The sequence below is a fragment of the Sedimenticola hydrogenitrophicus genome (assembly GCF_025175675.1).
In the GTDB taxonomy this organism is placed as follows: Bacteria; Pseudomonadota; Gammaproteobacteria; order Chromatiales; family Chromatiaceae; genus Sedimenticola; species Sedimenticola hydrogenitrophicus.
The window spans coordinates 1-47,841 of the sequence record NZ_JANIOA010000034.1; the positions used below are offsets into that span (position 1 = coordinate 1).

General features: G+C 62.1%; 40 protein-coding genes. 21 read left to right on the forward strand and 19 right to left on the reverse strand.

The window, feature by feature from the left end:
• Positions 1-217: 217 nt before the first annotated feature.
• Together NPX02_RS16090 and NPX02_RS16095 are read right to left on the reverse strand one after the other, a co-directional pair.
• Positions 218-424 carry a hypothetical protein gene (locus NPX02_RS16090; protein ID WP_260294802.1) on the reverse strand — a complete coding sequence of 69 codons (207 nt, stop codon included), beginning with the start codon at positions 422-424 and terminating at the stop codon, positions 218-220.
• Positions 425-473: 49 nt separating this feature from the next.
• A complete protein-coding gene (locus NPX02_RS16095; protein ID WP_260294804.1) occupies positions 474-1,130 on the reverse strand; it encodes a histidinol-phosphatase in 657 nt (218 codons plus the stop codon).
• Between the two features lie 186 nt (positions 1,131-1,316).
• On the opposite strand from NPX02_RS16095, the gene NPX02_RS16100 reads away from it, so the two are divergent.
• Positions 1,317-1,841: an RNA pyrophosphohydrolase gene (locus NPX02_RS16100; protein WP_260294805.1), complete on the forward strand. Its 525-nt coding sequence runs from the start codon at positions 1,317-1,319 to the stop codon at positions 1,839-1,841.
• Positions 1,842-1,847: 6 nt separating this feature from the next.
• A complete protein-coding gene (ptsP, locus tag NPX02_RS16105) occupies positions 1,848-4,112 on the forward strand; it encodes a phosphoenolpyruvate--protein phosphotransferase (RefSeq protein ID WP_260294844.1) in 2,265 nt (754 codons plus the stop codon).
• 420 nt (positions 4,113-4,532) lie between these two features.
• On the opposite strand, the gene NPX02_RS16110 is transcribed toward ptsP, so the two are convergent.
• Positions 4,533-5,660: an NAD(P)/FAD-dependent oxidoreductase gene (locus NPX02_RS16110; RefSeq protein ID WP_260294806.1), complete on the reverse strand. Its 1,128-nt coding sequence runs from the start codon at positions 5,658-5,660 to the stop codon at positions 4,533-4,535.
• A 620-nt stretch (positions 5,661-6,280) separates the two neighbouring features.
• Between NPX02_RS16110 and NPX02_RS16115 the strand changes: the two genes are divergently transcribed.
• Together NPX02_RS16115 and NPX02_RS16120 are read left to right on the forward strand one after the other, a co-directional pair.
• Positions 6,281-7,210, forward strand: a complete 930-nt coding sequence (locus NPX02_RS16115) for an ABC transporter ATP-binding protein (protein ID WP_260294807.1) — start codon at positions 6,281-6,283, stop codon at positions 7,208-7,210.
• Positions 7,207-7,983: an ABC transporter permease gene (locus NPX02_RS16120; RefSeq protein ID WP_260294808.1), complete on the forward strand. Its 777-nt coding sequence runs from the start codon at positions 7,207-7,209 to the stop codon at positions 7,981-7,983. Before NPX02_RS16115 ends, NPX02_RS16120 begins: the two co-directional genes overlap by 4 nt.
• On the opposite strand, the gene pdsS is transcribed toward NPX02_RS16120, so the two are convergent.
• From pdsS to mobB, 3 genes are all read right to left on the reverse strand, one after another.
• Positions 7,980-10,100 (reverse strand): proteobacterial dedicated sortase system histidine kinase, encoded by a 2,121-nt coding sequence (gene pdsS / locus NPX02_RS16125; protein ID WP_260294809.1) that lies wholly within the window; start codon positions 10,098-10,100, stop codon positions 7,980-7,982. The two genes, NPX02_RS16120 and pdsS, sit on opposite strands and share 4 nt — an antisense overlap.
• On the reverse strand, positions 10,097-10,807 hold the full coding sequence (gene pdsR / locus NPX02_RS16130) for a proteobacterial dedicated sortase system response regulator (RefSeq protein ID WP_260294810.1): 711 nt from the start codon (positions 10,805-10,807) through the stop codon (positions 10,097-10,099). Before pdsR ends, pdsS begins: the two co-directional genes overlap by 4 nt.
• A gap of 69 nt (positions 10,808-10,876) precedes the next feature.
• Positions 10,877-11,455 (reverse strand): molybdopterin-guanine dinucleotide biosynthesis protein B, encoded by a 579-nt coding sequence (gene mobB, locus NPX02_RS16135; RefSeq protein WP_260294811.1) that lies wholly within the window; start codon positions 11,453-11,455, stop codon positions 10,877-10,879.
• 635 nt (positions 11,456-12,090) lie between these two features.
• Here mobB and NPX02_RS16140 point away from each other — a divergent pair.
• From NPX02_RS16140 to NPX02_RS16150, 3 genes are all read left to right on the forward strand, one after another.
• Positions 12,091-13,458, forward strand: a complete 1,368-nt coding sequence (locus NPX02_RS16140; protein WP_260294812.1) for a sigma-54-dependent transcriptional regulator — start codon at positions 12,091-12,093, stop codon at positions 13,456-13,458.
• A gap of 198 nt (positions 13,459-13,656) precedes the next feature.
• Positions 13,657-15,747: a sensor histidine kinase gene (locus NPX02_RS16145; protein ID WP_260294813.1), complete on the forward strand. Its 2,091-nt coding sequence runs from the start codon at positions 13,657-13,659 to the stop codon at positions 15,745-15,747.
• 503 nt (positions 15,748-16,250) lie between these two features.
• Positions 16,251-16,499 carry a hypothetical protein gene (locus NPX02_RS16150; RefSeq protein ID WP_260294814.1) on the forward strand — a complete coding sequence of 83 codons (249 nt, stop codon included), beginning with the start codon at positions 16,251-16,253 and terminating at the stop codon, positions 16,497-16,499.
• A gap of 23 nt (positions 16,500-16,522) precedes the next feature.
• Here the strand turns inward: NPX02_RS16150 and NPX02_RS16155 are convergent, their stop codons facing one another.
• The gene (locus tag NPX02_RS16155) at positions 16,523-17,401 is read right to left on the reverse strand and encodes a helix-turn-helix transcriptional regulator (protein WP_260294815.1); all 879 of its coding nucleotides are present in this window, start codon (positions 17,399-17,401) and stop codon (positions 16,523-16,525) included.
• Positions 17,402-18,156: 755 nt separating this feature from the next.
• On the opposite strand from NPX02_RS16155, the gene NPX02_RS16160 reads away from it, so the two are divergent.
• The 3 genes from NPX02_RS16160 (at position 18,157) to NPX02_RS16170 (ending at position 22,152) form a co-directional block, all read left to right on the forward strand.
• Positions 18,157-18,906, forward strand: a complete 750-nt coding sequence (locus tag NPX02_RS16160) for an OmpA family protein (protein ID WP_260294816.1) — start codon at positions 18,157-18,159, stop codon at positions 18,904-18,906.
• Between the two features lie 349 nt (positions 18,907-19,255).
• Positions 19,256-21,499: a marine proteobacterial sortase target protein gene (locus tag NPX02_RS16165; RefSeq protein WP_260294817.1), complete on the forward strand. Its 2,244-nt coding sequence runs from the start codon at positions 19,256-19,258 to the stop codon at positions 21,497-21,499.
• Entirely contained in the window at positions 21,496-22,152 is a 657-nt protein-coding gene (locus tag NPX02_RS16170) for a class GN sortase (protein ID WP_260294818.1), read from the forward strand. Before NPX02_RS16165 ends, NPX02_RS16170 begins: the two co-directional genes overlap by 4 nt.
• A 202-nt stretch (positions 22,153-22,354) precedes the next feature.
• On the opposite strand, the gene NPX02_RS16175 is transcribed toward NPX02_RS16170, so the two are convergent.
• Both NPX02_RS16175 and moaA read right to left on the reverse strand, forming a co-directional pair.
• Entirely contained in the window at positions 22,355-22,633 is a 279-nt protein-coding gene (locus NPX02_RS16175; protein ID WP_260294819.1) for a hypothetical protein, read from the reverse strand.
• Positions 22,634-22,734: 101 nt separating this feature from the next.
• A complete protein-coding gene (moaA, locus tag NPX02_RS16180; RefSeq protein WP_260294820.1) occupies positions 22,735-23,766 on the reverse strand; it encodes a GTP 3',8-cyclase MoaA in 1,032 nt (343 codons plus the stop codon).
• Positions 23,767-24,072: 306 nt separating this feature from the next.
• Between moaA and NPX02_RS16185 the strand changes: the two genes are divergently transcribed.
• From NPX02_RS16185 to NPX02_RS16230, 10 genes are all read left to right on the forward strand, one after another.
• Complete coding sequence (locus NPX02_RS16185; RefSeq protein ID WP_260294822.1) at positions 24,073-24,612, forward strand: DUF3305 domain-containing protein; 540 nt, start codon at positions 24,073-24,075, stop codon at positions 24,610-24,612.
• On the forward strand, positions 24,605-25,234 hold the full coding sequence (locus tag NPX02_RS16190; RefSeq protein WP_260294823.1) for a DUF3306 domain-containing protein: 630 nt from the start codon (positions 24,605-24,607) through the stop codon (positions 25,232-25,234). The genes NPX02_RS16185 and NPX02_RS16190 overlap by 8 nt, the downstream gene beginning before the upstream one ends.
• A complete protein-coding gene (locus NPX02_RS16195) occupies positions 25,227-26,849 on the forward strand; it encodes a 4Fe-4S binding protein (RefSeq protein ID WP_260294825.1) in 1,623 nt (540 codons plus the stop codon). The genes NPX02_RS16190 and NPX02_RS16195 overlap by 8 nt, the downstream gene beginning before the upstream one ends.
• Positions 26,850-26,943: 94 nt before the next feature.
• Positions 26,944-27,609 carry a TorD/DmsD family molecular chaperone gene (locus NPX02_RS16200; protein ID WP_260294826.1) on the forward strand — a complete coding sequence of 222 codons (666 nt, stop codon included), beginning with the start codon at positions 26,944-26,946 and terminating at the stop codon, positions 27,607-27,609.
• A 38-nt stretch (positions 27,610-27,647) separates the two neighbouring features.
• Positions 27,648-27,869, forward strand: a complete 222-nt coding sequence (locus tag NPX02_RS16205) for a twin-arginine translocation signal domain-containing protein (protein WP_260294827.1) — start codon at positions 27,648-27,650, stop codon at positions 27,867-27,869.
• A 31-nt stretch (positions 27,870-27,900) separates the two neighbouring features.
• Positions 27,901-30,795: a formate dehydrogenase subunit alpha gene (locus NPX02_RS16210; RefSeq protein ID WP_260294828.1), complete on the forward strand. Its 2,895-nt coding sequence runs from the start codon at positions 27,901-27,903 to the stop codon at positions 30,793-30,795.
• 16 nt (positions 30,796-30,811) lie between these two features.
• Positions 30,812-31,441, forward strand: coding sequence for a formate dehydrogenase FDH3 subunit beta (gene fdh3B / locus NPX02_RS16215; protein ID WP_260294829.1), 630 nt, complete (start codon positions 30,812-30,814; stop codon positions 31,439-31,441).
• A gap of 334 nt (positions 31,442-31,775) precedes the next feature.
• On the forward strand, positions 31,776-32,903 hold the full coding sequence (locus NPX02_RS16220) for a formate dehydrogenase subunit gamma (RefSeq protein WP_260294830.1): 1,128 nt from the start codon (positions 31,776-31,778) through the stop codon (positions 32,901-32,903).
• Positions 32,900-33,541, forward strand: a complete 642-nt coding sequence (locus NPX02_RS16225; protein ID WP_260294831.1) for a hypothetical protein — start codon at positions 32,900-32,902, stop codon at positions 33,539-33,541. Before NPX02_RS16220 ends, NPX02_RS16225 begins: the two co-directional genes overlap by 4 nt.
• Positions 33,542-33,555: 14 nt before the next feature.
• The gene (locus NPX02_RS16230; protein WP_260294832.1) at positions 33,556-34,851 is read left to right on the forward strand and encodes a (Fe-S)-binding protein; all 1,296 of its coding nucleotides are present in this window, start codon (positions 33,556-33,558) and stop codon (positions 34,849-34,851) included.
• A gap of 225 nt (positions 34,852-35,076) precedes the next feature.
• Here the strand turns inward: NPX02_RS16230 and NPX02_RS16235 are convergent, their stop codons facing one another.
• Positions 35,077-37,080, reverse strand: coding sequence for an ATP-binding protein (locus NPX02_RS16235; protein WP_260294833.1), 2,004 nt, complete (start codon positions 37,078-37,080; stop codon positions 35,077-35,079).
• A 472-nt stretch (positions 37,081-37,552) separates the two neighbouring features.
• Between NPX02_RS16235 and NPX02_RS16240 the strand changes: the two genes are divergently transcribed.
• On the forward strand, positions 37,553-38,308 hold the full coding sequence (locus NPX02_RS16240; protein WP_260294834.1) for a c-type cytochrome: 756 nt from the start codon (positions 37,553-37,555) through the stop codon (positions 38,306-38,308).
• 502 nt (positions 38,309-38,810) lie between these two features.
• Here NPX02_RS16240 and NPX02_RS16245 read toward each other — a convergent pair.
• From NPX02_RS16245 to NPX02_RS16285, 9 genes are all read right to left on the reverse strand, one after another.
• The gene (locus tag NPX02_RS16245) at positions 38,811-40,100 is read right to left on the reverse strand and encodes an NAD(P)/FAD-dependent oxidoreductase (RefSeq protein ID WP_260294835.1); all 1,290 of its coding nucleotides are present in this window, start codon (positions 40,098-40,100) and stop codon (positions 38,811-38,813) included.
• 18 nt (positions 40,101-40,118) lie between these two features.
• Positions 40,119-40,781 (reverse strand): c-type cytochrome, encoded by a 663-nt coding sequence (locus tag NPX02_RS16250; RefSeq protein ID WP_260294836.1) that lies wholly within the window; start codon positions 40,779-40,781, stop codon positions 40,119-40,121.
• A 139-nt stretch (positions 40,782-40,920) separates the two neighbouring features.
• On the reverse strand, positions 40,921-41,862 hold the full coding sequence (locus tag NPX02_RS16255; protein WP_260294837.1) for an ankyrin repeat domain-containing protein: 942 nt from the start codon (positions 41,860-41,862) through the stop codon (positions 40,921-40,923).
• 39 nt (positions 41,863-41,901) lie between these two features.
• Complete coding sequence (locus tag NPX02_RS16260; RefSeq protein WP_260294838.1) at positions 41,902-42,474, reverse strand: NapC/NirT family cytochrome c; 573 nt, start codon at positions 42,472-42,474, stop codon at positions 41,902-41,904.
• Positions 42,475-42,868: 394 nt separating this feature from the next.
• Positions 42,869-44,704, reverse strand: coding sequence for a nitric oxide reductase activation protein NorD (locus NPX02_RS16265; protein ID WP_260294839.1), 1,836 nt, complete (start codon positions 44,702-44,704; stop codon positions 42,869-42,871).
• A 2-nt stretch (positions 44,705-44,706) separates the two neighbouring features.
• Positions 44,707-45,714 carry a 4Fe-4S binding protein gene (locus tag NPX02_RS16270; protein WP_260294841.1) on the reverse strand — a complete coding sequence of 336 codons (1,008 nt, stop codon included), beginning with the start codon at positions 45,712-45,714 and terminating at the stop codon, positions 44,707-44,709.
• A gap of 104 nt (positions 45,715-45,818) precedes the next feature.
• Positions 45,819-46,649: a CbbQ/NirQ/NorQ/GpvN family protein gene (locus NPX02_RS16275; RefSeq protein ID WP_305792908.1), complete on the reverse strand. Its 831-nt coding sequence runs from the start codon at positions 46,647-46,649 to the stop codon at positions 45,819-45,821.
• Positions 46,650-46,675: 26 nt separating this feature from the next.
• Positions 46,676-46,951, reverse strand: a complete 276-nt coding sequence (locus tag NPX02_RS16280; protein ID WP_260294842.1) for a cytochrome C oxidase subunit IV family protein — start codon at positions 46,949-46,951, stop codon at positions 46,676-46,678.
• Positions 46,952-46,960: 9 nt separating this feature from the next.
• Positions 46,961-47,569 (reverse strand): cytochrome c oxidase subunit 3 family protein, encoded by a 609-nt coding sequence (locus NPX02_RS16285; protein WP_260294843.1) that lies wholly within the window; start codon positions 47,567-47,569, stop codon positions 46,961-46,963.
• Positions 47,570-47,841 lie beyond the last annotated feature (272 nt).

A 47,841-nucleotide genomic window follows, 5' to 3' on the forward strand; every position in this document is an offset into this window, starting at 1 on the left:
ACGGCTATTGGAAGCCACACTTAGCGTGTAGGATGGGTGGAGGCGCGCACCCTTGTTGACGGCTGTTCGCGGTGGTTGGGTGCGCCGTAACCCATCTTCGGATGCGGATGCAGGTATGCGATGGGTTGCGCGCCGGAGTGGGAGCCGGCGGAGAGTTCAGGGGGGCGCTCCACCCATCCTACGCCCGGATGCAGTCCGGCCCGCTTATGGGTAAGGGCTATTGCCGTTGCGTCTCCGCCTGCTCCAGCTTCGCCGCTTCCGCCGCCTGCGCCTTGCGCTCCTGTTTTTTCTGCTCCACCAGCTCGATGTACTGCTTCGGGGTGAGGGTGGCGGCCCGCTCCGGGGACTCCTTCGGGGCGTAGTAGGCGTAGATGATGACGCCGATCAGCACCGCCACTATCAGAAGAAAGGGCTTCTGCTTCATTTTTTCCTCCGAGCCGACCACACCAGATGGGCTGACTATAACACGCGGTTCATTCCCTCAGGGTGATAATGGGCCAGCCGCGCTCGCGGGCATGCCGCGCCAGGGTTTCATCGGGATCGACCGCCACCGGGTGTTCCACCCGTTGCAGCAGGGGCAGGTCGTTGTGCGAGTCGCTGTAGAAGCTGCTTCCGGCCAGGTCCAGCCGATGCCGCCCCAGCCACTGATTCAGCCGGGTCACCTTGCCCTCCCGGAAACAGGGGGTCCCGGCCACGTTACCGGTATAGCGGCCGTCGACCATCTCCGGTTCGGTGGCGATCAGGTGTTCAACGCCGAAGGCGGCGGCGATGGGCGCGGTCACGAAGGCATTGGTGGCGGTGATGATCAGCAGGGTATCCCCGGCGGCCCGGTGCCGCTCCACCAGCGCCCGGGCGGCGGGCAGCAGGATGGGTTCGATCTTCTCCTGCATGAAGGCCTGGTGCCACTGTTGCAACTGGGCCGGGGAGTGCTCGCTCAACGGTTTGAGGGAGAAGCGCAGAAACTCGAAGATATCCAGCCGTCCCTCTGTGTATTCCTGGTAGAAGCGGTCGTTCTCGCGCTCGTACCAGTCGCCATCCACAATACCCTGTTCCGCCAGGAAGACGCCCCAGAGGTGATCCGAATCGCCGTTGAGCAGGGTGTTGTCGAGATCGAATATGGCTAATGGCAAGGTGGTGGCTCCGCTAAGAATGAGTCGCGCATTTTACCCCGGAAAGCGGCAGCGGAATCAATCCCTGCCCGGCCGGGAGAGAAAAACTGGCGGTTGCGGCCCTGCTGCCGCTCCCTGGTGGTTGCCGGAGTGTGGTGGAGTGTGGAACAATCAACTCAGTTTATTGATTCTTAAACAGGTTTTCCTTTGATTGATTCAGAAGGGTATAGACCTAACGTCGGCATTATACTGTGCAATAATCAGCGGCAACTTTTCTGGGGCAGACGGATAGGGCAGGATGCCTGGCAGTTCCCTCAGGGCGGTATCAACGAAGGCGAGACAGCCGAACAGGCGATGTTTCGCGAACTCGAGGAGGAGGTGGGGCTGCGTCGGCACCAGGTGGAGATCGTGGGTGTGACGACCGGCTGGCTCAAATACCGGTTACCGAAACGGTTTCTGCGCCACCACTGCAAACCGCTCTGCATCGGTCAGAAACAGCTCTGGTATCTGCTGCGGGTGCTGTGTGAAGAGACGGATTTCTGTCTGGATCACGCGCCCAAACCGGAATTTGACAGCTGGCGTTGGGTAAAATATTGGCATCCTCTGCGTGAGGTCGTCTATTTCAAGCGCAAGGTCTATGTGCAGGCACTTGAGGAACTGGCACCCCTGCTGTTTCCTGAAGGTGCGCCCGCGCGCGCGCAGACCAACTTCCTGCGCCAGAACAGGCGATGACTGATGATGCTTGAAGTGCTCCACCGGATTGTGCAGGAGGTCAACGCGGCGCCGGACCTGGGGGAGGCGCTGCGGCTGATCGTGCAGCGGGTGAGGCTGGCGATCAAGACCGACGTCTGTTCGGTCTATCTGACCGATTTCGATCGCCGTGAGCATGTGCTGCTGGCCACCGAGGGTCTGCGTCAGGAGGCGGTCGGCAAGGTCAGGCTGCCGATGCACCGCGGTCTGGTCGGCCTGGTCTGTGAGCGGGCCGAGCCGGTCAATCTGGACGACGCCACGGGTCATCCCCGCTATCTCTTTATCCATTCCACGGGTGAAACCGAATACCGGGGGTTTCTCGGTGTGCCCATTATCCAGAACCGCAAGGTGCTGGGGGTGCTGGTGGTGCGCCAGGTGGAGTCGCGCAAATTCGGCGATGACGAAGTCACCTTCCTGTTCACCCTGGCGGCACAGCTGGCCGGCGCGATCACCCACGCCCGGGCCAGCGGCGAACTGACCCAGCTGCAGCCTACCCGCAGTCCGCTGAACCGCTATCTCAGTGGCCAGCCAAGTGCGCCCGGGGTGGCCACCGGCAGCGCCGTGGTGGCCTATCAGCTGGCGGATCTTGACGCAGTGCCGGATCGGACCACCAGCAACGCCCCCGCCGAGGTGGCCGCATTCAGGGAGGCGGTCGCCCTGACCCGGCAGGAGTTGCAACTGCTCAAGGTGCGGCTCTCGACCGAGCTGCCGGTGGAGGAGCAGGCGCTGTTCGATGCGCTGCTGCTGATGCTGGAGAGCGACACCCTGGTCAGCCAGACGGTGGAGCGCATCGAGCAGGGGCAGTGGGCGCAGAGTGCGCTGCGCAGTACCATCGAAACCCACGCCCGGGTGTTCGACAACATGGATGACATCTACCTGCGGGAGCGCGCCTCGGACATCCGTGATCTCGGCCGGCGTGTCCTGACCCATCTGCAGATGGATAAACCCCGGGAGATCACGTACCCGAAAAAAACCATCCTGGTGGGGGATGATATCAGTGCCGTGCAGCTGGCCGAGGTGCCGGCGGAACGGCTGGCCGGTATCGTCTCCGCCAAGGGCTCCAGCTCCTCCCATGTGGCCATCCTGGCGCGTGCCATGGGGGTTCCCGCGGTGATGGGTGTGACCGATCTGCCGGTGGGGCGGCTGGAAGGGCTGGATATCATCATCGACGGCTACCGTGGGCGGGTCTATGTCTCGCCCGATCCGTCGGTCAGCGACGAGTATTCCCGCCTGGCCCGGGAGGATTCCGAGATCTCCAGGGAGCTGGAGGCGATGAAGGGGCTGAAGGCGGAGACCACGGACGGGGTCGTACTCCCGCTCCATCTCAATACCGGCCTGATATCGGATGTGATGACCGTGGGGCTGGAGGAGTCCGAAGGGGTCGGCCTGCACCGCACCGAGCTGCTCTATATCGTGCGTGACCGTTTCCCCGGCGAGGAGGTCCAGTTCGAGAGCTATCAGCAGCTGCTGGCCGCGTTTGCCCCGCGCCCGGTGATCCTGCGCACCCTGGATATCGGCGGCGACAAGCCGCTGCCCTACTTCCCGTTTGCCGAATCGAACCCGTTCCTCGGCTGGCGCGGGGTGCGCATCTCGCTGGATCATCCGGAGATCTTCATGACCCAGATCCGCGCCATGATGCGGGCCAATATCGGCCTGAATAATCTGCGCATCATGTTGCCGATGATCAGCAAGGTCTCGGAAGTGGATGAGCTGCAGATGTTGATCCGGCGAGCCCACGATGAGCTGCTGGAAGAGGGTCGTGGGGTGGTGATGCCGCCGATCGGGGTGATGATCGAGGTGCCGGCGGCGGTCTACCAGATTGGCGAGATCGCACGCCGGGTCGATTTTCTCTCCGTGGGCACCAACGACCTGACCCAGTATCTGCTGGCGGTGGATCGCAACAACCCCCGCGTCGCCGCCATTTTTGACGACATGCATCCGGCGGTGTTGCAGGCGCTGGTGCAGATTGTCGAGGGGGCGGCCCTCTATCGCCGTCCGGTCAGCGTCTGTGGCGAACTGGCGGGCAATCCCCTGGCCGCGGTGTTGCTGCTCGGCATGGGCGTGGACAGCATCAGCATGAGCGCCGGCAGCCTGCTGAAGATCCGCTGGGTGATCCGCAGCTACAGCCGGGCCCGGGCCAAGAGCCTGCTGCAGGCGGCGCTGCGTATGACCGACGCCCGCCAGGTGCGTGAGCTAATGGAAAAATCCCTCGACGAGATGGGCCTGGGCGGATTGATCCGGCCGGGCAAATAACCACCCGGGACTCCCGGGAGCCCTCCGGCGCGAATACCGTTCAGGCGCGGTGCCCCGGCCAATCGGCCCGGGGGCGGGCCTCCTACCGGACCAACTCCAATCCACGGACGACCCACCTGTAGGAGCGGCGCCTTGCCGCGATATCGGCCCGGGGGCGGGCCTCCTACAGGATTAACTCCAATCCACGGATAATCCCACCAGTGGGAGAGATGTAGGATGGGTGGAGGAGGAACGACGTAACCCATCAAACAGACAAGGACGCCTCGCACATATCGCCCCGTGCGCATCGTAACCCACCATTTGGCGGTCAGGAATCGGTGGGTTACGCGGCGCCCGGGACGTTGCTGCGGTCGGGAAGAGTCGTGGTGGTGCGCCGCTAACCCACCCTACTCGGCTACGAACTACCGCCAAACGGCGGAGTTACCGGTACTGCCGCAGGTACCACCACTCGAACAACCGTTTCAGCCAGTGAAACGCGCGCAGCTGCGGCAGGGTGATGTTGAAATTCGGGGTGCGCGCCACCAGGCTGCCGCTGGTCTGGCTGTCGACGATGCAGAACAGCTCCACCTTGAAGGTCCGCGCCGGTTGTCCTCCCTTGAGCTCCGTCAGCAGATTGGCCGCCGCGGCCTCCGCCTGCAGGTCGGCCATGTGCGCCTGTTTCGGCATCCACTCGGGGCCGGGATAGCTGCCGGAATCGCCGGCCACGTAGACCCGCTCCATGCCGATCACCCGACACTGGGCATCCGCCTGGATCAGGCCGCCTGGGGAGCGCGGCAGGTCGGTGTTGTCGAACCACTGGTTGCCGGTCATGCCGGGCATGAACAGGATCAGGTCGGCGTCGAATGCTCCCCCCTCGGTGATCACCTGGCGGTCGGTGAACTGTTTCATCTTGTGGCCCAGGTGGGTGTCGATGCCGCGTTTCTTCATCTCCCGCAGCAGGCCGCGCACCGCCTTGGGTCCGAGGCGTTGGCCGGGCTGCGCCGCCGGGCTGAAGAAGACCAGCTTAAACCGCTCCCGGCGGCCCTCGCGGCGCAGCTGCCGGTCGATACCGAAGAGGAATTCGAACATGGGCCCGCCGCGCATGGCCGAGGGCTCCTTCGGGTTGCCGGCGAAGCCGACCGCGATGGTGCCACCCGGCAACGCCCGCAACCGGTCGCGGATCTCGATGGCCGCCGGGATCCCCTCGCAGGGGGTGATGGCGTGTTCGATGCCGGGCAGCTTCTTGATGAAACGTCCGCCGGAGCAGATGATCAGGCCGTCGTTTTCGATCGCGCCACGGTCGGTCAACAGGGTGCGGCCCCCGGCTTCGATCCCGCTGGCCGAGCCCTGGTGGAAATTAACCCGCATGCGCCGGAAGAAGTTGCCCAGGTCGATGCGCAGATCCTCGGGCCGGCGCAGCCCGGAAGGGATCCAGATGGTGCCGGGCAGATAGGTGAACTCGGGGGCCGGCGCCACCAGGGTGATCTCGGCGGCCGGATCGGCGGCGCGCAGTTTCTGCACGGCGGTCAGGGCGGCGAAGCCGGCCCCGACAAGGGTGATTCTGTTCATCGCTATACCTCGGGGATCTTGTTATTGGCCGGGGGTGGCCCCGGTCGCTTTGGTGCCATTATATCGGTTTTGAGCGGGTCGTCTCCCTGGCATTGACAGCAGATGTAGGGTGATGAGTGGTACAGGGATATACCGTTTTCGGGCATAAACCGGTAGGCGCATCCACCAATGTCACTGGGTGGATAACCCCGTAGGGGCAGTTTCAGTTTTCGTTGATCTCTCGCCAAGACGCCAAGAACGCAAAGAAAACAAGGGTACGCCCTGCCTTTGCGTGCTTTGCGCCTCTGCGAGAATAATATTTCTGATTATTCATCCGGTTCGGCCATGGTTTGCAGCCTCATAGGGTGGATAAGCCGGTGGGCGCATCCACCAATGCCACTGGGTGGCAGTGTGCAGCCACGGTTGATTTCATCGGCAACGACTCCATATTGGGGCCATGGCTTTGACCGTGGGTATGGTATCTATCCGGGCAGTTGATCCGGGGGTGCGGTTTCCACTATTGTGCGTCTGCTACCCCGATCGACTACCCGGATTTACAGGCAACCGATGAAAAACTGGCAGGAGAGACAATTTTCACGGCCGCAGGCCGCCCGCCAGGGTGCGGCATAGGGATGTGCCGCATGAATGCGCTCGACATCAGCGACCTGCGCAAGGTCTACAAAAACGGCTTTGAGGCCCTGAAGGGGATAGACGTCAGCGTTGCGGAGGGCGACTTCTTCGCCCTGCTGGGGCCGAACGGGGCCGGCAAGTCCACCGCCATCGGCATTATCAGTTCCCTGGTCAACAAGAGCTCCGGTCGGGTGGAGGTGTTCGGCCACGATCTGGACCGTGATCCCGAAGGGGTCAAGTCCTGTATCGGCCTGGTACCGCAGGAGTTCAACTTCAATATGTGGGAGCCGATCGGCGAGATCGTGGTCAATCAGGCCGGCTTCTACGGCATCCCCCGCAAGGAGGCGTGGCAGCGCGCCGAGGAGAGCCTGCGCCAGCTGGACCTGTGGGACAAGCGCCTGCAGATGTCGCGCACCCTGTCGGGCGGCATGAAGCGCCGGCTGATGATCGCCCGGGCCCTGGTGCACCGGCCGAAACTGCTGATCCTGGATGAGCCGACCGCCGGGGTGGATATCGAGATCCGCCGCTCCATGTGGGAGTTCATGAGCGAGCTGAACCGCCAGGGGACCACCATTATCCTCACCACCCATTATCTGGAGGAGGCGGAGAGCCTCTGTCGCAACATCGCCATCATCAATCAGGGGCGTATCGTGGAGCACTCGCGCATGGACCAGCTGCTGCACCAGCTGCACACCGAGACCTTCGTGCTGAACCTGCGCGACCGCATCACGGAACTGCCGCAGCTGCAGGGGTTTGAACTGAAACGGCTGGATGAGCAGCGGGTCGAGGTGGCGGTGAGCAGCGGCCAGAGTATCAATCAGCTGTTTGAACAGCTCTCCTCCCAGGGGCTCGGAGTCACCTCGCTGCGCAACAAGCAGAACCGCCTGGAACAGCTGTTCATGAACATGGTGGAGAGCGCGCGTAACGGGGCGCTCCAATGACCCGTTACAGCCGCTATTGGACCGCCTTTCGGACCATCTTTACCAAGGAGCTGCTGCGTTTTACCCGGATCTGGCTGCAGACCATCCTGCCGCCGGTGATCACCACGGTGCTCTATTACATCATCTTCGGCAACCTGATCGGCTCGCGCATCGGCGAGATGGACGGTTTCCGCTATATCGACTTCATCGTGCCCGGGCTGATCCTGATGGCGGTGATCACCAACTCCTACTCCAACGTGGTCTCCTCCTTCTTCAGCAGCAAGTTCCAGCGCCATGTGGAGGAGCTGATCATCTCGCCGGTGCCCAACTGGGTGATCCTCGGCGGTTACGTGGCCGGTGGCGTGGCCCGCGGGGTGATGGTGGGGATTGCGGTCACCGCCGTGTCGCTGTTCTTCACCGATATCCAGGTGCAGAGCTATGGCTGGACCCTGGCGGTGTTCACCCTCACCGCGATCCTGTTCTCCCTGGCCGGCTTCATCAACGCGGTGTATGCCAACAGTTTCGACGACATCTCCATCATCCCCACCTTCATCCTCACCCCGCTGACCTATCTGGGCGGCGTCTTCTACTCCATCAACATGCTGCCCCCGATCTGGCAGCAAATCTCCCTGGCCAATCCCATACTCTATATGGTCAACGCCTTCCGCTATGGCCTGCTCGGGGTGTCGGATATCTCCATGGGGGTGGCCCTCGGCATCGTGTTCCTGTTTATCATTGCGCTCACCGGCTTCAGCCTCTATCTGCTCAACCGGGGCATCGGCATCAAGAGTTAGGAGTCTGTCGGGCTTGACGGCAGCAGCAGGCTGAATTCCACCGCGGAGTGCGCATCCAGGGTACGTGCCTCGGCATGCCCGCCGTGAAACTCACTGATCAGCCGTACCAGATAGAGTCCCAGGCCCATGTGGGGTTCGCTGGCGCCGGTTTTACGTATGGAAACCATGGAGGCAAACAGCTCCCGCTCCATCCCCTCGGGGAGGGGCGGGCCGATGTTGCGGACGCTCAGCCGCACCAGGCGCCGCTCGGTTTTTTTCAATATCAGCCGGATGGCGCTGCCGGGTTGATGGAAATCGACCGCATTGCTGATCAATTTATCCAGCGCCTGGCTGATCAGATCGGGGGCGCCGCGGATGATTACCGGTGCGTTGCAGCGGTCGAGTTCGAAAGTGACATCCGGAAAGGCGCTTCGATACCCCTCCAGGGCCATCTCCAGCAGGGCGCCGAGATCGAACGGCGCCAGTTCCGTCTGCAGCAGCTGCTGTTCCAGCCGGGTCGCTTCACGCATGCGGTGCAGGATCAGCCCGAGCCGCTCGATCCCCTCCTGGGCGCGCAGCAGATAGCGTTCCCGGTCGCCCTCCGCCGGGTCGCTCTGGAGGTTTTCCAGGGAAGAGCGGACGATGGTCAGCGGGGTTCTGAACTCATGGGCAAGCCGCGAGGCCATCGCCTCCAGGTAACGGTTGTACTCCGCGAGCCGATTCAGCACACCCGAGAAGCTGCGGCTCAGATCACCGATTTCATCGGCCGATTGATCCGCTGACAGGGTGCCCTGAATCCTGCCGTCACTGGTAACCGCCGTTTCAATGCGCTGGTTGAGCCGGCGGATACGGGTGGTCAGCAGACTGGCAAAACCGAGAATGGCGAGCCCAACGAACAGAAACAGCAGCAGGGTGGTACCGGTGATCTGTTCCAGTGCCTGATTCTGCAGGCTCAGTATCCGGTTGGTGGTCTGTTCCACCAGCACGGCCCCGGCCACACCGGCGGATGACTGGATCGGCCAGGCGGCGGAGAGGATGACCGCGCGCCCATCCGGCGTGTTCCTGCGTCGCGACTGTGGTTGGCCGGTCAGGGCGGCGTCGATCTCACGGCCCTGCAGGCGGGCGCTGCGGGTGAAGTCATCCTGGAAGTGCTCGCTGGGCTGATCCAGGATCAGGCGCATCAACGGCTGCAGCGGGGAGAAGCGCACCGGTTCATCGGCTTCGGTCACCGCCTCCGGGGGCTGCAGGCGCCCGCGCCGGGCCAACACCAGGCGCTGGTTGTTGACCACCCAGATACGGGCATTCTCGTGTTCCAGGCCGCCGATCAGGCGACCGATCTCCGGGTCCGGCCGCACCAGGCGGCCCAGTCGGGTGGGCTGGCCGTCGCCGGTGGAGCTGACCAGACGACGCGCCAGCGGTTGGGCCGGATCGTCCAGGTCCGCCACGGTGATGGCGATGCGCTCCCCCAGCAGGTAGCGGGGAATGCGCATTTCCAGGGTGTAGCCGCGCTCCGAGGTCTGCCACTCGCCCTGGATCCGGTCCTCGCGGCCGATCGGTTCGGCGCTGCTGCCGGCGGGGGCCGGCAGCCGGCGGGCGGTGACCCAGCCGGGGGCGGTCGAGGCCATACGGTAACGGCTGACCCCGCCGTCCGCGGCGCCCAGGGTGATGTCGACATAATCGCCCTGGTCCAGCCGGACGCTGCCCGGTGGGTGGTGCAGCACCTGCTGGTCATTCACCCGGAGCAACAGATAGAGGTGACCGGCGTCCTCGCCCAGGATGCTTTCGAACAGCCACTCCCCCTCGGCCGGATAACGCTGCAGGTTGCCCAGATAGGGCAGCCAATCCTCGGTGTAGCCATCCAGCTGGATCGGCTGCTCCAGCCGGTTGACATACTGCAGGGGGGTGCCCGCGTCGGCAGTTTCGCCATCCCGGGTGGAGTTGATAATGGCGGGACTGTTGTGGAGGATGGCGGCTACCGCCTGGGCCGTGCCCAGCAGCATGGTCTCCTGGGTCTGACGCAGAAACCGTTCGGTCTCCTGGATATAGCGATACCCGGCCCAGGGAATGGCCAGCAGGGAGAGGGAGACCAGCAGCAGCTTGAAGCGGATGCTCTGGAAGAAACCGCGCCTGGGGGTCATTCCGGAACGGGCGATGCGGTGCTGTTCCAGCGATAGCCGATGCCGTAGACGGTCTCGATGGCGTCGAAGTGGTGGTCACACTCCTCGAACTTGCGCCGGATGCGTTTGATGTGGGTGCTGATGCTGGTGGCGTCCACCAGGATGTTGGCAGCATCCATCAGCTGATCCCGGCTGCGCACGTGGCCGGGGCGCTGGCTGAGCGCGTGCACGAACCAGAACTCGGTCAGGGTCAGGTCGATCGGGGTGCCCCGCCAGCTCACCTGCAGCCGGTCCAGATCCAGTCTCAGCTCGCCGCGCAATAGCACCTTCTCCTCCCGGACCGGCTGCTGCAGCGCCTCCATGCGCCGGAACAGGGCCGAGATGCGCGCCGCCAGATGGGCCAGGCTGATCTCCTTGGTGAGGTAGTCGTCGGCGCCCAGGCGCAGGCCGGAGACAGTGTCCAGCTCACTGTCCCGGGCGGTGAGAAAGATGATCGGCAGGGTGGTGGAGCGGGCGCGCAGCTCACGACACAGGGTAAAGCCCCCCTCCATCTCGTCATTCAGGCCGATATCCAGGATCGCCAGGTCGGGCAGGCGCTGGCGGAAGGCGTCATTGGCCTCCTGGCGCGTGGCGTAACCCTTCACCTCGTAGCCGTGGCGGCGCAGCAGGTCGGCGTAGTTTTCCCGGATGGCGGGTTCGTCTTCAACAATGGCAATCAGTTTCTTCATGGTGTCCGGGGATGGCTTTTGCCGCTCACTCTACACCATATCCGGGCCGCTAATAAGTGGGTGCCTTCGCTACAGCTGTCGCTGCTCCCGCAGCGGAATCACCGGGGCCGGCTGACGATCCTGGTGGAAGCAGTGGTTGAGCAGGAAGTCGACGATCGCATCCGGCTGATTGAGATTCAGTACCGGGATGTGACAGGGTGGGGTGGCGAGGCGGTCATCCGTGGCGATGGCGATGATATCGGGGTCGTCCGGGTAGAGCAGCCGTTTGCCGAGACTGGGACGGTGCAGCTCGATCTTCGGAATATGCTCCTTTTTGAACCCCTCCACCAGGACCAAATCCAGGGTGGTGGGGTCCAGGGCCTTGAGCAGTTCGGCAAGGGTCGGCTCATCGGTTAGCCGTTCCGGCAGTTCGGTGATCAGGGCGATGCGGTTACGCGACGCCACTAGCATCTGTTCCGCCCCCGCCTTGCGCAGCCGGTAGCTGTCCTTCTCCCGGTGGTCGATTTCGAACCGGTGATGGGCGTGCTTGATGGCGCCGATGCGCAGCCCCTGGCGTTTCAACAGCGGCAGCAGTCGGGTCAGCAGGGTGGTTTTCCCGGTGCCACTGAAGGCGCTGAAACCTATGAGCGGGAGCGGGAATTCAATCATACGTATTCTCTCCTGGCCGGTTTTCGCGGCGCCGTTCGATGGTTCGGCGGATGACCGCTTCTAACCATAAGAGCAATAACAGTGCCAATGGGTTTACCTGGGGTGGTTCGATTATTGCCTTGCATTCCCGCGGACCGATTGGAAGAAAATCCACAAAAGGGGCGGTTTGTCAGAGTGGATGGGCCTGTTTGGCCGGGGTGAGGAGGGGAAAGAGGGGGCTACGGCCCGCTACAAGGTCAATTTGTCTTGGTGCGCCAGCTGGCAATTGCGTCAAAATGTCCCATACTTCGTGAGCGCTACACGGATTTTTTGCAGTCGTTCAGGGTGAAACCTGACTGGCTCCCGGGATCGATATGGGCTGATCGGTCATCCGTATGCAATAGAACGATGAGATGTCGAGGAGTCCGTCGGGCTTGACCGATCGTAGCGAGGGAAAGCCGGTTTGAGCCAGATTTTTCGATCTTTCGAGGCGAATAGTGGACCTATTTAACGAGAAAGATCGGGAAATATGGCCAAATCCGGCTTTTCCGCAGTAGATCAGCGTTAAGTCTGACGGACTCCTAGAGGACGCCCTGTTTTTTCTTATTCGATTATCAGAATCCAAAGGTAAGGTGGTGAAGGTGGGAGAGCATGTCATGGATACCCTCGAGGTGGAATCAAGTACCCGCATGACCTCGGTATTGATTGTGGATGATGAGCCCGGGATACGCAGTTTCCTGCAGCGTGGCTTGCAGAAGTATTTTGGCCTGGTGGAGACCGCGGAGAGCGCCACCGCCGCCGAAATACTGCATGAGCGCTGTTATTTTGATCTGATCATTGCCGACATCCGCTTGCCGGGGCGTACCGGCGTCGAATGGGTGACCGAGTTGCGTGAGCAGGGGGCCGCAACCGGCGTGATCTTCATGACCGCCTACGCCGACCTGGAGACCGCCATCGCCGCGCTCCGCGCCGGCGCGGAGGATTTCATTATGAAGCCTTTTCGTATGGAGCAGATGATGGCCTCGGTGCAGCGCTACATGGATCGCCAGAAGATGCAGCGGGAGAATTTTGTGCTGCGTCGCCAGGTGGATCACCTGTTTGACAAGTCGGGCATGGTGGGGGAGTGCGAACTGATCCGTAATCTCTGCCAGGTGATCAAGCGGGTGGCACCCATGCCGTCCACGGTACTGATCGAGGGCGAGTCCGGGACCGGCAAGGAACTGGCGGCCCGGGCCATCCACGAGTGGAGCGGCCGCCCCGGCAGTTTTGTGCCGGTGAATTGCGGGGCTATATCGGCGGAGTTGCTGGAGAGTGAGCTGTTCGGCCATATCAAGGGGGCCTTCACCGGGGCCCACCAGGCGCGCGAGGGGCTGTTCACTTACGCCAACGAGGGGACCCTGTTTCTGGATGAGATCGGCGAGATGCCGCTCTCCATGCAGGCGCATCTGTTGCGGGTGTTGGAAGAGCGCACGGTACGCCCGGTTGGTTCCAACAAGGAGGTGCCGGTGGCGGTGCGGATCATCGCGGCCACCAACCGCGATCTGAGTGAGCTGGTGCATAGCGGGGCGTTTCGTGAGGATCTCTTCTACCGGTTGAATGTGCTCTCGATCCGCATGCCGTCGCTACGGGAACGATTGGGAGATATTCCGGTGCTGACGGACCATTTCAGCCGCTCCCTGGCGGCTGAGCTGGGCGTCGAACCGCCGGTGTTTTCGCCCACCGACCTGGCCTGCCTGGGCAGCTACGACTGGCCGGGCAATGTGCGCGAGCTGAAAAATGTGATCGAGCGCTGCCTGCTGCTCAACAGTAGTCCGAGCCAGTGTCTGGGCAAATCACTGGCCGGCGGTGAAGCGGTCGCCGCGGCGGACGCCGTCGGCGATCTGCAGCTGGAGAGCGTGGAGAAGCGGCATATCCTGCGGGTGCTGGAGAGCGAGGGGGGCAACAAATCCGCTGCTGCCCGGCTGCTGGGCATCTCCCGCAAGACCCTGGAGCGGAAAATCCAGGTCTGGGGGATGGTGGGGTAGAGCGCCTTTATTTTTCCCGAAATCAGGGATCAGATGGGAATGGCACTTAATTAGGTAGTCTATTCCCGTGAAAGTAAGTAGATCGTCATCCCGGCGCAGGCCGGGATCCATATCCACCAATGGTGGTCGCTTCTCTGGATTCCGGCCTGCGCCGGAATGACGGGAGTTTTAAGCTTAACTAAGTAGCATTCGGATCAGATGGGGAAACCGAATCTGTTTTTAAAAGTGATCGGGCGGATCCAGGGGACGCTGCGTTACAAGCTGCTGACCCTGGTGCTGTTCCCGATCGTGCTGATTATGCCGATTGCGCTGGCGCTGGCCATCTACTGGGGGGCCAGCACCACCTACGCTCAGCTTTATCTCAAGGTGAACACGGACCTTTCGGTCTCCCATGATATTTTTCGCCGCATCCGCGAGGATTATCTGGCCCGGTTGGGACGCCTGACCGAATCCTACAGCTTTCGCACCGCCCTGGAGGCGCAACAGCTCGATGCGGTCCAGACCCAGCTGGCGGCACTGAAACGGTCGGCGGGATTTACCTACCTGCGTCTGCTGGATCGTCAGGGCAACCTGTATGGGCGTCCGGCGGACGGCGCGGTGCCGGCAAAGTCGTCCCCGTCCCTGGTGGCGGCGCTGCGTGGCGAGCCCCGGGTGGCGGTGGAGATTTTCGACCAGGCCGAGCTGGAACGGATATCCCCTGCGCTGGCACGGCAGAACCGGCTGCCGCTGATCGACACCGACAAGGCCCGGCCCACGCGCAGAAACACCGAAGACCGGGCGATGATGATCCGCGCGCTACACCCGGTGGAGGATACGCAGGGCCGGCTGGTGGCGGTGGTGGAGGGGGCGGTCTCCCTGAACGGGAATTTCGCCTTTGTCGATACCATTCGTGACCTGGTGTATGGGCCCGGGAGCCTGCCGGAGGGGAGCATCGGCACGGTGACCGTGTTTATCGATGATGTGCGCATCACTACCAATGTGCCGCTGCGTCCGGGAGAGCGGGCACTGGGTACCCGGGTCTCCAACGAGGTGCGTAGCCAGGTGCTGGACCGGGGTGAGGCGTGGATCGACAGCGCCTTCGTGGTCAACGACTGGTATCTCTCGGCCTATGAGCCGATCGAGGACGTGCACGGCCAACGGGTCGGCATGCTCTATGCCGGTTTTCTGGAGGAACCGTTCAGAACGGCGCTGTGGCGGGCGCTGGGAATGCTGGTGCTGCTGTTTCTGCTGCTGATGGGGATCTCCTCGCTGCTGGCGGTGGTGGGGGCCAAGTCGATATTCAAGCCGCTGGAGAAGATGAGCCAAGTGGTCCGGGCCACCCGCGCGGGGGGTGCGCGGCGGGTCGGTGCGCTCGCCTCGCGCGACGAGATCGGCGAGCTGGCGCGCGAGTTCGATGCGATGCTGGACCTGCTGGCGGAGCGCAGCCGGCAGATCCAGGCCTGGGCCGATCAGCTGGAACACAAGGTCGAAGAGCGAACCGCCGAACTGCAGAGCAAGAACCAGGACCTGCAACGCACCATCCGCGCCCTGCGGGAGACGCGCCAGCAGCTGGTGGTGGCGGAGAAGCTGGCGGCGCTGGGGGAGCTCACCGCCGGGGTGGCCCACGAGATCAACAACCCGGCCGCGGTGATGCTCGGCAATCTGGATCTGATCACAGCCGAGCTCGGACCGGCCATCAAACCGGTGGAGCAGGAGATCCGCCTGGTGATGGAGCAGATCTACCGGATCAAGGATATCGTCAACAATCTGCTGCAGTATGCGCGGCCCGATGAGTATGCGGGTTACCTGACCCAGGTGGACGTCAACGGCGTGGTCGAGCACACCCTGGCACTGGTCAGGCACCTGCGCAAGCAGCGGGAGTTCGTCATCAACCTGTCGTTGCAGGCGACAGGAAGCGTGGAGATCAACGAACAGGAGCTGCAGCAGGTCATTGTCAATCTGGTGGTGAATGCGGTCCATGCCCTTCCCGCCGGGGGCGGCGAGATCGAGATCAGCACCCGCGACTGGAAGGGGCAGGGGGTGGTCATCCGGGTCCGGGACAACGGCATGGGGATGGATGACGAGGCGATCGGCCGGGTCTTCAATCCTTTTTTCAGCACCAAGCGCACGGGCGAGGGCAGCGGCCTCGGCCTCTCGGTCAGTTATGGCCTGATCCGGCGCTACGGCGGCAATATCACCGTCACATCGAAACCCGGGGAGGGCGCCTGCTTCTCCGTCTGGCTGTTGAGCGAGCCGGTCATGGCGACGGATGAAGAGACCATCGAGGAGCAGTTGCATGCCCTGCTCTAGGAGCCGGGCGAATCAATGCCGCGATAAGAGGCATCGCTTACCCCACCCTTCGACCCCTCTCAAACAACGCTGAGCGGCTGCGGAAAGCCCGGAGAATCGGGCTCAAATTGGCGTTAAGCTATAGTTTTTATGTAACTGCTCACGGGGTAAGGATGTAGGGTGGATAAGCCGGTAGGCGCATCCGCCAATGCTCACGGGGTGATTGTCCTGCCTTGCCGGCCTCACGTGATGGCTTGTCTCCTCGAATCCGGCCCCATTTTCAGCGCCTGCCCAAACTCGCTTCGCTCAAACAAGGGCAGGCTTGAATCTGAGAATGGGGCCGGATTCGAGGTGCCATCAAGATCGGCCAACAAGGCAGGCCAATCACGTACAGACCGGGTGAGTAGTTACGTTTTTATAGGATATTCGCCGTAATCCTCCCGTGGAGGGTAGGCGCGGGGTGGGGTGCCGGGATATGATTCCGGCAGCGGATACCACGAAACCGATTGAACAAGGGTGGCGTAATGGCAGATGAGCACGGTTTATTCATTGAGCAAGAGCTCGAGAAGCTGGACAAGCAGCGTCGGGAGATACTGGATCAGCACACCCGGTTGCTGGAAAAGAATGCCTATCTGATCCAGTGGGGGCTGGTGGTCTCCGCCATGCTGGCCGATGGCACTATCACGGTGGATGAGTGGAGTACCCGCTGTTTCCAGTACCTTGAAGGAGATCGTCTGGGCATCGCGTTGAAGGGGCTCAACGCTCCCGAATAACGCTGCTTTCCTGCCCGGCCGGTCTACTCATCCCCCCAGACCAGATCACCGGCACCCTCCAGATCGTAGCCGTTCAATATATCCGCCATGGCCTGGCAAGGCTGGGATTTCAGCCGCGCCAGGAGATCCTGAAACAGCCGCCTGAACCAGATTGCCCGGGGCAGTGCCAGATCGAATGAAACCCAGCCGAAGGGGATGAATTCCATGCCATATTCGGTTGCGGTGGCCCGGGTGCCGGGTGCGATATCGGCCCGCTGCATGGCAATCGCGGCGGCGGCTTGCCGCTCGGACAGCGCGGTAAGCGCCCCGTTCAACTGATCCTTGTTGATCCCGTAGTGACTCAACAGCTCCAGCAGGAAACGCTGCGCCCCCGACCCGGTCTGGCGCAGCACCCAACGGTGTCCGGGATTGAACAGCTGTTGCGGGTTATCGAGCCGCTCGGCAATCTCCCGACGCATCACCAGTCCCTGTTCCCGTTTGAAGGCGCGGATCAGCACCCACTGGCGGTGCTGCGAGTACTGGCTCAGCAGTGCCGGATGGCGCACGTGACTCTCCGCCTCCGGTCCCCAGTGAATGCCGCTGGCGTCGACCCGGTTGGCCTGCAGCAGATCCAGCCCCAGCCGGGTGCTGGTGGGCGTATAGCTGATCAGGGCGTGAGCCCCCGTCTCCCGGGCGAACTCCTGGATCAGGTAGTAGAGCAGGGGGTCCTCGCCGCCGGAAATCACCAGGCGGTCGCTGAGCAGGCCGCCATGGGTGGAGTCCAGCATCCAGCGGTCCACCAGTTCGCGCGGAAACATCCATTTGCCGGTAATCTTGGTGGCGGGGATACCGCCTTCATTGATCAGCGAGTAGATCTTTTTCTCATTCAGGTGCAGGTACTCGGCCACCTGTTTGACACTCATGAATGCATCGTTGTGGGGTGACGTCAAGGCAGCCATCAATGAATTCCCTGTCTCCATGGGGTGAATGCTTCGAGATCAGGCAAATTTCGTACCGCACTGCCCGGCACCACCCGGGGCGATTGTCTGGGAGTCTGTCGGACCTAATGCTGATTTACTGCGGAAAATCGGGATTGGGCCAGATTTTCGGCTCTTTTTCATTAAATGGGTCCACAAGTCCATCCTTGGGCCCGTAAACGGTGCATTCCCGCACCACTTCTCCCCTGTAAATATCGGTCTCAAACCGGCTTTCCCTCGCTACGATCGGTCGAGCTCGACAGACTCCTGGCGGCGGTCTGTTGCCCGTTTCCGCCCCATTCACGGAAAACCGTGTTGGGCAATTGGGCCGATTTGTACCAGTTGCCGGGGAGTGTTCGGACAAATTGCCACATTTCCGCCCGATTCTGACAGCGGATTGCCCGTTCAACGAAACTCCTCTGCCACCCGGCTCCCGTTTAATGTCCGCAACACAACAGGCAACCGGCGCAAGTCAGGATGACTGCCTCACCAGGGAAGGTGCGCTGGACCATTGGGCCTGTCAATAAATAACTACTACGTCTTGCTGGTCTTTTCGTCCGCCTTCGGCGTTACGGCAAGACTTGCATAGAACGACTATGCGCGCCTTGCCGTGCCTTGAAGGCAAACGCCCCATCAGTTTAAAGAAAGCTCGGCGCAATCCGTAACAGTGATTTCTTTCCAGGCCCTAACAGGAGCAAGCGATGAACCGAAGTGTACTTTTTTCCCTGCTGGCCGGCGTGATGCTGTCCGGCAACGCCCACGCCTATCAGTCGCCGGGATGGGCCGTGGACGGGGGCCTGGAGCAGTGGCGGGGTGGCGACGTGGCGGGTAGCGAAAACCGCTACCCGGGGGAGTGGCAGGGGGGCGGGGTCGGAGCGGTTGCCGGTGCGCTGCTGGCCGGGCCGCCAGGCTTTATCGTCGGTGCCGTTGGCGGTGCGCTGGCGGGACGCAGTGCGGGACTGGAATCCGACCTGCACAGCGCGCGGCAGGAGCTGGCACGACTGGAGCGGCTGCACCAGGCTGAGGCCGGTCGCCAGCGCCAGCTCGAGGAACGGCTGGCATCGGCGGAGTGGCGAGGCAGGCAGCAACTGCAGGCCATCGCCGGTGGCTTTGTCTATCGTCTCTATTTCCGCACCGGGCAGAGTGTAATAGAAGCGGATGATCGACTCGCCCTGGAACGGCTGGTGGTGGCGTTGCAGACCCTCGCCGGGCTGAACATCGAGGTGCACGCCTATGCGGACCGTCGCGGAAGCGAAGAGGGCAACCGGGCACTCAGCCAGGCGCGCGCCCAGGCGGTGGTGGAACAGCTGCTCCGGCATGGCCTGGAGAGCGGACGTATTGTCCATCAGGCGCACGGGGAAGCCGCGGCCCGCTATCCCGCCGCCGACCGGGAGGGGCTGGGTTATGACCGCCAGGTGGTGATCCGCTTCCGCGACGGTGCGGCGTCATGAACCGCCGCATTCAACCCTTGAGCGAACAGTTTATCTACTGTTCCCCGGAGGCGATGAGCCGGGAACTGTACCGACTGTGCCCGGTCCCCGGGCCGGTTATGACCAACACGGGTAACTACTCACCCGGTCTGTATGCGATTGGCCTGCCTTGTTGGCCTCACACGATGGCTTATCTCCTCGAATCCAGCTCCTTTTTCAGCGCCTGCCCAAACTCGCGGCGCTCAAACAAGGGCAGGCTTGAATTTGAAAACGGGGCCGGATTCGAGGCGCCATCAAGATCGGCCAACAAGGCAGGCCAATCACCCCGTGAGAAGTTACCATCACGGAAAAAGAACCCAGGGGGAGCGTCATGACAAGGCAAAAAACGATTAATTATCTGGGGCGGGATATGTGGTTCACCTCCCTGGCCTCGCTGCTGGCGGGTGTCGTCACGGCGCTGCTGCTGGGGCTGCTGGTGTTTATCTTCATCACCCCGGTGGAGGCGGCGGAGTCTCTCGTCGAAGCGCCATCGGCACCGCTCGGCCCGGACCAGGTGCGCCGCGGCAGTCTGCTGCTCAGGCTGGCCAGTGGCGGGGTGGCGGTGGATGCGCCGCTGCTGCATACCGATGTGCAGATGCAGGTCGGCGGCATGCTGGCGCGGGTGACGGTGCGCCAGCGCTTCCACAATCCCGGGACCGAATGGGTGGAGGGCACCTATGTGTTTCCCCTGCCCGAGGATGCGGCGGTCGACCGGATGCGCCTGCGCATCGGCGAGCGCCTGATCGAGGGCGAGATCCAGGAGAAGGAGGCGGCCCGGAAAACCTACGAGGCGGCCAAACGGTCGGGCCGCAAGGCCAGCCTGCTGAGCCAGGAGCGACCCAATATCTTTACCACCGTCGTGGCCAATATCGCGCCCGGTGAAATCGTGCAGGTGGAGATCGAGTATCAGCAGACGGTCGCCTACCGGCAGGGCGAGTTCCGGCTGCGCTTCCCGTTGGTGGTGGCGCCCCGCTATATTCCGGGTGAGGCGGTCGAGGCGGCCGAGGTGACGGCGTTTCAAGGCAGTGGTTGGGCCAGTGACACCGCGGCGGTGCCCGACGCCTCGCGGATCACGCCGCCGGTGGTGGATCCGCGGGAAGGCCCGGTCAACCCGGTGAGCATCGGCATCCGCCTCGATGCCGGCATGCCGCTGTCACGCCTGGAGAGTGTCTACCACCCGATGCGGATCGAGAGCGATGCCCAGGCTATCCATCACCTGACCCTGCAGGCCGCGGAGGTGCCGGCGGACCGCGATTTTGAACTGCTCTGGGTGCCCGAGCCCGGCGATGCCCCGCGGGCGGCCCTGTTCAGTGAATCCTGGCAGGGCGACGAGTATGCGTTGCTGATGCTGATGCCGCCGGACCGGGTGAACTCCGCGGCACCCCGCATACCGCGGGAGGTGATCTATGTGATCGATACCTCGGGTTCGATGCACGGCGACTCCATCATCCAGGCCCGCGCCGCCCTCCAGCTGGCCCTGCAGCGGCTCGATCCGGCCGACCGGTTCAATGTGATCCAGTTCAATCACCGCACCGCGGCGCTGTTTCCCGGCGCGGTGGCTGCCGACCCCGGCAACCTGCGGCTCGCCCGGCAGTATGTCGAGGGCCTGACGGCCGATGGCGGGACCGAGATGTTGCCGGCCCTGCAACTGGCGCTGGGACAGCAGGCCGCGGGCCCTAAGCAGGGGGTGTTGCGGCAGATTGTTTTTCTCACCGACGGCAGCGTGGGCAACGAGCAGGCGCTGTTCGGCCTGATTCACCGGCAGCTCGGCGACAGCCGGCTGTTCACGGTGGGGATCGGCTCGGCACCGAACAGCTTCTTCATGACCCGGGCGGCCCAATTCGGCCGCGGGACCTTCACCTATATCGGCAAGGTGGCGGAGGTGGCTGAAAAGATGGCGGCCCTGTTTGCCCGCCTGGAAACCCCGCGCCTGACCGACATCGAGATCCGCTGGCCGCAAGATCAGCCGGTGGAGATGTGGCCGGCGCGGATACCCGATCTCTATCAGGGGGAGCCGGTCCTCGTGGTGCTGAAAATGGCGGCGCTGAAGATGGCGGCGCCGAAGATGGCTGGGGCCGAGCCGCGTCTGGAGCTGGCCGGCGATGCCGGCGGCACCCCCTGGCGGCAGCAGGCGACCCTGCGGGGCGGCGCGGCCCGCGCCGGGGTGCATCAGCTCTGGGCACGTCGCAAGATCGCCGATCTGATGGACCGGATGGCCCAGGGCGAGGCCGAGGCCGGGATACGCCAGGCGGTCCTGGATGTGGCGCTGCCGCATCGGCTGGTCAGCCGCTACACCAGTCTGGTGGCCGTGGACAAGACGCCGTCCAGGCCGGCTGACCAGGGGCTGAGCAGCAAGGCGCTGCCGACCGATCTGCCCCAGGGCTGGAGCGCGGCCAAGGTGTTCGGCAGTCTGCCGCAGACCGCAACGGCGTCGGAGTGGAATCTGCTGCTGGGCACGCTGCTGCTGATCGGCGGCCTGCTGATCTCCCGTTGGTCCACCCTCCGGGCCGGCTTGGCGCCCTGCATGGATAACGCCAGCGCCGATAACGCCAGCGCCGGCGGGAGGCGGGTATGAAGTGGTGCCGGGTTGAATCCGGGGTCCGCCTGCGTCGGCTGCTGGCGGCGCTGTTGATCCTGGGCGGCAGTTGGCAGGTCGCCGCCGGCGGCTATATCCAGGCCAAGGCGTGGCTGGCCCAGTATCTGCTGCAGTCGGCCTGGCAGACCACCCGGGCGGGCGGCGAGCGGATACGCCCCTGGCCCTGGGCCGATACCTGGTCGCTGGCCCGGCTGCGGGTGCCGCGGCTGGCGGTCGATCAGGTGGTGCTGTCCGGCGCCAGCGGTCGCACCCTGGCCTTCGGTCCGGGTCATCTCCCGGGCACCGCCCTTCCCGGGCAGGCGGGGAACAGCGTGATCAGCGGGCATCGGGATACCCATTTCCGCTTTCTCCGCGATCTGCGGCCGGGCGACCGCCTGGAGCTGACTCCGGCGAATGGCGAAGGGCTGATGTATGCGGTCGTGAGCGCCGAAGTGCATGACCAGTCCGATCTCTGGCTGCTCGAACAGGGGCAGACCCTGCTGACGCTGATCACCTGTTACCCCTTTGATGCCCTGACCCCGGGCGGGCCGGAACGCTTTGTTATCCGTGCCATCCCGGTGCTGGGCGGCGGGGCGATTCCGCCGCCTCCGGCTGCCGCCACATCGACCGGTGGGCGCAGGGTCTATCTCTAAGGGCTCACGCAAAAATAAGTTTCGGTATTCGGTCGCAAATGGACCCCGCTGGCAGCGTTACGCTTTTTGCCAAGGGAACGGCCATTGCCTGCAAAGCATGCCTTGCCAGCGTGGCGCCCAGAGTAACCCGGCGACGCCCTCGGTACTGCGAAATTATTCATGCGCGAGCCCTACGGGCCTGGACGGGATGGCCGCCAGGGGCTCAGTCATGCCGCAGCGGTTTGGACTCCGGATGGGTATCGATAAAATGTTTCAGCGCGTTTTGCAGCGCTTCCGCGTGAGCCAGGTTGTTGTTCTCCCGGGCGTGTTGAATATCATCCAGTATCATGCGTTTGATGACCACGGTCCCTTCCGGCAGATGGACCAGGTACTGGGCCATTTCGAGGGCAACAATTTCGGGGACATGTTCATGCTCGGCAATAGCCATGATCTCGTTCTCATCCAGTTCACACAGGCCGAGGCAATCTTCAAGGGTCAACATGGTTCGATCCCTCCGATGGAATTTTCTCTCATCTATTACTATGGCAAAGGATAGCGGTCATTGGGTTGATCCAAATCACCGGATACGGCGATGTCCGGCGATCAGCCACCAGTGGCGTTCATGTGTCTGAACAGCACCGGCCGGCTGGTGAGATCAAAGTCGTGACCTTTGGGTTTGATCTTCATGGATTCGTGTATCGCGGCGCGTAACGGCGCATCATCCAGCGGATGGGCACGCAGTACCCGACGCAGATCCATGGAGTGTTCCTGCCCCAGGCAGAGCAGCAGGCGGCCTTCGGCCGTCATGCGCACCCGGTTGCAGCTGTCGCAGAAGTTGTGGCTGTGGGGCGAGATGAAGCCGACCCGGGTCTCGCTGCCGTGGATCCGGTAATAACGCGACGGGCCGCCGGTGGTTTCGGTGGTCGGCAGCAGTGAGAACTGTTGTTGCAGATCCCGCAGGATCTGGTCGCTGGAGTAGTAGGCCTCGGCGCGGTCATGCTCGCTGATCACGCCCAGGGGCATCTCCTCGATGAAGCTGATGTCCATGCCGCGCGCCTGGCAGAACCGCACCAGGTCGACCACCTCATCATGGTTGCGATGCTTGAGGATCACCGAGTTGATCTTGATGCGTCCGAAGCCGGCATCCAGCGCGGCATCGATACCGTCCAGAGTGCGTTGCAGTTCCCCGGTGCGGGTAATGGCGTGGAAGCGCTCCGGTTGCAGGGTATCCAGACTGATATTGATCCGGGTGACTCCGGCCGCCTTGAGGTCCCTGGCATATTTCGTCAACTGGGTACCGTTGGTAGTGAGGGTGAAATCACTCAGTCCCTGCAGCTGGCCCAGCGACCGGAACAGCTGAATAATGTTGCGCCGGGTCAGCGGTTCACCACCGGTGATGCGGATCTTGTTGACCCCCAGCTCGACGAATGTTTTGCCGATGCGGTAGAGCTCCTCCAGCGTCAGCAGCTGGGAGCGGGGTACAAACTCCATATCCTCCGACATACAGTAGACGCAGCGCAGATCGCACCGGTCGGTTACCGAAATCCGAAGATATTTAATCTCTCTGCCAAAACGGTCGATCAGCCGCTGCCGGTCTGCCGAACCGCTCTCGCTGAGCTGCTCTGATTTATACATAGTCACTCCTTAGGCCAGAGTTTAGAGTCAGCAGTCCGCAAATACCATACTTATTTACTAGGGTTTTAGTTTCCCGGCGGCGGCGACGCTGATAGCCCGGTGGCAGCGGTGGTGAAGTGACCGCTAAATGGTGTCATTTGTCCCAATGATCATCACCTGCTGTGACATTTTGCCGCAACTTATGACGCGTTAAATTCCCTTTTTGTCGCTGGTCTGCCGTCACGTCGCTCCATAGCGGTCGCTGCAACCGCTGGTACGGTCCTTGCGATGCGGTTTCGAATGGTTGCTGCGAAGAGGCGATTTAGCATGTCTGAAAAAGCCGTAGATGATCCGGGTGTGGCGGTCCCAACCGAATTCTCGCTTTCCGTGCTGATGCAGCGGTCGCCGTCGGACAGTCCCTGGCAGGATGAGCGCTGGGACGTGGTCGGTGTCACGGCCGCCCGATGGGACCGGTCCGAGCCCCCGGGGGCGGTAACCCTGGTGCATGAGCAGGGCGAGATACGCCAGTACCGGCACAGCGGTTTCCGGCTGCGACTGCATGTCGATGAGTGCGAGAGCTATTACCACAACCTCCGCGCCCCCGCCCCCCAATGCTTCGTCATTGCTGGAGAGGACGGGGAGGGCAGGCCTGTACCCTTTCTGGTGAGTCTCAGTTTTGATGAGGCCAACGCCTATCAGGAGGGTGACGGGGTGGTCTACGCGGTGGCGATGCCGCCGGAGCTTTATCGTTGGTGTGAACTGTTTGTACTGGACCACTACGTACCGGAAAAGAAGAAAAAACGCCGCCTGACCGATTGGCGCAAGGCGGGCGATGATCTGGCGATAAAGGCAGCGCGCCATGAGTAGCCGGGACAAGGAAGCGGTGGATGTTCAGCCGTCGGCTGCGCCGTTGGGTGCCCAGGCGTCGGACAATTTTGTCTCCCGCTGGTCGCGGCTGAAGCAGGCGGCCGCAGCACCACCTCAACCCGCCAGCGAGTCCGTCGCGGTGCCGGTGCCCGCGGAAGCCCGCGAGACGCCGCCCAGCGATGCCGACATGCCGCCGCTGGAGTCACTGGATGAGACGTCCGATTACAGCGGATTCCTGTCGGAGAAGGTGAGCGAGACGTTGCGCCGGCAGGCGCTGCGAAAGCTGTTTCACAGCGAGCTCTTCAACGTCTGTGACGGCCTGGATGATTATGCCGGTGATTTCACCAGCTTCGCCCCACTGGGGGATATCGTCACCTCGGACATGCGCCATCAACTGGCCCTGGCGGAAGAGCGGCTGAAGGCCGCGCTGGCGCCAGAGTCGGAACCGGAATCGGAGGCCCCGCCCCCGGCCACGGCCGCCACCGGAGATGAACCCGGGGATGAGACCGCCAGCGGGAATTCCCGGCAACGGGAGGCTATTGCGCCGGCCGACGCAAGCATGGATCCCGACGAGGGCTTGGGACTGATTTCACGACCAATGGCAGGACAGCATGATGAATGAGCGGATGACGGAGACGGGCGAAGTGCGCAACGGGCGTGCCCGCGAGGCGGCTCTGGAAGCGATCGGGCGCGTGACGCTGGAACCGACCGATCTGGTCGAGTACCAGTCGCGGGGGAGGGTGGTGATCATCGGCGGGGCCGAGGCGCTGGAGTTTGCCCCCCGGCTGGAGCCGCCACTGCGGGCCCAGGTGCTGCTGACCGCGGGCGAGGAGCTGCCCGGGGTGCCGGTGATCCCGTTGGCGGGAAGGACGCTGGACATCACCGGGCATCTGGGGGCGTTCACGCTGCACCTGGGCGAGCCGGGCCGGCCCAATGCCGAGGTGCTGACGGCGGATCTGCTCCTCGACCTGGGGGAGGAACCGCAATTGCGCATGCCGATGAAGCCGCCGGGGTATCTTTGGAGCGCCAGCGACGAGCCGGCGCTGAGCCGTGCCCTCGACCAGCTCAGGGAGCTGGTGGGTACCTTCGACAAGCCGCGCTACTTCGGTTACGACGCCGCGATCTGTGCGCACGGGCGCTCCGGACAGATTGCCTGTACCCGCTGTATCGATGCCTGTCCGGCCGAGGCGATCAGTTCGCTGATCGAACAGGTGACCGTGGATGCCCACCGCTGTCAGGGGGGTGGCGTCTGTGCCACGGTCTGCCCCAGTGGCGCGATCCGTTACAGCTATCCCCGGCCGGCGGACACCCTGGAACAGATCCGCCTGCTGCTGCGTACTTATCGACAGGAGGGGGGGAGCCAGGCGGTGTTGGTTTTTGTCGCGGCTAGCGATGCCGAGCCGCCGCCACTGACGGCCAACCAGATCCCGCTACGGATCGAGGAGCTGGCCAGTGTCGGGCTGGAGGTCTGGCTGACCGCGCTGGCCTATGGTGCCGAGTCGGTGCTGCTGCTCGACCAGGGGGGAATGCCGGCGGCGGTTGCCCAGGCGGTGAAGCAGCAGGTCACCACTGCCGGGGAGATCCTTGCCGCCCTGGGTTATCCGCCACACGCCATCCGCCTGGTCGGCGTGGCGGATCTGGCCGAAGCCGGCGAGACCGGGCGGCTCGGCATCGAGCCGGCCAACTTCGCCGCCAACGGCGGCAAGCGTCAGGTCGCCTATATGGCCATCGATCATCTGTTCGCACAGGCCGCCCGGGCCCGGCCAATGGCCAGCCTGACGGTGGGGGCGCCCTTCGGCACCGCCCAGGTGTCGGCGGAGGCCTGCACCCTCTGCCTGGCCTGTGTCGGCGCCTGCCCCGGCAAGGCGCTGCTGTCGGGTCAGGATGAGCCGCAGCTGCGTTTTATCGAGGCCAACTGTGTGCAATGCGGACTCTGTACCCGCACCTGCCCCGAGGATGCCATCTGGATCACCCCGCGGCTGCTGTTCAACCGTGAGGAGCGCAGCCGGGTACGCCTGCTGCATCAGGAGCCGCCGTTCTGCTGCACGGTGTGCGGCAAGCCCTTCGCCACCCACTCGGTGATCCAGAACATGCTGCGCAAGCTGGAGGGGCACGCGATGTTCCAGGATGCCCGGGCGCGGCATCGTCTGACCATGTGTCAGGACTGCCGGGTGGTGGATATTGCCCAGGATCCGGAGGCTATGGACCAGGGGATAACCGGGAAATGGCTCCAGTAGTCCCTAGGGCTTGGTTATTTCGCTCCCTAATGGTCGCTTTTTTACCGGGTCTGTTGGCCCGCCCATTGCTCATAGCTAAAACGAGGAAGATGTGATGGCGAAACAGGTCGAGGCTATGCAGACAGAGTTACGCGAACAACAACCGTCCGCCCGGGTGGCCCCGCTGCCGGCGCATGAGGGCGCACTGAGCCGGGAACAGCAGTACCGCGCCGGCGCCTACGGTCTGTTGGCCTCGCTGCTGGCGCGGCCGCCGGATCAGGCGATGCTGGATTGGGTCGCCGGTTTCGCCGCGGTCGATCAGAACGGCGGCGAGATGGCCCTCTCCATGTCCATGTTGGGACTGGCCGCCAGCCGTTGTCGTCCGAAGGCGATCGAGGATGAATATCACGCCCTGTTTATCGGCCTGGGCCGGGGTGAACTGGTGCCCTACGGCTCCTGGTATCTCACCGGGTTTCTGATGGAGCGGCCGCTGGGGCGTCTGCGGGATGATCTGGCGGCACTGGGTTTGCAACGGGATCCCGCCGTGCACGAACCGGAAGATCACATGGCGGCACTCTGTGAGGTGATGCGGCTGCTGATCGGCGATGCCGTCGACCACGACCGCCAGTCACACTTCTTCAATGCGCATCTGGCCGGTTGGTCGAAGCGCTTTTTCAGCGACCTGAGCGAGGCCGGCTCGGCGGTGTTTTACCGCGCGGTGGGTCGCTTCGGCGTCGCCTATATGGAGCTGGAGAGCCGTTACCTGGCGATGCAGGTCTGATGACCCCTCTATGTTTGCCCTTGGTGGGAGGAGATGTAATGAAAAATGATCAGAAAAAGACCCTGAACAGCGACCGGCGGAACTTCATCCGCGGTTCGTTGGCGGTGGGTGTGGGTGTGGCTACAGCCGCGGTGATGCCGGGTGCGGTGGTGGCGGCCGATGCGGACGCCCCGGGGCAACCCCCAGGACAACCCAAGGCGCAGCAGGGCTATCGCCTGACCGCGCACATCCTTGAATACTACAAATCCACGGCAAGCTGATCGGCAGCCACGGCCCATCAGGGGGAACGCTATGAAACTGACAAAACGATCCGATCAGACCACGCCGCAACCGGTCGATAACAACCGCCGGGAGACAGCCTCCAGCGGCACTGCCATCAGTCGCCGGACCTTCCTGCGCAACTCCAGCCTGATGGCCGGCGGGGCGGTGCTCGCCGGCAGCTATACGCCCGGCATGATCAAGCGGGTGCAGGCCGAAACCGCCGACGCCGGGGCCGTCCAGCAGGTGAAGACCATCTGCACCCACTGCTCGGTCGGCTGCGGCATTCTGGCCGAAGTGCGCAACGGCGTCTGGACCGGCCAGGAGCCGGCCTTCGAACATCCGTTCAGTCATGGCTCGCACTGCGCCAAGGGCGCTTCGGTGCGCGAGCATGGGCATGGCGAGCGGCGTCTGAAGTACCCCACCAAACTGGTGGACGGCAAGTGGACGCGCATCAGCTGGGATCAGGCGATCAACGAGATCGGCGACAAGATGCTACAGATCCGCGAGAGCTCGGGGCCGGACTCGGTCTACTGGCTCGGCTCCGCCAAGCACAACAATGAACAGGCCTACCTGTTCCGTAAATTCGCCGCCCTGTGGGGCACCAATAACGTCGATCATCAGGCCCGCATCTGTCACTCCACCACGGTCGCCGGTGTTGCCAACACCTGGGGCTACGGGGCGATGACCAACTCCTATAACGATATCCATTACTCCCAGGCGATCCTGCTGATCGGCGGTAATCCGGCCGAGGCCCATCCGGTCTCCCTGCAGCACATTATGCGGGCGAAGGAGCGCAACAATGCGCCGTTGATCGTGGTCGATCCGCGTTTCACCCGCACCGCGGCCCATGCCGATCAGTATCTGCGGCTGCGCCCCGGAACCGACGTACCGCTGATCTGGGGCATGCTCTGGCACGTCTTCCAGAACGGCTGGGAAGACAAGGAGTATATCAACCAGCGGGTGTACGGCCTGGAAGAGGTGAAGCAAGAGGTGGCCAAATGGACGCCGGACGAGGTGGAGCGGGTGACCGGGGTGCCGGAACACCAAGTATATGCCGCGGTCAAGACCATGGCGGATAACCGCCCGGGCACCCTGATCTGGTGCATGGGAGGAACCCAGCACACCATCGGCAACAACAATACCCGCGCCTACTGCATCTTCCAACTGGCGCTGGGCAATGTGGGCGTCTCCGGTGGCGGCACCAATATCTTCCGCGGCCATGACAATGTGCAGGGGGCCACCGACCTCGGTGTGCTCTCCCATACCCTGCCGGGTTATTACGGGCTCGCCGAGGGTTCATGGAAACACTGGGCCAAGGTCTGGGATGTGGATTTCGAGTGGCTCAAGGGGCGATTCGACCCGGCCAGCTACGAGCAGAGCAAGGGCAAGGATATCAGCACCATGAACACCAACGGCATCCCGGTTTCGCGCTGGATCGACGGGGTGCTGGAGGATAAGGCGAATATCGCGCAGAAGGACAATGTGAAGGCGATGGTGTTCTGGGGCCATGCCCCCAACAGCCAGACCCGTGGCAAGGAGATGAAGAGCGCCATGGAGAAGCTGGACATGCTGGTGATTGTCGATCCCTATCCCACGGTCTCCGCGGTGATGCACGATCGCACCGACGGCGTCTATCTGTTGCCGGCGGCGACCCAGTTTGAGACCTCGGGCTCGGTCACTGCCTCCAACCGCTCACTGCAGTGGCGTAACAAGGTGATTGAGCCGCTGTTCGAGGCGCTGCCCGATCAGACCATCATGTACAAGTTCGCCCGGAAGCTCGGTTTTGACGGCGAACTGGTGAAAAATATCCAGGTCAATGGCGAGGAGCCGCTGATCGAGGATATCACCCGCGAGTTCAACCGGGGCATGTGGACCATTGGCTATACCGGCCAGAGCCCGGAGCGTCTGAAGAAGCAGCAGGAGAACTGGGGCACCTTCAACTACGATACCCTGTTGGCGGAGGGCGGAGCCTGCGATGGCGAGTATTACGGACTGCCCTGGCCCTGCTGGGGAACCGCCGGGATGGGACACCCGGGTACGCCCAACCTCTACGATACCAGCAAGACGGTGGCGGAGGGTGGTCTCACCTTCCGTGCCCGGTTCGGCGTGGAGCGCAACGGCGAGAGCCTGCTGGCCAATGGTTCCTACTCCAAGGGATCTGAAATCAAGGACGGTTATCCCGAGTTCACCGACAAGCTGCTGAAGAAGCTGGGCTGGTGGAACGACCTGAGCGCGGAGGAGCAGCAGCTGGCCGAGGGCAAGAACTGGAAGACCGACCTCTCGGGCGGCATCCAGCGGGTCGCCATCAAGCATGGCTGTGCGCCATTCGGCAACGCTAAGGCGCGTACCGTGGTCTGGACCTTCCCCGATCCGGTACCGATCCACCGCGAGCCGCTCTATACCAGCCGGCGCGATTTGGTGGAGAAGTATCCCACCTATGAGGATCGCAAGTCGTTCTATCGCCTGCCGGTGCGCTATGCGTCGATTCAGGCCAAGGATTACTCCAAGGACTACCCGCTGATCCTCACTTCCGGCCGTCTGGTGGAGTACGAGGGCGGTGGCGACGAGACCCGCTCCAACCCCTGGCTGGCGGAGCTGCAGCAGGAGATGTTTGTGGAGATCAATCCGCGCGACGCCAACAACGCCGGGGTGCGGGATGGCGACGATGTCTGGGTAGAGGGTGCCGAGGGTGCCCGGCTCAGGGTGAAGGCCCAGGTCACCCGCCGGGTCGCCGCCGGTGTGGCCTTCCTGCCGTTCCACTTCGGTGGCCACTTTGAGGGCAAGGACCTGCGCTCCAAGTATCCCGAGGGGGCTGCCCCGTTCGTCCTGGGCGAGGCTGCCAACACGGCCATGACCTATGGCTATGATTCGGTGACCCAGATGCAGGAGACCAAGTGTAGCCTGTGCAAGATCAGCAAAGCGTAAACAAGAGGATAAAACGATGGCTCGAATGAAATTCTATTGTGACGCTGAACGCTGCATCGAGTGCAACGCCTGTGTCACGGCCTGTAAAAACGAGAACGAGGTGCCGTGGGGGGTGAATCGCCGCCGCGTGGTGACCATCAAGGACGGCGAGCCGGGTGAACGCTCGCTCTCGGTGGCCTGTATGCACTGTTCGGACGCGCCCTGTATCGCCGTCTGCCCGGTGGATTGCATCTACGATACGCTGGATGGCGTGGTGCTGCATAACAAGGACATCTGTATCGGCTGCGGTTACTGCTTCTACGCCTGTCCGTTCGGTGCTCCGCAGTTTCCCCAGGCCGGCGCGTTTGGTTCACGCGGTAAGATGGACAAGTGTACCTTCTGCGCCGGCGGGCCCGAGGAGGACCTCAGTGTCGAGGAGCATCGCAAATACGGCTCCAACCGGCTGGCCGAGGGCAAGCTGCCGCTGTGTGCCGAGATGTGTGCCACCAAGGCGCTGCTGGCCGGCGATGCCAATGTCATCTCCGACATCTACCGCGAGCGGATCATCAACCGTGGGGCCAGTGTGCTCAACCGGGGCGTCTCGTACCAGAATGCCGCCTTCCGCGCCTCACGCGGGATGGAGGGCAAGAGCAGCATGAAAAAATAGGCTGTGTAGCGGTTAGGTGTTATCTGAGAGGCGGTGCTTTGGCGGGGGGGCTTTGCCACATCGCAGCGGAAGGGCTCGCCCTATCGCATCAGAACAGGGGTCGGAGTCAAATTTGATCAAGGAAACCGGGCGTTTTTCCAGACAATGTCCATCAAATTTGACTCCGACCCCAATAGGGATTCCTTAAGTTAAGTGCCACTTGGGACAGAGCCAATAAATGGTCCAACCGGAAGCGGTCTTCCTGTGGCCAGCTCACTCAATACGAGAAGGTTCGCTGTAGAGGCGTGGATTAGTGCAGGGTAGTGTTGCGGATCATGAGAGTCAGGAGAGTGTGATGAGCAGGGCCAGAATCCCGTATAAAGTAATAACTGCGATCCAGGGCGGGGTGTTCATCCTGCTCTGCCTGATCGTGCTGTTGCCGATGCTGACCCCGACTACGGCACGGGCACAGACACAGACACAGACACAGACACAGACACAGACGAATGAAAGCGAAAGGGCCATACCGGTCCCCAATCCGAGTGCCGATTTGTGGCGCGAGGTGCGTCAGCGCGAGGGGATAGTGGCGGGCCGGAGCCAGGTGGCCGGGGTGGACAGCGGGACCCTGATCAACCCCTATGGGGAGACCTGGCGCAACTTCCGCATGCAGCAGTTGATCCCCTACAGCGGTTATCTGCTGGCCGGGGTGCTGCTGTTGCTGACGCTGTTCTATTTCATCCGCGGCAAGATCAAGGTCAATGCCGGCCTGGGTGACAAGAAACTGTTCCGTTATTCCCTCTATGAGCGGACCATCCACTGGTTCATCGCCTCGGTGTTCCTGTTCCTCGCCCTGACTGGCCTGATCCTGCTGTATGGCCGTCCGCTGCTGATCCCGCTGATGGGGCAGGAGGGGTTCTCCCTGCTCGCCTCCGCCAGCAAGGAGGGTCACAACCTGTTTGGCCCGGTGTTCGCGGTGGCGCTGCTGCTGATTTTTATCCGCTTTGTCCGGCGCAACATCTACCAGAAGGGTGATCTCACCTGGCTGCTGAAAGGGGGTGGCATTATCGGCAAGGGCCATGTGCCGTCCAATTTCTTCAACATGGGTGAGAAGAGCATGTTCTGGCTGCTGGCACTGGTGGGTGTGGTGATCGTCGGCTCCGGTCTGGTGCTGGTGTTTCCGGTATTCGGACAGGCGCGCATAACCATGGAGCTGGCCCACGTCTCCCACGCCGTCACCACCGTGCTGATGATCGCCGTGATTCTCGGGCACATCTATATCGGTTCGGTGGGCATGGAAGGGGCGCTGGATGGCATGACCACCGGTTACTGCGACTTGAACTGGGCGCGCGAGCACCATGCCCAGTGGGCCGAGCGCTGCGAGCAGGAGGGAGAGGTGGTGAGCGAGAGCGAGGTTTCGTCGCTGCGTGGCGAAGCGGCGGGCGGACCGGCCGTGCCAAACGGGATGCAGGAGTCCGGACGATGATCGGGCAGCTGATTGACGGACCGCTCTGGTACTTCTCCCTGGCGGTGTTCGGTGTCGGCATGCTGTATCGTCTCTACTCGATCCTGCGCGCCGGCGTGAAACCGGATCTGGCGACGCCCCGCGCCGGTGGGGGTGCCGGCGCCCTGCGCAACCTGTTCAGCCGCTTCGCCCCCCGCCGGGATGTGGCGACCCGCGGCCGGCTGACCCTGATCGCCGGTTACCTGTTTCACCTGGGGCTGTTCGCGCTGCTGTTCTTTGCCCAGCCCCATGTGGATTTTCTGGCCGAGCGGATCACCGGTTTCGGCTGGCCGGCACTCCCCTACTGGGCCTTTATCATCAGTGCCGAGCTGGCCCTTGTCGGCCTGCTGCTGCTGTGGTTGCACCGGCTGCTGCATCCGGTGACCCGTCTGCTCTCATCGGTGGACGACCATATCGGCACCGGGCTGGTGTTCCTGGTCATGCTGAGCGGCTGTCTGGCCCTGGCGCAGGCCTTCGAGCCGTTGCGTCTGCTGCATCTGTTCCTGGCCGAGCTGCTGCTGATCTATTTTCCGTTCAGCAGCCTGATGCACACCTTCACCTTTGTCTTCAGCCGGGGTTATACCGGTGCCATGATGGGGCGCAAGGGCGTCAACGCCTGAGCCAGGGAGAGACCATGAGTCACGATTTCGCAAAGGGAGTGGCGGCGCTGGAGAGCCAGATCGATTCGAGGATTGCCGCCTATTTCTCCTCCTGTGTCCACTGCGGCCTGTGCGCCGAGGCGTGCCTGTTCTATACCGAGACCCAGGATCCGCGCTACACGCCGATCTACAAGCTGGAACCGATGCGCCGGCTATGGAAGGAGCAGCACACCTTCTGGGGCAAGTTCGCCATCAAGCTGGGATTGAGCAAGCCGCTGAGCGAACAGGATTTCGCCGACTGGGAAGAGCTGGTCTATGACAGTTGCACCCTGTGCGGGCGCTGTTCCATGGTCTGTCCGGTGGGCAACGATATCACCTACATGATCCGCAAGGAGCGGGAAGGCTTCGCGGCCGCCGGTTACACGCCGCCCGGGTTGCAGGAGGCGACACACCGGGCGCTCACCATCGGCAGCCCGATGGGGGTCACCCTGAAGACCCTGCAGGCGGCCTTGCGCCATGTCGAGCGGAATACCGGTCTGAAGATCCCCATGGACCGGCAGGGCGCCGACTACATGGCCCTGTTCTCCTCCATGGAGGTGGTGAACTTCCCGGAATATATCGAGAGCGTCGCCCGCATCTTCGACGCGGCCAGGCTCTCCTGGACTATCAGCAGCCAGGCCTTCGAGGCGACCAATAGCGGCATCCAGATCGGCAGCCGGGAGGCGGCCCGGGAGATCGTCGGTCGGGTGGTCGACGCCGCCGAGTCGCTCGGTGTCAAATACGTGATCAGCCCCGAGTGCGGACACGCCTATACCGCCATTCGCTGGGAGGGACCCAATCTGATCGGGCGTCCGTATAAGTTTGAGATTATTCATATCCTGGAGCTGCTGGATCAGTTGCAGCAGGAGGGGCGCCTCAAGCTCAGCGGACTCACGGAGACCCCGCTGACTTTCCACGACCCCTGTCAGATCGTGCGTCGCGGCGGGGTTATCGAGCCACCGCGGGATCTCCTGGGAAAGGTGGCCAGCGGCTTTGTCGAGATGGCCGATCACGGGGAGATGAACTGGTGCTGCGGCGGTGGCGGTGGCGTCAGTGCCAATGAGCGGGCCGAGGGTTTGCGCCTGAAGGTGTTTGATCGTAAACGGAAACAGCTCGAGGCGCTGGGGGTGAAGACCCTGGTTACCGCCTGCGCCAACTGCCGGATTGTCCTGGAAGAGGGCATTGAGGACCGTGATATGGATGTTGCGGTGATCGGCCTCACCGAACTGGTGGCCGAGCACCTGGCCACCACGCCTGCCACCGCATCCGATGGGTCGGGGGCAGAGTCCTAGTACTACTTCAATTTGATAATGTCTTTTGTAGGGCGGGTAAGCGACAGCGCATGCCATCCTCAGGTCCGTAAACGGTACATTGCATCCTCGGCTCCGTTATCGGTACATCCCTGTACCACTCCTCATGTACCACTCCTCACCGCGGCAATGGTGGATGCGTCTACCGGCTTATCCACCCTACGAAACCTAAACCGTCCTACCCGGCAATAGCAAATTGAAAGACCGTTACAGGTAGCTGAGCAGGCGGTGGTAGATCTCCTTCAATCCGGCCGGCTTGCTCAGGTAGTCATCCATACCGGCCTCCAGGCAGCGCTCCCGGTCGCCGGGCATGGCCAGGGCGGTCAGGGCGATGACCGGGGTCTTGGCCAGCAACGGGTGTTTGCGCAGCTGGTGTGTCACCTCGAGCCCGTCCATGTCACTGAGCTGGATATCCATCAGGATGATGTCGGGCAGGTGCTCGTAGGCCAGCCTGAGGGCCGCGCTGCCGCTGCTGGCGCTTACCACATTAAAGCCCTGCAGCCGCAGAAACTCGCTGACCATGGCGCGGTTGGCCGGGTTGTCCTCGATCAGCAGCAGGGTGGTTTCCTGCACTGACTGGTGTTGTATCGGGGACGCGTCGGCATCTTCGCGGGAGAGTTTCTGGTGATGTGCGGTATTGTCATCGCTGCACCAGGGGAGCGTCACGGTAAACCGGCTCCCCGCGCCGGGTTCGCTTTCCACCCGGACCGTACCACCATGCAGTTCCGCCATCCGTTTCACCAGGGTCAGGCCCAGCCCGGTGCCGCTGTAGCGGCGGGTCGAATCATTGTCCAGCTGCACGAAGGGTTCGAACAGATGCCGCTGCTGTTCCTCTTCGATACCGATGCCGTTGTCCCAGACCGTTATATCGATGCCGCTATTGTCACTCAGCGCGCTGATGTCGAGGCCGATGGTGCCCCCTTCCGGGGTAAACTTGATGGCGTTGCCGAGCAGGTTGACCAGGAGCTGTTTCAGGCGGCGGCCGTCGCCGTGGATCAGTTTCACCGCCGTATCGAGCTGCTGCATCAGGCGGTGTTTTTTGCTGTTGGCGGGTTGCCGGACCATGCGCAGGCTGGCCTCGACCAACTGGTCAACCGGCAGGTAGTCCCATTTCAGCACCATCTTGCCGGACTCTACCTTGGCCACATCCAGGATGTCGTTGATCAGGGTCAGCAGGTGGCGGGAGCTCTCCTGAATAGTGGCCAGCGACCGGCCCTGGCCGCTGTTTACCGGGCCATAGAGCTGATCCTGGAGCATCTCGGTCAGCCCCATGATGGTGGTCAGCGGGGTGCGCAGTTCATGACTCATGGTGGCCAGGAACATATCCTTGGTCTTGGCTGCGCGGGCCAGTTCGGCATTGGCGATATTGAGCGCCCGGGTACGCCGCTCCACCCGCTCGGCCAGCAGTGATTGCTCCCGTTTGAGTTTGCCCTGGGAGATGGCCAGACTCTCCTGCATCGTCTTCAGCGCCTGCAACAGTTCACCCGCCTCATCGTTCCCGCGTTCCGGTATGGCCCCGCCGAGATCGCCCCGGGAGATACGCCGGGCCACCTGGGTGGCCTCGACGATGGGGCGGGCGATGACCCGGTCGGCGAACCAGACCAGGGTGATGACCGTAAGGGTGAGGAGACCGATGACCGCAAGCAGGATGCGCTGCTCGATCGCCGACTGATGCCGGGCAATCCGCTCCAGCCTTTCGCTTTTGTACGCGACTGCGGCCTCGACCACCTGATCCATCAGATCGGTCGGCTGGCGGTCGATGCCCCTGACCTCACGGTCGATTACGCTATAGGTGTTGTCGGTGATATGGCGGTTGGCGTCGAGTGCCTGGCGGTATTGACTGCCAAGGATCTCGTGCGCGTGCTGAAAATCGTTGGCGGCCCGCCAGGACGGAGTCTCCGGTTCCAGCAGCGTGAGCAGTCTTTTAATACTCTGCTGCGTCAGTTGCTCCTCTCGCTCGAACTGGCCGAAGTAGCGCGTGTAGAGCGCCGGTTCGTGTCCCCGAATCAGGATGTTTTTCCACTCCTGCACCTGTTTCTTGAAGTGGACCTGGGTGGTGAGGCTCTCGGTGACCACGCCGAAGGTGTGCTCGGTGATGCGGGTGGCATCCGCGGTGGCCTGGCGGAGACTGATGAAGGCGTAATAGCCGACCGCCAGGTTGATGACGAGCGCGGTTCCGATAGTGATAAACAGCTTCCAGCGGATGTTCATGGTGTGACAAATGTTGGGGTCCCGATTGACCAGGGCGTAGTGTACAACAGAAGCGCCGGGGGCATTCATCACGCTGAAACAATTAGCTGGGCTGATCCCTTAGGACCCGCGCAAGAATAAGTTCCTGTATTCGGTCGCCCCCTGGACCCCGCTGGCGGCGTGACGCTTTTTGCCAAGGGAGCGGCTTTGTCCATAGATGGACTTATGCCGCGGAGGCCATGAGGAGTGGTACAGGGATGTACCGTTTACGGAGCCGAGGATGCAATGGCCGGGAGCGGCCATTGCCTGCAAAGCGTGCCTTGCCAGCGTGGCCCAGGAACGCCCTCGGTACTACGGAATTATTCTTGCGCGGGCCCTTAGGGAAATACCCTATTGAAGTGGCAACTTTTAACCAGTTAATCTCGTCTGCCGTGCCGTTTCGGAAGATTCCCGGACACTATAACAACAAGGCGCGGTTCTGGAGGGAGGTGGAATGATTTTTAAACAAGGAGCGATCAGGGTATTGTCCCTGCTGATGGCTGTCGGCTCTTCCGGGGTTCCCGCCGGAGGCATCGAAGAGGCGGCCCGCGAGGTGGAAAACGCCCTGCATCTGACCCCCGACAGGGAAAATGGCAGGAAGGTCTATATGATCTGTACCGTCTGCCACCGCCCGGAGGGCTGGGCCAGTCCGGATGGCATGTATCCCCAGATCGCTGGACAGCAGGCGAGCGTGTTGATCAAACAGCTGGCGGATATCCGGGCGAGAAACCGCGACAATCCCACCATGTTGCCCTTCACCTCGCCAAGACTGCTGGGGGGCGCCCAGGAGATTGCCGATGTGGCGGCCTATATCGCCACGCTGCCGATGGAGACCAACAACGTGGCCGGTCCGGGATTTGAACTGGCGTTGGGTGAGGCGCTGTACAAGGAGGAGTGCGCCGAGTGTCACGGCCCGGCCGGTGAGGGTGATGCGAAAGACCATATTCCCCTGATCCAGGGGCAGAACTACAACTACCTGGTCCGCCAGTTCGACTGGATACGCTCCGGCAAGCGCCGCAATGCGGATTCGAAAATGGTCAAGCAGATCCGGCGTTTCACCCCACGCGAAGAGTTCGCGGTGCTGGACTATGTATCCAGGATCAGGCCGCCGCGGGAGAAACTGGCCACGCCCGGTTGGCAGAATCCGGATTTTCCCGATTATGCCCGCCAGCCCTGGCAGGAGCTGCCGGCCTATCAGGTGATCCGTTAGCGGATGCCACCACCAGATTTACAGTTAACCGCGAATAAATTTACCACAATCCCCTCTGGTGGTTTGGTGGGTGCCAGAGGGGTGGGGTATTACAGACCAATTAATTGACGCCGGGCATAATGGCTTGGCGCGACCCGGGAGAACCACGGATTCACACAGATAAACACAGATTCAGAATCCGATCTCCTATCCGTGTAAATCTGTGTCCATCCGTGGTTTCTTTTTAGCTTGGTAGGATGGGCACGCTTTTTGTGCCCACGCGGAAGGTGCGGCACGAGGCAAAAAGGTGGGCACAGACTACGTGCCCACCCTACGCGACTACAGTTTTAGCCGCGAATGAACGCAAATAAGGTTACCAATGTAGGATGCCGGTGAGCTTGCGAACCGCATCTTTCGCGGTAAGGCTTGATGCGGTTCGTGCCTCACCGGCATCCTACGTCACCGGTACCGGACAAAAAAACGGGGCCTTGCGGCCCCGTTTTTACTGCTAATGGCGCAACGATCAGCCGAAGATATCGTGGGTGATGTTGTTGTACCAGCTGTGGGCGTAGGCCACCTCCCGCTTGAACACCTCCGGACTGGCATCGCCCGGGGTCAGGCCGCCGGAGACCGAGGCGATCTTCGAGCGGTCCTCGGTCAGACGGTAGACGGCCGCCACGGAGAAGGCGTAGTCCTTACCCGCAATGGAGTAGCAGGTGTTGACGTAGGAGGGCGTGCCGGGCTCCTGGCCATTCATCATGGCCACGATGGCGGCGGCGCAGACCTTGGCCTGGGAGTTTGCCGAGTAACCGGACTTCGGCATGCCGGTGGCAATGCTGGCGTCGCCCAGTACATGGATGTTCGGATGAATCTTGGACTCGAAAGTCCCCAGGTCAACCGGACACCAGCCACCATCGTTGGTCAGTCCCGCCGCGAAGGCGATGGCACCGGCCTTCTGCGCTGGAATCACGTTCAGCACATCGGCCTTGATCTCGTCACCAAAGGCGGTAACGATGGAGTTGCTGGCGGCATTCACCTTGACCACGCCGGCCTCTTCCTGCTGGCCGTGCCACTCGATCATGGCATTGTCGCTCTGGTAGCCGTACATCTTTTTCCAGGCGCCGACGAACAGACCCTGCTTGGAGAACTTCGGCTTGGCATCAAAGATCAACACCTTCGATTTCGGCTTGTGCGCTTTCAGATACATGGCGATCTGACTGGCACGTTCGTAGGGTCCCGGCGGGCAACGGAACGGATTGGGCGGCGCGGCGATCACCACGACCCCGCCATCCTTCATCGCCTCGAGTTGGTTGCGCAACAGGGCAGTCTGGGGACCGGCCTTCCAGGCGTGGGGGATTTTCTCGGCGACCTTTGCGTCATAGCCCTCGATCTTGTCCCATTGGAAATCGATGCCGGGCGCCACCACGCAACGGTCATAGCTATAGCTGCTGCCATCGGAGGTCTTGACCACGCGCGCCTTGGCATCGATACCGGTGACCTTGGCATGGACCACCTTGACGCCATGCTTGCCCAGGCCGCTGTAGCCAAACTTGATGTCGTCCATGGAGCGGTCGCCACCCAGGACCTCGTTACTCATGTAACAGGTGTAGTAGTTGCTGTTGGCCTCGATCAGGGTGACATCCGTGGTGGGATCGGCCAGGCGGATGTATTTCGCGGCGGTGGCGCCGGCGCTGCCGCCACCGACCACAACCACTTTCTTGGAGGCGCCCAGGGCGATATAGGGCACACCAATCATACCGGCCGCGGTTGCCGCGCCGGCAGTCTGAATAAATCCTCGACGTGTAATCTTCATTTTCATATGTCCCCTATCTTATTTCTGCTGGCTGGCGTAGTAGTTGAGCAGGGCCATGACGCCGTCACTGCCCTCACGTTCCAGCATTTCGGATAGCTTTTTCTTCATTTTTTTGGTGGCTTCCCGGTCGCCAGCCTTGTAGTCGGCCAGGGTCCAGTTCACGTAGGGGGTCCACTGGCCCGCCAGCACGCCGGCATCATCCTCGGGCGATTGGCCGCCTTCGGCATGACATTTTTCACAATACTTGTCGTGCAACTTGGCGCCTTTCGCAGCCAGGTCGGCGTCGAACGACTGCGTGGCTTTGGTGAAGGGTTTATCCGCGTAGAATTTGGCCATGGCCTTTATCTCGTCTTCGCTATAACCCTTGGCGATGCGGTTCATGATGGTGGAAGGGATTTCACCGCTGGCGAAGCCGACCATGGTCTCCTCGAAATAGGTCGGGGAGAGTCCGGCGATGGTAGGTGCCGCCGGCCCCTGGCTGTTGCCACCGGTACCGTGACAGCCAGCACAGGTGTTCGCCAGCATTGCCGCATCCGCGCCCATCATCATCTTTGGCTTTTCTTCGGCTGCGGTAGCTGAAAAGGCGGCGCCAACCGCGAGTCCAGCGACCAGTGCGGCCCTTGTAAAGGTTTTATACGCCATGATACCTCCTTTGGTTTTCAGGCTTTTTTTCTCAATCATAGAGGTTAACTGCCTCTTTTTACGATGCTCGATCGCCAGTCTCCTGGTGACCTTGCATCACGGGTGCGACATGAATCGGATTTTCATGTCTGAATGTACCGGTAGGCCGGATACAAATTTATTATTACTCTCTGTCCGTTCAGGATCCATCGCTCAACAGCGAAATCACCTTTTGATTACGTTTCTTTTTGGCGATGTCCGCAGCGGTGCGGCCGCTCTTGTCCTGCAGTGTGACATCCGCGCCGTTGATCAGCAGCAGTTTGACCAGCTCCTCGTCCCGCAGGGTGGCCGCCTCCATCAGCGCGGTGATCCCTTCGTTGTCCGCCTTGTTGACATCCGCCTTGCGTCTGAGCAGCAGTTCAACCTCATCGAGCCGACCACGACCAACCGCCCATACCAGTGCAGTGGCACCGTCCTGATCCTGGGCGTTGACGTTGGCGCCCTTCTCCAGCAGCGCCTCTATTACCGGCAGGTGCCCGTTGTCCGCCGCGATAATCAGCGCGGATCTGCCGTGCGCATCCCGTGCCTCCAGGTCGGCGCCGCGTTCAATCAATCTGGCGGCGGTTTCCGCATGTCCCTTCTCCGCGGCATGCATCAGTGCGGTGCGTCCGTCATTGTCGCCCTGATTGGGGTTCGCCCCCTTATAGAGCAACTGCTCCACCATATCGGTCAGGCCGTAGCGTGCGGCTATGCTCAGTGAATCCCAACCGGCGCGAGTACGTGCATTCAGGTCCGCGCCCCGTTCCAGCAGCATGGCGGTGAGTGCCGAGTGTCCGTTCTCCGCGGCGAAGGTCAGGGCGGTACAGCCGGCGGATGCCTTGGCATTCACATCGGCGCCTCGGGTCAACAGATAGGCGGTGGTCTCGAAATTGTCATTTTGGATCGCCATCATCAATGCGGTAACGCCGAACCGGTTGGCACTGTTGACGTCCACTCCCTCGTTCAGCAGCCGGCTGACGGTTTCGGTGTCGCCGATACTCGCCGCCAGGCGGTATTCGCTCTCCTTGGTGCTATCGCCCGCAACCGCGGATGCGACACTGGCCAGGCTTATCAACAGGGCGAAGATCCAGTTCTGCTTCATGATCTTTACCGTCTCCCTTTTTTGAACCGCAAAAAATGATCAACCCTTGTTATCGGTATTCTCTTCGGGTTCATCAGGTTCCGTATGGGCAATGCCTTTATGGCAGTCAATGCAGGTCAGCCCGTCGTCCACCGCCTTGGAGTGGCGTTTGCGCGCCATCCGGCTCTGCTCGCTGAGGTCCATCTGGTCAAAATCGTGGCAGCTGCGGCATTCGCGTGAATTGCTGGCCTTCATTCTGGCCCATACCCGGCTCGCCATATCCCAGCGCCGGGCTTCATACTTCTCCTGGGTATCGATGGTGCCCAGCAGTTCATGCACCACATCCTTGTAGGCCAGCACCTTGGAGACAATCTTGGGGCCAAACTCCTTGGGCACATGGCAATCCGCGCAGGTGGCCCGGACACCGGAGGTGTTCTGGTAATGCACCGACTCCTTGTACTCCTCGAAGTTGACTTTCATCGAGTGACATGAGGTGCAGAACTCCAATTCATTGGTTGAAGAGAGTCCGACGTTGAACAGTCCGGAAAAGAGCATGCCGGCCGAAAATACCAGCACAAGGATAAGGATGAACTTTTTCCTTGAGGTGCCTCCGCCCTGGGGACTACCAGTCATACACAACCCTCAACATATTCATGATCTGAACTGGATTTATGGTGCATGCGGGAATAGGGCGGTAGGGACGGATAAAAAATGCTTATCCACATCACTCGGCCTGATTGAAAAATGCCTGCTCCCCCGCTTACTACGCCTCTCTTAAGTAGAGAGTTTCTTTTTATTATGCACAAAGATGGTACGGGATATCCGGGGTTTTTGCAAAGCAGCTAGCGGTTTTCCACTATAGGGTCAGCGGGTAGCCGGGGCGTCGGGTGACTGACTGGTTGCTGGCATAACAAGTTGAATAATAAAGAAAAAAATCTGCATGATAATGGGAGTTAATGGGCTATTGATATTTACTGTGCTTGAATCAGAAAATTGAATGGAGATTTTGGCGTTGCCGGTGGCGTTTTCAGGCGGTGAGCTTGGCATAGAGCAGGGGCAGTTCACGCGGCAGCTGCGAGGGTTTGTGGATGACCACATAACTGCCGGTCCCGAACAGGTGGGGAAGGTAATCGTTGGCCTGTGCGTCGATGGTGACACAGAAGGGTTGCAGCCCCAGTTGGCGCGCCTCGTGGATCGCACGCCGGGTGTCCTCGATTCCGTAGCGCCCCTCGTATTTGTCCAGATCGTTGGGCTTGCCGTCGGTAAGGATCAGCAGTAGGCGTCGTCCGGCCGGCTGCGCCTTGAGGAGCTCGCTGCTGTGGCGAATGGCGGCGCCCATGCGGGTATAGTAGCCGGGTTTGATGGCATCGATACGACCCCGGACGCTAGCGGAGTAATGTTCATCGAAGCTCTTCAGCTGATGCACCCGTACCGGGTCCCGCTTGCGCGAGGAGAAACCGTACATGGCGAAGCGGTCGCCGGTGGCCGCGAGGCTCTCGGCAAACAGGAACAGCGAGTCGCGTATCACGTCGATCACCCGGGCGTGATTATTCACCCAGGTATCGGTGGAGAGTGACAGGTCGGCCAGCAGCAGGCAGGCCAGATCGCGCGCCCCCACGCGCAGATCGCGGTACAGGCCGTCGCTGGCGGAGGTGTGGCCGGCGGCGCGGTCGCTGGCGTAGCGCAGATAGGCATCCAGGTCGATCTCGCAGCCATCCTGTTGCCCCCGGTGCCAGATGCGGGCCGGGGTCAGGTGCTGGAACTGGGCGCGCAGTTTCTTTGCCGTTCCGCGCAGGCGCTCCGGGAGTTCCCGGGGCTGGGCATCGGCCGCCATCATCGGCACTATGCGGCAGTGCTTCGGGATCAGTTTCTGCTTCTTGAAGTCCCACTCCGGGAGCAGGATGCCTTCACCCAGGACCCGGTCGTCGTTGGCCTCCGAGGGCAGGTCCAGATCAAAACGCAGTTTGCCGGCCGATGCCTTGGCGTCACGGCTGACGCTCAGGTTATCCATATCCTTCAACGCCTCCGCGGCACTCTCCAGGTCGTCGTTATCCTCGGAGCCGCGGTCCATGTTCATGAACTCGCCCCAGGTGAAGATATTCTCCATGCGGATGGTGATCAGGCCCTGGTCCTCCTTCTCCGGTTTTTTGGCGCGTTCCGATTTGTGCCGTTGCATGTCCTCGATGTCCTTGGTTTCACCGCCGCCGCGCTCGCCCTCCTGGTCTCCCGCGCCGCCGGAGGAGGGGGCGGCGATGGGCGGAAAGGGGTGCAGCCAGAGGGGCACCGGTTGCGGCGGGCGTTTCGCCGCCGGCAGCCGGTCGACACTCCCGGGATGCAACAGTGCCTGGCGGATGGCCTGCTCCTGTGCCGCCTCGGCCGTGGGCAGCTTCTCCGGCGGCATGCGTTCGGCCAGGTGGGCGTCCACCAGCAGCCTGTAGCGTTTGCCGATGCCGGGGTAATCATGCAGGGTCTTCAGGGTCAGGCGCTGGTTCTTGCCCAGCCACGCCTCCTCCTGCTGATGGTCCCCCACCGCCAGGGCGGCCAGCCAGGTGTAGAGATAGTGATTGAGGCGTCTTTCCGGGAAGTAGTCTATGGAGACGGGAAGCCGTAATGACTGCGCATCCCGCCACGCCAGTTCAATGCGCTTGCTGCTGCCGGCGATGCGTTGCAGCAAGCCGCGACGCGCGCCATGCTCCGTGGCGTTGGCGGCCAGTACCTCCAGGCCGCCGTCGCCCCCGAGGGCGCGGAACATGATGCCGACGGTCAGTTCGATCTCCTCCAGGTGCACGGCCGCCTCGGGATAGCGGGTATCCGCCATCCGGGTGATCATGCGATGCCAGAGTTCACCGACCTTCTCTTCCATGGTTACTGTTCCTGAAGGCCGGCCTGCAGGCCGGGAGGCGGTTGGCCGGTCGCCGCCGATGTGGCGTGCGGCGATTTCCTGCCGCCGGGATCGCGCCCGGTGACCACCGGCAGCGCCTCCAGGTCGGCCACCCATTTGAGCAGCCCGGGGCGGGTCTGCTGCGCCTGCACCTGGTTGCAGGCCGATATGCACTGGGCACATTCGGTGCAGGTGAACATCTTGCGTTTGATCGAGCGCGGCTTCAGCCGCATCGGGCAGACGTTGTCGCAGGCGTTGTTGCAGTCGGAACAGAGGCTGGCCCGCTTGCGGTCGAAGCCGACCACCATGGCCTTGTCGTTGGCCATCCAGGCCAGGCTCTGGAACAGGCCCACCGCACAGCCGAAACGGCAGAACAGGTGGCGGGCGAACATGAACTCGATAAACAGCAGCAGGGTACCGATGCCGAGGAAGCGCATCTGGTTGGGTGTCAGTGAGGCGCTCAGGAGATTGTGATAGATCTCGAACGGCGGCAGCAGGTAGGTCAGCAGGGAGAGCGCCCAGAGAAAGGCGAAGAACAGGGCGGCCAGCACCGTCAGCGGCCAGAAGCGCCGGTCCGGCTTCTGCACGCTGCCGTTGGCCTGCAGTTCGGGCAGCGGGTTCTTTTCCCAGATACTCGGTTTGCCGCTGGCCCGCTGCATCAGCTTGTTGATGGTCTCCACCACCGAGAAGTGGGGGCAGAGCCAGCCACAGTAGAGTCGACCATAGCGCCAGGCGGTCCAGATCAGGCCGCCACCGACCACGACAATCGGCAAAAAGCCGCGAAACACGAGATTAAAGGCCGCCTGCCCGGGGCCGATCTCACCGGCCATGAAGGCATCCAGTCCCAATGTCCAGTGTTGGCCCAGGAAGAAGAAATGGTACTGGGTCAGGTCGAAACGGAACAGGTCGAGGGGCGGGGCCAGCACAAACAGGGCGAAAAAACCGGCCTGAAACCAGAACCGGTAGTTCTGCAGTTTGGTGGCGCTTTTCATGCGGCACATCCCTGTGCCACACCCTGGCGGGCGGCCTGCGGCCGTGAAAATTGTCTCTCCTGCCATTTTTTCATCGGGTTCGTGGTCATCAGATTTATGGTCGATCAGTTCCCAAAGGCGATATCGACCACCTCCATCAATGCCCGGGTGGTCTCGACATCATCGGTGAGCGGTTCCACCATGGCCGCCCGGCAGGCTTCAAGGGGGGCATAGCCACCGAGGATCAGGGTCGCGGTGTAGACCAGCAGGCGGGTGGAGGCGGCCTCCTCCAGGTCGTGGTCCTTGAGGGCGCGCAGGCTGTTGGCCAGGTTCACCAGCCGTTTGGCCATCATGGCATCGATACCGGTTTCCCCGATGATCACCTCCTGCTCCAGTTCGGCGCTGGGGAAATCGAAGCGGGCGGCGACAAAGCGCTGCCGGGTGCTCGGTTTCATGCCCTTGAGCAGGTTCTGATAGCCGGGGTTGTAGGAGACCACCAACATGAATTCGGGCGGGGCGTGCAGTATCTCGCCGGTGCGCTCGATCGGCAGGATGCGCCGGTCATCCGTCAACGGGTGCAGCACCACCGTGGTGTCCTTGCGCGCCTCCACCACCTCGTCCAGGTAGCAGATGGCGCCCTCGCGAACGGCGCGGGTCAGGGGGCCGTCGCTCCAGTAGGTGCCGCTGTCGCCGATCAGGTGCCGGCCCACCAGATCGGCGGCGGTCAGGTCGTCATGGCAGGCCACGGTGTAGACCGGGCGGCCCAGGCGGGCGGCCATGTAGTTGATGAAGCGGGTCTTGCCGCACCCGGTCGGTCCCTTGATCAGCATCGGTAGCTGGTGCTTGTAGGCGTGCTCGAACAGTTCCACCTCGTTGCCCTGCGGCTTGTAGAAGGGGGTGTCGAGTGCCACGGTCGGTTCTGCGGTCCGGGGCGCGGTCTGGGGCGCGTTGCTCATGGGTAAATCCCGTAATCAATAAATGTTCAGTTGGATAAGATGAAGGCCGTGGTAATCAGGCTGCCGGGGATGATCAGCCAGACTGACACAGGCCAGCGCCACAGTCCACGCAGACCGCCCAGGCCCATAAAATAGGCGCCCACCAGATGGCCCTTGATCAGGGCGATGGCGAGCACGAACAGGGCGATGTTCAGGCCGCCCAGCCCATGCTCACCTATATAGAAGGTAATGAAGGTCAGGACCACCAGGAGGGAGAATACCCAGGTGCTGGGGCGCATGCCAAGAAAAGGTTTGGTGCTCATGATAGCTCCTCAGCGCATGACGTAAACGAGTGGAAACAGGATCAGCCACACCAGATCGACCATATGCCAATACGAGGCGCCGGTCTCGACGCCGGTATGCTCCTGGGCACTGTAACCGCCCTGTTTTGCCTTGATGGCGACAGCGGCGAGTATCACCATCCCCATGATCACGTGCATGAAATGAAACACCGTGAGGGAGAGGTAGAACATATAGAAGGTATTGGTGCTGAGATTGATGCCCAGGGCGAAATGGTGGCTGTATTCACCGATCTTGACAATAAGGAACACGGCCCCCATGCCTATGGCGGCGACCAGCCAGCGAACGCAGACCGCGCTGTGATTCTCCTTGATCGCGGCGACGGCGCGTACCACGAAATAGGAGCTGGTGATCAGGGCCAGGGTATTGATCAGCGCCGCCTCGCGATCCAGATGGAGCTGGAATTCGTTGAACAGGGCGACATTGTTCATCCGGGTGAAGGCATAGGCGCCGAAAAAGGCGGCAAATACCGAAAGCTCGGCCAGGATGAAGATCCAGATCGCCAGGTCCCCGGGGGGATAGCGATTGTCGTGATCAAGATTTTCCTGATCGAGGGTGAGTGCTTCTACTGCCTGGGTCATCTGTCTGATTCCGTGGGATGATTCTTTCAGACCCGTGAATGGGATTCATTAGGGCTTTTAAATCAGCGAGTTAATATCTATTGGTGAGTAAATTACCAGAAGGGTGGGGGTGGCGAATTGATAAATGTTAAATATGGAAAAAAATATCCAACTATTTTAGTCAAGTAAGCGGGCCTGCCCGGATCCGGCACCCAACCGCCCCAAGGGCAACCACAGGGGGTTGCCCCTACGGATTGTCGTGACACCGGCGTGAACGGACCGGTCGCATCTGT

What these genes read in the sequence shown, in the direction of transcription:
- NPX02_RS16090 (WP_260294802.1), bottom strand. Translation starts at nt 424, where the DNA reads ATGAAGCAGAAGCCCTTTCTTCTGATAGTGGCGGTGCTGATCGGCGTC.
- ptsP (WP_260294844.1), top strand. Translation starts at nt 1,848, where the DNA reads ATGCTTGAAGTGCTCCACCGGATTGTGCAGGAGGTCAACGCGGCGCCG.
- NPX02_RS16110 (WP_260294806.1), bottom strand. Translation starts at nt 5,660, where the DNA reads ATGAACAGAATCACCCTTGTCGGGGCCGGCTTCGCCGCCCTGACCGCC.
- NPX02_RS16115 (WP_260294807.1), top strand. Translation starts at nt 6,281, where the DNA reads ATGAATGCGCTCGACATCAGCGACCTGCGCAAGGTCTACAAAAACGGC.
- NPX02_RS16120 (WP_260294808.1), top strand. Translation starts at nt 7,207, where the DNA reads ATGACCCGTTACAGCCGCTATTGGACCGCCTTTCGGACCATCTTTACC.
- pdsS (WP_260294809.1), bottom strand. Translation starts at nt 10,100, where the DNA reads ATGACCCCCAGGCGCGGTTTCTTCCAGAGCATCCGCTTCAAGCTGCTG.
- pdsR (WP_260294810.1), bottom strand. Translation starts at nt 10,807, where the DNA reads ATGAAGAAACTGATTGCCATTGTTGAAGACGAACCCGCCATCCGGGAA.
- mobB (WP_260294811.1), bottom strand. Translation starts at nt 11,455, where the DNA reads ATGATTGAATTCCCGCTCCCGCTCATAGGTTTCAGCGCCTTCAGTGGC.
- NPX02_RS16140 (WP_260294812.1), top strand. Translation starts at nt 12,091, where the DNA reads ATGGATACCCTCGAGGTGGAATCAAGTACCCGCATGACCTCGGTATTG.
- NPX02_RS16145 (WP_260294813.1), top strand. Translation starts at nt 13,657, where the DNA reads ATGGGGAAACCGAATCTGTTTTTAAAAGTGATCGGGCGGATCCAGGGG.
- NPX02_RS16150 (WP_260294814.1), top strand. Translation starts at nt 16,251, where the DNA reads ATGGCAGATGAGCACGGTTTATTCATTGAGCAAGAGCTCGAGAAGCTG.
- NPX02_RS16155 (WP_260294815.1), bottom strand. Translation starts at nt 17,401, where the DNA reads ATGAGTGTCAAACAGGTGGCCGAGTACCTGCACCTGAATGAGAAAAAG.
- NPX02_RS16160 (WP_260294816.1), top strand. Translation starts at nt 18,157, where the DNA reads ATGAACCGAAGTGTACTTTTTTCCCTGCTGGCCGGCGTGATGCTGTCC.
- NPX02_RS16165 (WP_260294817.1), top strand. Translation starts at nt 19,256, where the DNA reads ATGACAAGGCAAAAAACGATTAATTATCTGGGGCGGGATATGTGGTTC.
- NPX02_RS16170 (WP_260294818.1), top strand. Translation starts at nt 21,496, where the DNA reads ATGAAGTGGTGCCGGGTTGAATCCGGGGTCCGCCTGCGTCGGCTGCTG.
- NPX02_RS16175 (WP_260294819.1), bottom strand. Translation starts at nt 22,633, where the DNA reads ATGTTGACCCTTGAAGATTGCCTCGGCCTGTGTGAACTGGATGAGAAC.
- moaA (WP_260294820.1), bottom strand. Translation starts at nt 23,766, where the DNA reads ATGTATAAATCAGAGCAGCTCAGCGAGAGCGGTTCGGCAGACCGGCAG.
- NPX02_RS16185 (WP_260294822.1), top strand. Translation starts at nt 24,073, where the DNA reads ATGTCTGAAAAAGCCGTAGATGATCCGGGTGTGGCGGTCCCAACCGAA.
- NPX02_RS16190 (WP_260294823.1), top strand. Translation starts at nt 24,605, where the DNA reads ATGAGTAGCCGGGACAAGGAAGCGGTGGATGTTCAGCCGTCGGCTGCG.
- NPX02_RS16195 (WP_260294825.1), top strand. Translation starts at nt 25,227, where the DNA reads ATGAATGAGCGGATGACGGAGACGGGCGAAGTGCGCAACGGGCGTGCC.
- NPX02_RS16200 (WP_260294826.1), top strand. Translation starts at nt 26,944, where the DNA reads ATGGCGAAACAGGTCGAGGCTATGCAGACAGAGTTACGCGAACAACAA.
- NPX02_RS16205 (WP_260294827.1), top strand. Translation starts at nt 27,648, where the DNA reads ATGAAAAATGATCAGAAAAAGACCCTGAACAGCGACCGGCGGAACTTC.
- NPX02_RS16210 (WP_260294828.1), top strand. Translation starts at nt 27,901, where the DNA reads ATGAAACTGACAAAACGATCCGATCAGACCACGCCGCAACCGGTCGAT.
- fdh3B (WP_260294829.1), top strand. Translation starts at nt 30,812, where the DNA reads ATGGCTCGAATGAAATTCTATTGTGACGCTGAACGCTGCATCGAGTGC.
- NPX02_RS16220 (WP_260294830.1), top strand. Translation starts at nt 31,776, where the DNA reads ATGAGCAGGGCCAGAATCCCGTATAAAGTAATAACTGCGATCCAGGGC.
- NPX02_RS16225 (WP_260294831.1), top strand. Translation starts at nt 32,900, where the DNA reads ATGATCGGGCAGCTGATTGACGGACCGCTCTGGTACTTCTCCCTGGCG.
- NPX02_RS16230 (WP_260294832.1), top strand. Translation starts at nt 33,556, where the DNA reads ATGAGTCACGATTTCGCAAAGGGAGTGGCGGCGCTGGAGAGCCAGATC.
- NPX02_RS16235 (WP_260294833.1), bottom strand. Translation starts at nt 37,080, where the DNA reads ATGAACATCCGCTGGAAGCTGTTTATCACTATCGGAACCGCGCTCGTC.
- NPX02_RS16240 (WP_260294834.1), top strand. Translation starts at nt 37,553, where the DNA reads ATGATTTTTAAACAAGGAGCGATCAGGGTATTGTCCCTGCTGATGGCT.
- NPX02_RS16245 (WP_260294835.1), bottom strand. Translation starts at nt 40,100, where the DNA reads ATGAAGATTACACGTCGAGGATTTATTCAGACTGCCGGCGCGGCAACC.
- NPX02_RS16250 (WP_260294836.1), bottom strand. Translation starts at nt 40,781, where the DNA reads ATGATTGAGAAAAAAAGCCTGAAAACCAAAGGAGGTATCATGGCGTAT.
- NPX02_RS16255 (WP_260294837.1), bottom strand. Translation starts at nt 41,862, where the DNA reads ATGAAGCAGAACTGGATCTTCGCCCTGTTGATAAGCCTGGCCAGTGTC.
- NPX02_RS16260 (WP_260294838.1), bottom strand. Translation starts at nt 42,474, where the DNA reads ATGACTGGTAGTCCCCAGGGCGGAGGCACCTCAAGGAAAAAGTTCATC.
- NPX02_RS16265 (WP_260294839.1), bottom strand. Translation starts at nt 44,704, where the DNA reads ATGGAAGAGAAGGTCGGTGAACTCTGGCATCGCATGATCACCCGGATG.
- NPX02_RS16270 (WP_260294841.1), bottom strand. Translation starts at nt 45,714, where the DNA reads ATGAAAAGCGCCACCAAACTGCAGAACTACCGGTTCTGGTTTCAGGCC.
- NPX02_RS16275 (WP_305792908.1), bottom strand. Translation starts at nt 46,649, where the DNA reads ATGAGCAACGCGCCCCAGACCGCGCCCCGGACCGCAGAACCGACCGTG.
- NPX02_RS16280 (WP_260294842.1), bottom strand. Translation starts at nt 46,951, where the DNA reads ATGAGCACCAAACCTTTTCTTGGCATGCGCCCCAGCACCTGGGTATTC.
- NPX02_RS16285 (WP_260294843.1), bottom strand. Translation starts at nt 47,569, where the DNA reads ATGACCCAGGCAGTAGAAGCACTCACCCTCGATCAGGAAAATCTTGAT.